The following is a 57,671-nucleotide window of genomic DNA, read 5'->3' as shown; positions in this document are numbered from 1 at the left end:
TCCGCGACCACCTCGCGGCGCTCGTGCGCGCCGCCCGGGACGAGCTCGGCACCGAGTACGCGCGGCATCTGGTCTGGGCCCTCGTGTCCGCGCACGCGAGCGGCCGCCGGACTCCCGTGGTCGGCACGCACACGGAAGTCTTCGCCTGGGTCCTCGAGCAAGGTGACATGCGAGCTCCGCCGAAGGAGCGCGCCGGCCGTGGCGCGTTGCACTGGCTCGCCGCTCGATCCCCGCTGTTCGAGCGCGCGGTCGTCAAGCGGATCGCGTACTGGAAGAACCACGTGGAGTGGTTCAGCGAGCCGAGCACGGCGTGCATCGCTCGACTCGCGCGTGCGGGCAAGATCCGCGTCGACGACCTCGAGAGTCAGTGAGAGGTCGAGGCCTTCTTCGCATCCTTCGCCTGCTTGCGGCGGAGGCGCTGCCACTCCGAACGGATCGCCGAACAAACGACGTGGGTCCGGGTGCAGTCGAACGCCTCGGCGAGCGTGTTGAGGAAGGTGTCGATCTCTTCCGGGAACCGGAAGTGGTGCGAGCGTGGCCGCAACTTCGGGGCTCCCGGCGGCGGAAGTTTGTAGGCGTCGGAGGCTCGATGCCCTCGACGTCGACTCGCCCCTTCGCTCGCCTGCTCCTGCGTCGCCGCTGATTTAGACGTCTCCGATCGGCTCGGCGGCTCGGTCGCCGCGGTAGTGTGCGCGCGACCGGAGTCGACGGTCCGCACCTCGGTCGCGGTGGTGTCGACGACGGACCCGAGAGCGTCTGGCTCGCCGGCGCTCGGCCCCGCGGGAGGACTCGTCGCCTCCCGGATGTTCCCGCATTCCTTCAGCGCCACGAGGGCCGCCGGATGGGCACCAGCTGGTTGCCTGGCGTGCGCGAAGCCCGTCATGCCGTAGCGGAGGTCGCTGGTCTTGGACGACTTCGATGCCATGTCACAGCCTCCCCTCGAACCCGCACATCTTCGGCACGTCGCCGCACATCGCTTGCATCGCACGGTCGCCCTGAGTGTCCTTGCCGTAGGGCACCTTCCACACCGGGCGGAAATACTCGGACGCCTTGGCGATCGCCGCCGACGAAGGGATCGGCTCGTCCCGCACCGTCGCCTGGGGGATCTGGTGCGCGGCCTCGCGGAGCCCCTCGAGCGCGCGCTTGCCGATCAGATCGCAACGATTCAGAACGATTAAGATCGTGCCCTCGGCCCTCCGCAGTGCGGAGTAGACATTCCCCATATTCTCCATCGCCAGGCGCCCGTCAATCGGCACGAGCCAGAGATCCGCGTCGACCTGATCGACGACCTCGACATGCGGCGGGCAGTCCGCGACCACGAGGTCGAAATTGGCGAGGTCCTGCGGCAGCTCCATCGGGCTGTACAGGACCTGGAGGCACTCGTTCACGCGGAAGAAGTGCCCGTTCATGAGGTGCTCGTCGCCGCCGGAGAGCCAGCGGCAGATGTCGCCCTGGCGATCGAGCCCGACCACGAGGGTCCTGATCCGCCGCTCCGAGGCGAAGAGCGCGAGGTGCACGGAGAAGGTGGTCTTCCCGATGCCACCCTTGTTGTTGTACACGACGATGGTCTTCATGCTGTCATCCTGATGAGGGATACGCCGGGCCGCCAGGGTCGTGTGCCCATCTCGAGATCGCGGACCATCACGATCGTGCCCAATCGTCCCACGCGCGCGGCATCACGACCGTGCCCAATCGTCCCACTGGCGATGATGCACCACGATGGAGCGCGCGCCGGTCGTTCGACCCGCGCGCTCTCGCGGTGATGGCTCCCCAGGTGCTCGGCGCTCGCTGTCGTGGATCACCACGAGAACTGGGGCGAGGGCTCTCCCGCAGAATGCCGCGCGCGTTCGCCATCGGCGCGGCGTGCCGGGTGGCGCCCGCCTGCCATGCGTCAGCCGCTCGAAGCGCGCCGCACAGGCAGGTGACTTCGACACCGGTCGCTACCAACGGGTGGGCGACGTCCGACACCAGGATCGTCGTCGGGGGTCGACAGTCAGTGCGCGTCGACGTGCAGCCAGGTGACGAGCCGACGCGCTGCATCTTGCAGGAAGACGCTCACCTGCCGGCCATCGATCGCACGCCGACTTGCAGGCAGGTGACACCGCTGTTGGTCGGCGTCATACTGCGAGATCAGGCCTGCCAGGCGGGTCAGATGGCAGTCAGATGCCGCCTGTAGGGCCCCGCTCGCGGGCTACGCCGATGGCCACCACGAGGGCCATGCCCCGGTGGCCGCAGGGGCCCCACACGTGGCGCCGGTCGTCGCCAGGCGGAGGGCGACGATGCTGTCCACGAGAGGCACCATCACGAGGACGACAGGCATGGCGACGAGCAGAGCTCCGCACGCAGGGGCCACTTCCGGCGAGCTCGCTGGGGCCCCTGACGTAAGCCCTGCAGAACCGCCAACATCATGCGGCCGGATCGAGCTGGCGGTCGACCGGCTGCGAACTTAGGTTCCGGCGTCCAGCACAGCGCCTGCGGCGCGGGCGGTGATCGCGGCTTCGTGACCTTCCGACCGATCGCCAATTTAGAGATGAATCGTCTCGGCACGTTTCGGCGGGTGCGAGGCGAGCACGCGCTCGACGCAGCGCCCGAGCTCGCCCTCCGCGGGCTCACCATCGATCTGCGTCTTCTCGCCAGGGACGATCGCTATCTCGAGCGACATCGGTCCGGGCGGTTTGCACTTCGCCAGAGCGCGCCGGAGGTTGAACACGCGCGCGGAGGCAGCCTCCTCACGGCGAGAGGCAACACGCGGCTCGTCGGCGTGCATCTCCACCAACACCTGCGCGTCGGGCTTCCACTCCGGCGGCGGAGTGGCCGGCGCCGTGGGTGAAGGCGCGGGCTCCGGTCGTGTCGCAGGCTCCGGGTCTACAGCCGTGGCGACAGGTAGCTCCGGACAGGCAGCCACCACCGGCGATGCCACGACCGCCATCGGGTCGGGATACGCGAACGAGATTGGCTCGGGTTGGACCGCGAGCCAGACCGGGACGACCAGCAGCGGCGCGAAGGTCTTGAGCCACCGCGTGCGTCTGCGTTGGTCGTGGAGGGCCGCGAGCATCTTGTGGATCGATCCATTCGATGGAGCCCGGAGATCCTCGAGCGCTTTGCGGATCGCGTCGGCCATCGACGCGGCGCTGTGGTGACGCCGCATGTGGATCTCGACCGCGCCGAGCAGCACGGCGCGCAGCTTCGGCGGCAGATCGAGCCGCTGCGCGACGGCAACAGGGTCCGAGTCGCGCGGATCGGGGAGCGCCTCGCCGGTGAGCATCGTGTACCAGAGTGCACCCACGGAGTAGATGTCGGCCCGGAAGTCTCCTGGGCTGCCGCGCAGACGTTCCGGGGCGATGAAGTACGGCGTCCCGAAGATCATCATCGGCACCGATTCGGGTGGCACGCCGAGCTTCAAACCCTCGGCCTCGGACATGCCCTCGACGACGTGCGCGTAGCCGAGGTCGGAGAGGCGGGCGCGTTCGTTACCGCCGATGGACTCGAGGATGCAGTTGTTGGGCGAGATGTCGCGGTGCGCGACGGCTCGCTCGTGGAGCGCCGCGAGCCCCGCGAGCACATCGCAGACGATCGAGGCGCTTCGCTCCCACGAGATGGGCCCGTCCTTGAGCACGTCCGCCAGCGACTTGCCTTCGACGAGCTCCATGGCGATAAAGTGGCGCCCGCCGCCACCCGGCGTCGTAGGCCGGGATCAGGTTCGGATGCCGGATCTGCGCGGCGAGCAGTCCCTCCTGCTTGAACCGCTGGACCTCGACCGCGTCGTCGTCGTGGTCGGGATGGAGCACCTTGAGCGCGAAGATCGCTCCTGTGTTCTTGCACGTCGCCGCGTAGATCGAGGCGGCGGCGCCGTAGCCGATCCGATAGTCGAGGTGGTATCGACCTCCGAGAGTCTCGCCGGTGAAGTCGTGGGCGATGCGCGGTCGGAAGCCCTGATCCGGTTCCGTGAACATGCTCAGAACTCCATCGTGAGGCGGAGGCCCGCCGGGCCAGGATGCACCGCGAAGCGGCGATCGGTGCGCCGTTGATGAGTATCGATCCCCAGCAGCGTCACGCCGGAGATGAACAGAGCGAGCGCCGGGACACCGAGGCCGAGCGCCAGGTCGTTGGCGCGTTCTCCCTGGCGTGTGAAGTCATGGAAGCGTTGCGCTTCCGCCTGAGGAATCATGGTGCCGGCGGGGTACGTGGCGTTCAAGCTGTCGACCTGCATGTCCATCGTGGCTCCCTTCACGAGCATGGCGATCGCCCCACCGCCGAGGGTCAGCCCGACGCCGAGCGTGGTCCATCCAGCGATACGGAGCGGGCGGTGCTCGCCGCTCGGGGTCAGACGGTCGGTCGTCGAGGTCGTCGCGGGACGCGCGGGCTGGACGACCACCGCTTGAGCGGGTGAGGCCGGAGGATCGGTCCTGGGCTTGCCGTCCGAACGACCGATAGCGACCAGGTCGTCCGCGGATCCCTCCGTGCACATGCCGGCGATCCGCGGCTCGATCTCTCGCAGGGCGTCAGCGACGCCCGCCCGATCTCCTGGGCGCTCGTTAGGCGGCAGGATGGCGAGCTGCGCCTCGAACGTTCGCAGTAGCGCGGCAGCGCTGCAGAGCGGTGCTACGTCGTTGCTGGCCTTGTGCGCCTTCTTGTAGAGGCGGACGGCGGAGAACGCGAGCAGAGAGCGCTGGTCGAACGATTGCGGGCCTTCTGGCACAGCTTCGAACGCTTGGCGGCAAGCGTCGCCTGCCTCGGCGTGCTCCCCCGCGGCCTTGCGTCGCTGGCATTCGGCCGCGTGTACCTGCCACGGCTCGGCGGAGGCCGGGGCCAGCAGCACCGCCAGGAACACGGGAAGAAGCATCATGACCGCGGATGGTACCGGATCTCCGCCAGGCAACACGCCACGTTTGCGTTTTCAGTGGGTAATTATCTCACATGCGGTTGCCCACCCCCGCCTGACACGGCGGGCGAACTTGCTCTACTGTGGCAGGCATGATCCGGACCGTGCGCCGCTCCCTGCTCGTGATCCATTCCGCCGCGTTGCTGACATCCGGGTGCTTCGACGGGGCGGATCTGGCGGCTTGCAGCATCTCCATGACCTACTGCGACGCGGACGCCGGGAGCACCGGAGATGGAGCAGACGGCACGTCCGGCAGCAGCTCGGGGCCCAGCATCATGACGTCCGACGCATTCACCGGGGGCGGCAGCGAGGACACGGACACCTCGGACGGCACCTGGACGTCGACGGGCGAGCCAAGCGATCCCCCGCCGTGGATCGAAGATCTCGCGTGCGATCCGCCGGAGGCGTTCGAGGTCGGGCCCACCGTCGTCACCTACAAGGCGAGCGCCGACGCGGTCGAGGCGGATCTTCTCGACGACGGCGTGGTGATCGCCACGGGCCCCGCGGGAGCGCCGTTCGTCTTCCCGGTTACGAGCGGCCCGACGAACAATCCGGGCAGCAACCTATCGGTCGTCGTGCGCGACGCGGCCGGTCAAACCGCGGAGGCGTCCATCTACCAGCCGAGCCTGATCAAGGAGCCGGGCAGCACGGTCTGGACCACCCTCGAGCCGAACGACGGCCAGTTCAGCAGCGGCGGGGCGGTCGCGCTGGACGGCAACAACGCCATCGGCGCCGGCGTCCGCTGGGAGAACAACCAGATCCTGGCCACCCTGCGCCGCTACGACAAGTCGGGCACGTGGATCGCCACGAGCGACGGATGGACCCAGCAGCACACCGACTGGACGCAGCGCGTGGAGCTGAAGACGGGGAACCTCGGCCTGAACGCGCTCGCGGTGGACGGCGAGGGCAACATCGTCGCGGTCGGCACGGCGCAGGTCGACGGCGAACCGCGGATGTACGTCGCGCGCTTCGGATCCGGCGGCGGTCTGATCTGGGAGGTGCTCGGGCCGATCGGGACCGAGGCGCGCGGCACTGGCATCACGAAGGACGGATCGATCTACGTCGCCGGGGCGGTGCGCGTGGCGAAGGGGCCCGACGTCTGGGACATGGCGACGTGGGTCTACGGCCCTGACAAGCAGGCGTTCGGCCCCGATATCTTCAAAGACGTGGAGGACGAGCTCGAGGAGCGCAGCGAGCGCGGACATGCGATCGCGGTGCTGGCGAGCGGCCGCGTCGCAGTAGCGGGCGGGCGTGAGGTGCGTGATCCTGTGACCAAGAAGCTCCATCTCCGGGGGGTTGTGCTGTCCTACGAGGGCAAAGGCAAGCGCGTCGGCGACTGGACATCGCCGGGCGACAAGATGGTGAACGACACGATCTTCGCGGCCGCGCCAGCCACGACTGGCGTCGTGCTCTGCGGATACGCGCAGAACGAGACCGACATCCCGACGAACAAGCCGCAGATCCTGATCCGCTGGCTGGGGGAGGATCTTTCGGAAGCGAAGGCCCCGCGCCTCGAAAGTACGCCCGGCGCGTCCACCTGCTATGGGATCGGCACGAACATGGAGGGCTCGACGATCGTCGGCGCGACCGTCCACGAGAACCTCGGCGGCGACAACGCTTGGATCTTCACGGTCGAAGATGCGGCCTCGCCCCGCGTGGACTACATGAAGCGCAACGGCATGTCGAATGGGCAGGACCGTGTACTCGGGCTGGCGTGCGAGTACATGTGCGCGTGGACCGGCTCGGAGGAGGTCGACGGCGCGGTGCAATGGATCATGGGGATGATCCGCGGCTGATGCTCACTGTGGCGGGATGAAGACCGAGCACTGCTCGAGGATCGTCCCCGCCATCTCCTGCATGAACGGGACGTAACTCGGCTCGCACATGCTGGCAAAGCGCCCATGCTTCCCCTCTTCGGCGAAGAGGCGCATCACGTTCGCGCCCGCCTCTGGGCCCTCGCACTTTGGGTCCGGCAGATCGCGATCGTGGGAAAACACGAGGGTGACGAGCGCGTCCTCGTTGCCCTGCTTGGCCTCGAGGACATCGGCGTACCACTCCGCCGGCGTCCCAGGCGTAAGGCCGTCCTCACCAGCCACGATCACGATCGCCAGGAGTGCATCAGGTCGCAGGAAGCCCTTGTTGCAGCCCCACTTGCTCAAGATCTCCGGCTCGAGCGCCTTGAGCATCGAGCGGGCGGCTTTGGGCTCCTTCGGCCCGGCGCCGAGTTTTGAAATGCAATCGAACGTGCCCTTGAGATCGGGATCGTCCCTGGTGATGAAGCGAGGCCCTTCTGCAGGCAGGCAGCGCGTGTTCGAGGCGTCGAAGTTCCCGACGATCGTCACTCCTGCGCCATAGACACCCGTGCACTCCTCGAAGATCTCGTTGCACGGGTAATCCGGTGGCCCATCCCACTGCGAGCAGCCCGGGCCTTCACACATCACCTGCGAGCAGGAGTAGCAGATGTCGCAGCTCGGGAGGAAGGGAAGCGAGGCATCGACGACCATCACATGGTAGTCGAAGTCGGCGAAGTCGGCCTCGAGGATCTTAACGAACTCCGGGAACGCCTCCTGGAGCTGGACCTGGTGGTATGACATCTCGTAGTTCGACGAGATCACGAACAGGAAGTCGATCTTGCCCTTGCAGCCGGGCGTGCTCGGGAAATCCGGGATCGACCCGACGTCGGAGACGCCGCTCATGCTCGTGCTGCTCGAGCCTGCCGTGCTGTCCTCACCGCCGGACCCAGAGCCCGTGCTCGTGCTCGTGCTCGTGCTGCTGGTGCCGCCGGAGCTGTCGGCGCCGCTCGTGCTGAGCGGGGGCATCGTCGTGCTCGGCGTGGTCGTGAAGCCGGTGGTCGCCGTCGAGTCGCCGCACGCGACCGCCAGGCTAGCGGCGGCGACTGGCGCGAGCAGACTTGGGCGCGGCATCGCGCGATCGTACCTTAGAGCGTGCGGCTGCGCCAGCCTGCGCGGCGAGCAGCTCTGCAATCTGCTCGAGCGACAGGCCCTCGGCCCGCTTGGCGGCGACGAAGCGCGCCTGTCCGAGCGCGCTCATTGGGAATCGATTAAACACCCCGCCGGGGCTGCCGAGCGAGATCTTGATCGGCCGTGGCAAGAGCCCAGCGTTGATCCACGCCGTGACGGTGCGGCGGGTGATGCCCGCGGCCTCCATGATGTCCGTGGTCGTGGCGAACGACGGGTCCAGCCGGCGGCGTTCGGTCATGGTTCGGCGAGGATACGCCGCCAGACGGTGTTCGCGCTACTTCCGGCCGGTGCTGCGCCCCTTGTCCTTCCGCGGCGGCGCCGCGGCCTTGCCGGCGATGCCCTGGCGCGCGTCGAGCTCGGCCAGCATCTCGAGGATCTCGTCCTGCGTGAAGCCGGCCGCCCGGCGCTGCGCGACGAAGCGGGCCCGCTCGACTGCCCACGCGGGGAAGCGGTTGAACACGCCGCCGACGGTGCCCTGCGATACCCGTATCGGCGTGGGCAGGAAGCCGCAAGCAACCCACGCCGCCACGGTCTTCCGCGTGATGCCGGCGGCGTTCATGATGTCTTCGGTCGTGGCGAACGACGGATCGAGGTTGCGTGGCGGCGGCGTCACGGTCCGCGGAGTGTACGCCAGGCGCGGCCCGGGGCATCAGGCCCAGGGCTGCAGCCGCGTCTCGAAGACCATGCAGTTGCCCTCCCCGAGCGGGATCGACCACACGACCACCGCCCCAGACTCGTAGCCGCGCTGAAGGCTCTCGGGGACGGCGCACGCCAGCACCCAGGCGAGGCTCGGGTTCAGGTGTTCGGCGATCCGCTCGACGATGTAGTCGTGCTTGGAGGGGTAGATGCCGCGGTAGCCGGCCTCGGCGGTCTCGAGGACCTTCGGCTCGGTCGTACGGAGCGCCAGCGCCAATCGCTCCCGGAAGTCCGCCGGTGCCCCGAGCGGAGGCGCCGGCACATCCTCCGTAGCGATGTCGACGTCGAGCTCGGCCGGCGAGTGCTGTGTCATGGCTGGGCCTCCCGCAGTGCGCGCGCGTCTCGGAGCCGCTCGGCCAGGTCCTCGGCAACGTACGTGTCGAGGACGATGAGGCCCGGCACAGCACGTGCGAGGACACCGAGCTCCTGGAGCTCCCGAGCCGCCTTCTTGCGGCGCTCCTGGTGCGCCGCGTACTCGGCGTTCTTGCGCACCAGGTTCTCCTCCTGGGCTTTGCGCGCGGCTGCCGCCTCCTCCACCCACGCCGCCACGTGGTCGCGCGCCCACTGCTTCGCGGTCTCGGTGTCGTCGAGGTCCGCGGCACGAACCTTCCCGGCGTACTTGACGGTGTAGCGCCCGTCGTCCTGCCGCACGACGTGGATCGTCCCGCCCATGTCCACTGTGCCGTCACGGTTGCGCATGGCGGGACCCGACGCCTTCCACCGGATCTTGGGCTGCGAGGCGAGAGCCTCTCCGGCAGCGACGGGTTTCATCGCCTCCCTCCCTTCTGCGCGACAGGCCTCGACACCGAGGTGGTGAACGTGGAGGAACGCGGCCGTGCGGCAGGCGCCGTCGCCGCCGGCCGGCCGGGGACCGGCATCGAGGAGGCGGAGGCAGGTTTGCCCGCACTGAACTCGAGGGACACGCCCGCAGCGCGCGCGAGCTGGCGGAGCTTCTGCATCGAGACCCCGAGCCGGGCCGCGCAGCTCTCCACGCTGGGCGCGGACTCGACGGCGTAGCGCACGAGTGCAGCGAGGTTGGCGGCGAGGTTTCGGTCCTCGCTGGAGAACAACAGACGGCCGGCAGGGGGGGCGGGTGACGGTAGGCGTGGAACCGATACGAGCCATGAGAACTCAATGTACTTTCAGTGGGAAATCAAACTATCCTCGAGCGACGCGCCCCGCAAGTGGCGCGCCGCCCCCGGGCCGGCTTACACTCCACGACCGTGACGCAGCCCCGCCGCCTGGACCCCGCGTTCGCCACGACCGAAGACATCGTGCGGGCGGCCGGCGTCACGCGCCGGACCGTGGCGGCGTGGGTGGCTCAGGGCCTCTTGCCAGCGCCGACGAAGGTCTCCCAGGGTTCGCCGGGCGGCGTGTTCAATCGCTTCCCCGCGTGGGCGGTCGAGCGCGCGCGCTATATCGCGCACCGCCGCGCGGCGGGGTTCACGACGGCCGAAGTGCTCGCCGCGTTGGCGGAGCGCGATGCAAATCAAGGGCGCGAGGGGAGCATCCCGATGCAGCAGCCCAGCGCTGCGAACGCGCCGCGTAGCTGAGGCCGTCCCCGGGAATGCGCCAAGTGCGCGCGATGTCCGGCCGGCCCCAAGTGCCGTACTCTCGCAGCCGCACGGAATGCCGACCAAGCGCGACCTCCTCGCCAAGCTCACCCGGGACGAGCTCCTCGCCCTCCTGGAGCACTTCCAGCTCACGGCCGACCGTCGCAGCCCTGCGGCCATGCTCGAGGCTATTGCCGCCTCCAAGAAGGCCAAGCTAGGCCCCATCCTCGAGAACTACTCGCGTGACCGTCTGCAGGAGCTCTGCCGCGACCTTGGCGTGGACAGCTCCGGCCGCGAGAGGGCGGTGCTCGCCGCGCGCCTCCTCGGCAAGGCGCCGGCCGAGGACGACCCGCCAGCCCCCGCGCGCCCGGCCCCGGCCCAGGGGCAACTTCCCCTGACCGCGCCGGCATCGCCTGCGCCGTCACCGCTGTCGCCGCGTCCCCAAGGCCCGCTCACGCTCCCGCAGCTCGAGCGCCACCTCTTCGCCGCCGCCGACATCCTGCGCGGCAAGATGGATGCCTCCGAGTTCAAGGAATACATCTTCGGGATGTTGTTCTTGAAGCGCTGCTCCGACGAGTTCGAGGCGCGCTACGAGCAGAACCTCGCCAAGGAGCTCGAGAAGGGCCGGACCCGGGCCGAGGCCGCCAAGCGCCTCGACAACGCCGCCTATTACACCGGCGCCGGCACCTTCTACGTCCCGCCGATCGCCCGCTGGACGTACATCCGCGACGAGCTGCACCACAACGTCGGTGACGGCCTCAACAAGGCCCTCGGCGCGCTCGAGCACGAGAACACCAGCCTCGAGGGCGTCGTCACTCACATCGACTTCAACCGCAAGGTCGGCCAGTCGAAGATCCCCGACGCCCGCCTGCGCGACCTCATCGACCATTTTTCCGAGCACCGCCTGCGCAACGAGGACTTCGAGTACCCCGATCTCCTCGGTGCCGCCTACGAGTATTTGATCCGCGACTTCGCCGACTCCGCCGGCAAGAAGGGCGGAGAGTTCTACACCCCGCGCTCCGTCGTCCGCCTGATGGTGCGGATCGCCCGGCCCGACGAGGGCATGAGCGTCTACGACCCCTGCTCGGGCTCGGGCGGCATGCTGGTGCTCGCGCGTGAGTACCTCGACGAGCACCGCCGCAACATCAAAAACCTCGCGCTCTACGGTCAGGAGTCGAACGGCGGCGTCTGGGCGATCTCCAAGATGAACATGCTTCTGCACGGCATCGCCGGCGCCGACGTGCAGAACGGCGACACCCTCGCCGAGCCCAAGCACACCGAGGGCGGCGAGCTGGTGCCCTTCGACCGCGTGCTCTCGAACCCTCCGTTCTCGCAGAACTACAGCGCGGCGAACATCCCGTTCCCCGAGCGCTTCCGCTTCGGCTGGTGCCCCGAGACCGGCAAGAAGGCGGACCTCATGTTCGTCCAGCACATGCTCGCGGTGCTCAAGCCCGGCGGCATGGCGGTGACGGTGATGCCCCACGGCGTGCTGTTCCGCGGCGGCAAGGAGCGGGAGATCCGCGCGGGGATCCTCGACGCCGACCAGCTCGACGCGGTGATCGGCCTCGGCCCCAACCTGTTCTACGGGACAGGCATTCCCGCCTGCATCCTGGTCCTCCGCGCCCCCGGCTCGAAGTCCCGCGAGCGCCGCGGCAAGGTGCTGTTCATCAACGCCGACCGCGAATACACCGAGGGCCGGGCCCAGAACTACCTCTACCCCGAGCACATCGAGAAGATCGTCCGCACCTGGGAGGAGTTCGCCGACGTGCCGGGCTTCGCCCGCGTGGTCGACCGCGCGGAGCTGCGCGACAACGCCGACAACCTCAACATCCGCCGCTACGCCGACAACGCGCCGCCGCCCGAGCCGCAGGACGTCCGCGCCCACCTGTTCGGCGGAGTGCCGCGCGCCGAGATCGCCGCGAAGCAGCCGCTGTTCGCCGCCCAGGGCCTCGACCCGCAGCGCTACTTCACGCCGTGCGACGCAGCCTACCTCGACTTCACCGCCAGCCTCGGTGAGCGGTCGGAACTGGCGCGGATGCTTCGCCAGGACGCCCGGGTGCTGGCCCGCCGCGAGCAACTGCTGAACGCGGTGTCGGGCTGGTGGACCGGCGCCTGCAAGACCCTGGGCGACTTGCCGAAGACCGGCGCGCCGATGGTCGCGCGCGAGAAGCTCCTGACCAGCTTCGAGGCCGCGCTGCGCCCGGTCGGCTCGCTCGACCGCTACCAGGTCGCCGGCGTGATCGCCTCGTGGTGGGAGGACGCGCAGAACGACATCCGCACGATCGCCAGCCGCGGCTTCTACGGCCTCGTCCTCGCCTGGGAGACCAGCATCCTCGCCGGACTCGAGGAGCCCCGCGGCAAAGACAGCCCGCTCGACCACCCACTCGTCACCCGCCTGCTCCCCGGCTACCTCAACGACCTCGCCGAGCTAGGCGCGAAGCGGGCCGAGCTCGAGGCGACGATCAAGGGCGCCACCGCCAGCGAGGGCGACGAGGACGCCGAGGAGAGCGAACCCGAGGAAGGCGAGGGCGAGGAGGCCCTGTCCGAGGAGCAGCTCAAGGCGCTCAAGAAACAGCTCGCCGACGCCAAGAAGGCGATCAAGACCGCCCAGGCGAACCTGACCTCGCGCCTGCGCGAAGCCTGCACCACCCTGTCTGGCGACAAGGCCCGCGACTTGGTGCTCGACATCCTCCGCGGCCATCTGGACGCGATCCTCGCTCGCTACGCCGACGCCGAGCTCCAGCGCGTCGTCGCAGCGTTCGAGACCTGGTGGGACAAGTACCGCGTGACGCTGACGAGCATCGAAGCCGACCGTGACGCAGCCAGCACGACCCTGCGCGGGTTCCTCGGGAGGCTCGGATATGTCTGATCGTCCGCTGGTTTCTCTCGACACGGTGGCTAGGCTGGTCACTGAAAAGACCGCTGGGTCAAAGGAGCTGACCCGCCCGTACGTTGGCCTGGAGCACATGAAAACGGACTCTCCAGATCTGCTCGGCTTCGGTAGTGCCGCCAATTCGATTAGCATCAATGGTATTTTCGAACAAGGCGACACTCTCTTCGGAAAACTCCGTCCAAACCTTCGCAAGACCGTCCTCGCACCATTCCCCGGCTACTGCTCCACCGACATCCTCATCCTGCGGCCCAACGCGGGCTACCTCCCCGGCTTCGTCGCGCGTTTGTTCCAGTCCGGGAACGTGTTCTCCCGCGCGATCCAGACGTCCATCGGAACGAAGATGCCGAGAACATCGTGGACGTCAATGCGTCGTCTGCCGGTGTACGCGCCCTCCTGTGACGAACAGGCACTCATTTCCGAGTTCGTCGATCAGCTCGACGAGCAAGTCCGAAAAACCGAGCACCTCGTTGCCAAGCTCAAGTTGGTGAAGCAGGGGCTGCTCCACGACCTGCTGACTCGCGGCATCGACGACAACGGCGAACTCCGAGGTCTCGACCGCCACCCTGAACAGTTCAAGGACTCCCCCCTCGGCTGCATCCCCAAGAGTTGGGAAACACCCCTGCTGGGCACCGTCGCCAAAATCCGCTCTGGAACCACTCCCTCGCGTGATATCGGTCAGTTTTGGTCTCGGGGATCGATCCCGTGGGTCAAGACGGCAGAGATCTGCTTCGCACCGATTTATACGACAGAAGAGAAGGTTACCGAGATCGCTCTGCACAGCACATCCCTTGACCTGTTCCCACCGACGACGGTCTTGATCGCTATGTACGGGCAAGGTGCCACACGGGGTCGATGCGGTATTCTGCAGATCTCCGCGACCATCAACCAGGCTTGTGCCGCGATCCAGGGCAATCCGCAAATTGTGGACCAGAACTTTCTTTTCCAGCTACTCTGTGCCAAGTACGAACATCTCCGAGGACTGGGGCACGGATCTCAGCAAACAAACTTGAGTTCATCTCTGCTCACGCAGGTGCGGTTGCCCTTCCCGCCACTGGCGGAGCAACGCGTTATAAACAGTGTCGTCAGTCAAGTGGACTCAAGGATCGAGACTGAAACCGGCAGCGCGGCCAAGCTTCGGCTGCTCAAGCAGGCCCTGATGGACGACTTGCTCACCGGCCGCGTCCGCGTCACCCCGCTCTTGGAAGGGAATTTTTGAAAGAACATGAGCCGAGGTCCCGAGTACGTCGAAGTTGAAGCGCCCTTCCTCGATCAGCTCGCCTGCCTCGGCTGGAAGGTGATCGTCGGCCACGATGAGGAGCCGACCGTCACCGGCCGCGAAAGCTTTCGCGACGTCTTTATTAAATCCGACCTGCGAAAGGCCCTACGGCAGATCAACCTCCGCGACGGCGCTCCGTGGCTCGACGACGCCCGACTCGCCCAGGCCGTCAGCGCCCTCGAGCGGATCGCCACCCCGCGGCTCATGGAGGGCAACCAGGACGCCACCCGGCTGCTCTTGGAGGGCCACCCGGTCGACGGCCTCCCGGACTGGGACTTCGGCCGCGCGCAGACGGTCCACTTCATCGACTGGAAGCACCCCGAGCGCAACACCTTCACGGCCGTCCAGCAGTTCCGCGTCGACTGTCCCGGAGGACAGGCCAAGCGCTGCATTATCCCGGACATCGCCCTCTTTATTAATGGGATCCCCGTCGTCATCGTCGAGTGCAAGAGCCCGGGCGTCAACTCGCCGCTCGAGCAGGCGATCGACCAGCTCCGCCGCTACCACAACGGCCGCAAGGCCGCAGGCGAGACCGACCTGAACGAGGGCAACGAGCGGCTCTTCTACACCAACCAATTCCTCATCGCTACCTGTCGTGACAGCGCGCGCGTCGGCACGATCGGAGCCGACGCCCCGGACTACCTCGAGTGGAAGGACACCGCCCCGGTTTCGCTCGACGACGTGCGGGCCGAGCTCGGCGGCAAGGCCAAGCTGAACAGCCAGGAGCGCTTGGTGGCTGGCATGCTGCGCCCGGCCCACCTCCTCGACATCATCCGCCACTTCACGATCTTCAAGCAGAGCGAAGGCCGCACGATCAAGCTCGTCGCCCGCTACCAGCAGTTCCGCGCCGTCCACCGCGCCCTCGAGCGCATCCAGCACGGCAAGACCCGCCGCCAGGACGGCGAGCACGATCGCCGCGGCGGCATCATCTGGCACACGCAGGGCTCGGGCAAGAGCCTCACCATGGTCTTCCTCGTCCGCAAGCTGCGCTCGCTGGAGGTCCTGCGGCGCTTCAAGGTCGTCGTCGTCACGGACCGCAAGGACCTCGAGCGCCAGCTCTCCGACACCGCCGGCCTCTCCGGCGAGACTGTGCAGGTCGGCAAGTCCGTCAAGCGCGTCAAGGAGCTGCTGCGCAAGCGAGGCCCTGGCCTCGTGTTTGCGATGATCCAGAAGTACACGGACCCCGACCTCGAGCAGCTCAAGCCCGGCGACGACGTCGGCGACCTCGGCCTGCTCAACGACGACGAGGCGATCCTTGTCCTCGTCGACGAGGCGCACCGCTCGCACACCAACACGCTGCACGCGCACCTGCTGCAGGCCCTCCCAAACGCCGCGCGGATCGGCTTCACCGGCACGCCGATCATCATGGGCGCGAAGAAGCGCACCACCGAGATCTTCGGCCCCGAGATCGATCGCTACACGATCCGCGAGTCCGAGTCCGACGGCGCCACCGTCCCGATCCTCTACGAGGGCCGCACCGCCGATGGCGCCGTCGCTGACGGCCGCGACCTCGACCAGGTCTTTGAAGATATGTTTGCCGAGCACAGCGAGGCCGAGCTCGAGCAGATCAAGCGCAAGTACGCCACCAGCGGCGCGATCCTCGAGGCGCCGAAGCTGATCGAGGCCAAGGCGCGCGACATCCTCCGTCACTACGTGCAGCACGTCCTACCCGCGGGCCTCAAGGCCCAGGTCGTGGCCTACTCGCGCCGCGCCGCCGTCACCTACCAGGCCGCTCTCGTCGCCGCCCGTGACGAGCTCCTGCGCGACGCCCGGGCGCTCGATCCCGCGACGCGCGCCCTCGACGACGTCGATCTCGCCAGCAAGCCCGCCAAGATCCGCGCCGCCGCCTACGCCGCGCGGGTGGAGGCGTTGCTGGCCGAGCTCCAGTTTGCGGCCGTCATCTCCCCGAGCAACAACGACCTCCCGGAATACAAGGAGTGGACCGACTCCGCCAAGGTCATCGAGCGGATCGCCCGCTTCAAGCGACCCTTCACGCACAAGGACCCGGCCAAGCGCGACCCGCTCGCCTTCCTGGCCGTGAAGTCGATGCTGCTGACCGGCTTCGACGCCCCGGTCGAGGGCGTCATGTACCTCGACCGCTCGTTGCGCGAGGCCGATCTGCTGCAGGCGCTGGCCCGCGTCAATCGCACGTACAAGGCCAAGAAGGCCGGCCTGATCGTCGATTACTACGGAGTCGCCCGCCACCTCAAGGAAGCGCTCAGCGCCTATGACGTCGCCGACATCGACGGCGCCCTGCAGAGCGTGGCCGACGAAGTCCCGAAGCTCGCCACCCAGCATGCCCGGGTGATGGCGATCTTCACCAGCCGCGGTCTCGACCCGCGCACTCAGACAGACGATTGCGTGCACCTGCTGCGCGACGAACGGCTGCGCGCCGAGTTCGCCGTCAAGCTGCGTCAATTCCTCGCCACCTACGACTTCGTCCTCCCACGCCCCGCGGCGCTGCCCTACGTCCGCGACGTCGAGCTGCTCGCCGAGCTCTACACCCGCGCGCAGCGTCTGTACCGCGATGACGCCCTCGAGCTCAGCGAGGCGATCGGCCGCAAGGTCCAGCGCCTCATCGACGAGCACATCGTCTCTCTCGGCATCGACCCCAAGATCCCGCCGATCTCGATCACCGACGCCAAGTTCGCCGAGCATGTCGCCCGGCAGGTCTCGCCGCGTGCCAAGGCGTCCGAGATGGAGCACGCGATCCGGCACCACATCCGCAAGAACCTCGACCAGGATCCGGTCCACTTCCAGCGCCTCTCCGAGCGCCTCGAGGAGATCCTGGAGAAGTTCGGCGAGAACTGGGAACAGCTCGCCCTGGCGCTCAGCGAATTCGTCGAGCAGGTCCGCCGCGGGCGTGACGCCCAGCCCGGCGTCGAGGGGATCGACCCGCGGCTGCACGCCCCCTTCCTCGACCTGCTGCGACAAGCGCGCGAGCAGGAGACGCCGGTCTCCACCGGCGATCTGCGCTGGCTCGCGGGCCTGTGTGTCCAGCTCGTCGAGCACATCCGCGAGCGCGTGCGCATGGTCGGCTTCTGGAAGAACGCCTCGTATCAGGAAGAGCTGCGCGGCCAGATCTTCATGTTCCTCGACGAACACTCGATCGTCGACATCGACGCGGCCGAGCGTCTCGCCGACCGCCTGATGGAGCTGGCCAAGGCCAACCACGACCGGCTCGCCGCGACATGAGCACGCTGACCGTCGACGACCTCGAGTTCGAGTTGCGTCTCAGCCCGCGCCGGCGCAGCGTCCAGATCACCGTCGATCGCGGTGGCGAGCTCGTCCTCATCGCCCCCGAGCAGTGCTCGCGCGACATCATCGAGTCGTTCGTCCGCTCGCGCCGAATGTGGATCTTCACCAAGCTGGCCGAGAAGGAGGCGCTCCGCCACCCCGCGCCGGCCAAGCAGTTCGTCGACGGGGAGGGCCTCCGCTACCTCGGCCGCAGCTACCGCCTGCTCTTCGTCGAGAAGCAGGACGTCCCTGTCAAGCTCACCGGCGGCCGGTTCTGCCTGCGCCGCCGCGACGCCGCCCACGCCCGCGAGGACATGGTCGCTTGGTACACCGCTCACGGCCAGGCGTGGCTGTCCGCGCGCCTCACCCGCTTCTGCGCGCGCGTCGGCGTGATCGTCGAGGAGCTTCGCGTCCAGGACCTCGGCTACCGCTGGGGCTCCTGCGGCCGCCGCGGCGCTGTCAACTTCCACTGGAAGACCATCCTCCTGCCGCCGCGGATCATCGACTACATCCTCGTCCACGAGCTCGTCCACATCCACGAGCCCCATCATACTCCGGCATTCTGGGCGCGCCTGGAGCGCGTCCTGCCCGACTACCCGGCGCGCAAGCAGTGGCTCGCCGACCACGGGCAGATCGAGACGAGCTGGTGAGCCTCGCCTTGGGCGCTTCGGAGTAGTCCTCGAGCACTGCCGCGTCAGTACGGGTTAGCCCGAATCAGGCGGCCAAGTTGCACGGACGGTTGTCCCAGGCGCGCAGGGGGTTGCCCAGGACGTTGGGCAGGGGCGAGACGGGCGCCGGCGTCGACGCTGTGGGTCTTGAGCTGGAGACCGCCGGGCGCGAAGGTGTTCGTCTCGGCGACGTTGTTCCTGGCGTCCCTGACCTCGAGAGTGTTGCCCTCGATGTCGAGCGTGGTGCGGGTCTCGAACTTTTGCGGGAGGTCGTTGTGCCACACGCGGGCGCCGTCCTGCCGGACGTAGACGAGGTCGGTGGTGCCGCTGCCGTCGATGTCGCCGAGGCGGATTCGGTCGGCGCGGAAGCGATCGGGGCGGTCGAAAATGGGAGCGACGAGTTGGCGGTCGTAGCGGCAATAGCCGCGGTGGAACTGCCGCAACACGGGAGCGGATGCCGGTGGAAGCCCCGCGTGCGGCCGCCAACTGGCGCGACTGAGGAAGCGGTCGCCGTTAAGGTCGACGAGCCGAGTGGCCCTCAGAAGGCGGTGGATGGCGCTCTCGGCCGTTTGTGATTTTCTGCACGATGGAGACGGCGTCTTGGTCGAGGTTTCCGTGCTTTGCTTCCAGTATGTTTCCGCCAGATGGCCCGAAACGCGCACTTGACAAAATACTGCTGCTCGTGCTTACGCTCGGTCTCGCCTGCGTTTGCCAGGACCACAATCCTGTCGGCACGACGCGCGGCAGAGTGGAGACAAACTCCAGGTACCTGGAGTATTACTGGTCTCGGGGCCGAGTCCCTCCTTCCGGAGCATGCCCGCATCCCAATTCCGAATCTAAGTGGGTTCTGACAGCGGATATCGGGATTTTCCACGAGGTGGATGCATGGGGCAGGCCCATCCATTACCGTATGGGGCCCGACGAAGACTTCCAAGTGCGCTCGGATGGACCCGACGGCGTCGCCGATACACCCGACGACATCGTCGCCTCCCTTGCTAAGAGCTTTCACTGCTGGAACGGGGAGGGCTTCATCCTCCCCTCATCGAGATGATTTGGACGATTGGCTCTTGATTTCCGATTCGATCCGGTGGAGGTACTCCCTATGTGCGGGGTAGTCCTCCATATTGCGTGACAGACCGTCAAGAATTTTACGATCGATGAAGTCTTTCATCTCTGGAGTGAGATCCTTTGCCGAGTACACCTGGCTGCCGCCGTGGAATTCGTACGGTGCCGCTGCGACCGTTTTCTGCATCCACGCCCCCGCCTTCTTGACGTAATCACGCGCCACCTCAATTCGCCCGACACGAAGCGCGTCGAGGGCGAGGCGAAGTTCATTGACAGCCTTGAGCACGTTTGAGACTCTGCCTCCTGCGTAGGAAGCCACGGCCTCCTGAAAAAGCCGGTATGGGTCCGTCCCCTTGGATCCATCCTTCAACGTGACCCCCGTGTAGTGTTTTATCCCTGTCTCAATGAACTGCGCGAACTCCGGGTCGCCTGCTTCGAGATCAAGTAGCGCGTGGGTAGACTCGTGATAGAGCGTCTCAATGTCGGCGGCCGGGACTACGCCGTTGGGGCCTTTAAGAACGGCGTCCGTCCTCTGGCCAGAGTCCAATACGTCCTCGGTGAGGAACATCGCGTTGATCTCCGTACTGGTCTTGTTACCTTCGCCGAAGGCCCTGAAGGCCGTGTAATTCTGTTGCACCTTCTCCAGCATTCGTACAGGTAGGCCTAGGCGTTTCATCGCGTCGATGGAGCGCTTGAGCCGGCGGTTCTCGGTCAGGTCAATGTCGACTCGTATCGCCGACCCGAGCTCACTCCCGAGCGCAGCGGGCGCGGCGGCGATCACGTCGGGGGCTGCGCCGATCATTTTCGTCGCGCGGTTCAGTTCGGAGAACTGATGCTCCGGTTCGCCCGCCGGACGGCCCAACGCCGAGTCGACCATTGCGCGCGCCGTTACGGAGGCGCGCGTCAGTAAGTCTGGTTCGGCGCTCATTCCGCCACGGTCCATCAGTTTCACCGGATTTGCACGGGCATACGTGAATCTCGCAGGTCCGTCGCTAAGCCCGGCGGGATCCGCTGTTGCCCACCTGGCGAGCCAAGGCGTGTAGTAGCGTGCGCCGTGGTACGCGAGGCCGGTCTCTTCGTCGCGTTCCTGGCCGGTGTAGCGGTAGCGTTTGGCGCTGACCTCGATGGCGCTGTTGGCGGCGCGGTAGCTGCTGGTGCCGTAGGGGTGGAACTCCTCGTAGCTGATGACCTCGGCGGCGTCGTCGAGCTCGAGGTTGGCGGTGCCGAGGTGGTTGCTGTACTGGTAGCGGGCGACGTTGGCCGGGGTGACGACGGGCGCCCCACTGTCGACGGTCTTGGTCTCGATGAGGCAGACGCGGCCGTGGTCGTCGTGGACGTGGAGGGTCTCGCGCTCAAGGTCGAGGTCGTTCGTCGTGTTGATGTTCTTGTGTTCGCGGTAGGTCTCCCAGCTGCCGAAGTAGAGGCGCTGGCGGGTGGTCGAGTTCGACTGGTTGACGGTGACCTTGCGGACGCGCTGGCCGGCGCCGTCGTAGACGTAGTAGGTGATGCCGCCGCCGATGGCGTCGCTGCTGTGCAGGCGATCGTCGTCGTCCCAGGTGAGGCCCCCGGGGATGGTGGGCATGGCAGTCATGTTGCCGTGGTCGTCGTGCTCGTACTCGACGGAGTAGTTCTCGGGATCGTCGAAGTCGTCGGCGGGGAGGCTGGTGCGCAGGAGGCGGTTGCCGGCTGAAGCGTAGAGGTATCCGCGGCGCCAGGCAATCTGCTCGACGTCGTCGACGAGGACGCGGTGAGCCATCTGGGTGATGTTGCCGACTGGGTCGTAGGTGTAGACCTGCCTGTAGTTGCGCTGGGCCTGGGTGTCCTGCGGATGCGCAATGGGCGCGAAGCCGTCGGCGGTGGGCATGGGGAGCGCGTCGTGCTCGCGACCGGTGGCCTCGACGAGGCGGTAGGTCGGGTCGTAGCGGAACGTCTGGGTCGGGTCGACATAGGCGTTGTCGAAGAAGACGCCCTGCTGAGCCTGGTCGCGGATCTGGGCGATGTTGCCCGAGGGGTCGTAGTGGTAGCGCAGGTCCTGGACGGTGCGCAGGTCGGGGTCGGTGTGCGGGCGCTCGGTGTGAATGCGAGTGACGCGGAAATTCTTGGGGTCGTATTCGTAGTCAGTGGCCGAGCCGTTGCCGTACTCGATGAGGAGGCGCTGGCCGCGGGCGTTGTAGTCGATGTTGGTGACGATGTTCGTGGCCGTGACGGCGCCGCGGACGTTGACGGCGACGGACTGCAGCATGCCGCCGAGACCGAAGGTCTGGGTGGTGACGCTGGCGTCGGGCGTGGTCTGAGTGCGGACGCGGCTGAGGGCGTCGTAGGTCCAGGATGTCGTGAAGGTCTCGGCCTCGAGCAGGGGCGCGGCGGCGGCGTGGATGAGGGCCGGGTCGGTCAGGGTGGCGAGGTCGATCCAGTCGGGCGTGGTCTTGTACTCCTCGGCGAGGCGGCGCTCGGTGGCGAGGAGGTTGCCTTTAAAATCGTAGGCGAGGCTGGTGAGGACGCCGGCGCTGTCGTAGACGCGGTAGACCTGGCCGCGGTGGTTGGTGGCGTCGGCGCTGATGCCGAGGCCCTCGCCATAGACGATGCGCTGCTGCAGCACCTCGGGGTCGGCCGCGTGCTTGAGATAGGCGTGCGTCGGGCGATTGAGGGCGTCGTAGGTCCAGCGGCGGTCGTTCTGCCGGCTGTCCCAGGCGCGCAGGGGGTTGCCCAGAGCGTTGGGCAGGGCGAGACGGGTGCCAGCGTCGACGCTATGGGTCTTGAGCTGGAGACCGCCGGGCGCGAAGGTGTTGGTCTCGGCGGTGTTGCCCCGGGCATCCTTGACCTCAAGGGTGTTGCCCTCGATGTCGAGCTTGATGCGGGTCGCGAACTTCTGCGGGTCGTCGTTCTCGTCGAGGCCGTTGTCGGCGATGACGAGGAAGGGACGGCCGAGGTTGTCGAGCAGTGTTGTGGTGGGGGTGCCGTCGTGTGGCTCGGCGTGGAGGGCGGCGTACTTCTCGCCGTCGTTGTGCGGCGTGCCGCCGACGAGGGCGGCGCGCTCGGCGTACCAGTCGCTGGCGAGGACGTTGTCGTTGGCGTCGTGCGCGACCTGCTGCCACGGCGTGAAGGACACTTTAATAAGAGTCCCATCGGGCAGGTCGGTGCGGACCATGCGGCCGAGCGGGTCGTAGTGGATGAAGGGGGTGACGCCCCATTCGACGAGCTCCTGTTCGTCGGTGTACGCAGGGCTCGAGTCGAAGAAGGGTTCGTACTGCTTGACGGGGTTGCCCTTGTTGTCGACGATGACGCGGCCGTTGCCGACCCAGCGCGGGTTCGGGGTGGTGTCCTCGAACACGAGGTCGCCGCCGTCGAACACGAGGTCGCCGTTGCCGTCGCGCTTGGGCGCGAGGCCGGGCTCGGCCTGGGCCTTTTGTAAGACGACCTGGCCGAGGCCGCCGGAGTAGGCGTAGCTGTGCTGGAAGGCGAGGTTGCCGGCGCCGTGGTTCTCGCGGACGATCGTGTGGACGACCGACGGGATGACCGCGAGGTCGTACTCGATCTCCACGGTCGGGTCGGTCAGCGTGTCGCCGTCGCTGTCGCCGGCCTTGCCCATCACGGCCGTCTTGATGACCATGCCGAGGGCGTCGAAGGCGACGGCTTGGCGGTTACCGTTGGGGTCGGTGACGAGGTCGGGGGCGAGGAGGCGGTAGTCGTTGTGAGCGCTGAGCGTGTTGCCGAGAGCGTCCTCGGCGGCCTCGATCAGGAGGCTGTGGGCGTCGTGCGTGAAGGTGGTCGCGTTGCCGAAGATGTCGCGCGACTCGGTGACGCGGTAGAAGTTGGCGGCGTCGAAGAGGACGCGGCCGCTCGGGCGCCACCACAGGCCGTCGTCCTCGCGGTAGCCGCCCTCGGTGTCGAGGGCGAGGCCCGTGAGCTCGCCGTTCAGGAAAACCGCGTCGAGGTGGTCCTGGGTGAAGGCGAGGGTCAAGGTCTCGTAGGGCAGGGCGCGGAGGCCACATTGCCCGAGAGACAGGCGGGAGGCGAGGTCGTCGGAATAATAATAGATCTGGGCGCGCGAGAGCAGGCGCTTCTGGGTGCCCACGGGGACCGGGCCTTGATAGGGGACCTCGGTGGCGGCGTCGGCGTGGGCGAGCAGTTCGGCGTGGGTGAAGGGATCGGCGGGGTCGCCCGCGAGGCCGTGGAGCTCGTAGGTGCGGAGCTCGACCGGGACGCCGAGGCGATAGGTGTCGGGCTGGTCGTGGACGTTGAGGAGGTCGGACTCGGTGAGGACGATGCTGGTGACGAGCTGCTCGGCTTCAGCGCCGAGGAGGACGGGCTTCTTGTAGGCGACGCTGACCGAGCGGACGGGGTTGCCGAAGTCGTCGACCTCGAGCACGGCCGACTGCGAGACCCGCGGATCGACAGGGTTGCGCTCATAATGATAGGAGAGCGACTCGCGGTCGTGGACGAGGAAGGCGGCGTGCTCCTGGTCGCCGCGAGGTTGCAGGAGGCGGACGGCGAAGTTGGCCTCGGAGACGGTGTAGGGGTGGATTTGCTCCTCGGTGCCGTCGCGGCCGTAGACCTCGACGCGGAGGGCACGGCCGCGGAGGGCTCGCACGGCCTCGCGAGCCTCGACCGGGGTGAGGCCGTCGGGGATCAGGGTCTCGGGCAGGTCGACGGCGACGCCGGCGGGGTTCTCGAGCGTCTTGTCGCTGTAGTACTCGCTGGCGTAGCAGTGCGCGAGGCTGGTGCCGCCGAGGTAGGCGCCGGTGTGGTACCAGGTTTTGGTCAAGACCGGCGGGCTGTGCAATTCCTCGTCGACGATCTGGTGACCGGTCGGGAACAGCCTGGGAGAATTGTAGTCAGCCCAGGACTCGGTGTCCTCGGTCTCGACCATGCCGAAGCCGCGGAACTCGCGCTCGGGGCCGTCGAAGTAGCCGTGGTGGTAGCGGTACCTTTGGACAAAGGTGTGGCCGGTGACGTGATCGCGGACCTCGACGCGCTCGATGACGTGGGTGGGGAACGGGAGGCGGGTCTTCCACGGCCGACCGGCGGCGCGGTCCTCGAGATAGAACCTGGTCGATGGGGCATATTCGACCCGGGTCTCGGCGCCCATATTGTTCTTGGACGAGAGCATCAAATAGGGCTTGCCCGCCGACATGAGGTCGACGAAGGCGATATGCGTGCCCTGGCGATGCGGCAGGTCGGTCGACCAGACGAGCGCGGCGGTGCCCTTTCCCAGGATGTCGGCGAGCTGGACGGACGAGAGGCTGTCGACCGGCGGGATGTCGACCTGGACGGCGCTTGAAAAGCTGTTGCCGGCCTGGTTGTGCCACACGCGGGCGCCGTCCTGGCGGACGTAGACGAGGTCGGTGGTGCCGCTGCCGTCGATGTCGCCGATCCGCAGGCGATCGGCGCGGAAGCGGTCGGGGCGGTCGAACACGGGGGCGCCGCGCATGCCGATCTGGCGGCCGAAGCGGCCGTAGCCGAGGTTGGGCCAGTAGACGACGGAGCCGTTGCGGACGCGGACGATGTCGGCGAGACCGTCGCCGGTCATGTCGGTGAAATAGATGGCCTGCTGCGGGTCGGTCCAGATCAGCTGGGGGCCGACTCGCTCGTCGCGCGGACGCGAGAGGACGCGCGGCTCGCCGTAACCATTGTGGCCCTCGGAGGGGTACCAGATGAATCGATTGTCCTCGCAGACGAGGATGTCCGCGAGGCCATCTCCGTTGATATCGAGGAGCTGGACGTTGGGGGCGCCGAGGTCGATGTTGGGGATCGCGCGGAAGCTGCGAAACGATTGCCAGTCCTCGGCCGCGACGCCGCACATCGGGAGCGGGCGCTCGTAGAAGCCGGGCGCGGGGCCGGAGAAGCTGGTGAGGCTGAGGGCGCCGTCGCCGTTGAGGTCGAGGAGGCGCTGGCTGCCGAGGCGAGCGTTGCTCGGCAGGCTCGGCAGGCTGCGCAGCGGGCCGAAGGTGCCGTTTCCCTCGTTGCGCTTGTAATACCAGTGGCCGGCCTGCTCGGTGAGGAGGCCGGGCAAACCCTCGCCGTCGAGGTCGACGAGCTCGAAGCGGCCGCCCAGAGCGCCCGGGACGTCTTTTAAAGTGTCGGCGTCGACGAGGCGGAGGGTCGGATCGATCTGCGCGGCGCTGTAGGTGAACTCGACCGGCGGGTAGGCCTTGTGGGAATAGGCGCCGCTGGAATAGACATAGCCACGGTGCCTGGCGGCGGTCAGGAGCGTGGCGGTCGGGTTCTCGGAATAGGTGAGCTCGGTGGCGGCGACGAGGTACGGATCGACGGGCAGCTCCTCGAAATGGTGGAGCATGAGGATCCGCCGGCACAGCCGCCGGGTGCGGATGTCGAAGCAGCCGCGGAAATTTGAGAAGGTGTCGGGGCGGGCGGGCCAGGTGCCGGTCTCGACGCCGTAAGCGTCGTGCTCGCCGTAGTCGAGGAGGACCTCGAAGTGCCAGCCGCCTTCGAAGTACGGCGTGGCGTTGCCGTAATAGATGCGCTTGAGGTAGCGCTGGGCCTGGACCTGGGTGACGGCGAGGCGCTCGTGCTCCTCGAGGCTCTCGAGGTCGACGTCGGCGAGGTCCTCCTGCTTGTAGACGAAGCGGACGAGGTTGCCGCGGTCGTCGGCCGTCTGGTCGATGAGCCAGGTGAAGATCCGCGCGGGATTGGCCGGGTCGGCGATCCGGGTTTCCGGGGTGGTGCCGTAGGTGCTGCGCACGTTGTCGCGCGACCAGGTGCGCCAGTGGACGTCGCCGGTGCCGAGGTGGACCCAGCGCTCGATGCGGGCGAAGCCGGCCTCGACGCGGGGACGATAGCCGTGGACGCGGTGGCCGTCTTGTGTGAAGACCTTGCGCGTCCACTCGCCGCCGTCTTGCTCGAGCAGCGGGACGAGGTCCTCGGCGTCGGAGATGAGGAAGGTGTCGGCCTCGGTCGCGTCGTCGTAGGTCGGCAAGCCCTTGTCGGTCTTGCGCGAGATCGATGCGACCGAGAGCTGCCAGCCCATGCCGAACGGGCCGTTGCCGGCGCCGGTGCTGTAGCCGAGGGCGAGGGTCGGAGAGAGGCCCCGACCCGGCGAGACGGCGATCGGAATGCTCATACCGCCGCTGCCGCTGAAGGCGTTGGCCTCGAACTTGTCGCCGATGTTTTTTAAGGCGCCGCCCCCCTTGGGTAGGGAGATCGAGGGAGCGAGCTGGGACGGGTTCGGCGCCGCGGGGGCGGGGGATTGCGAACTCTGCACACCCACGCCGGCGGAGGCGGCCGCGCCGGGGCCTTCGCGGGTGTCTTGCGATCTGTTGGTGATTGCGGGAGAGGCCCCAGGGCCGGCGCGGTGGCCGCTGGGACGGGCCGCGCTGTCCGTGGGCTGATCGCCGCTCTTCCGCGTTGGCGAGGAATCGGCCATGCGGCCGCCGGAGACATCATTGTCGCGCTTCATTGCCATGACTCCACCCTCCCCTGCTCGTCACTGATTGGACCGGGTCCATCTTGTGACTGACGACGAAGAAGACACCTCCTCGGGGCCCTGACCGGCGGCCCAGCCCTCGTCGACGTTCACGAGATCGTGTACTGGACGAGCACGAGCACGTCCTCGGGATCCTTCCCTGCAGGCCAGCCGCCCGGGACGTGCAGGGCCCACTCGCCCGGCGCCTTGCCGAGGTCGGTCGCGGTCTGGGCGAGCCAGACGTAGTTGTACCGGGCCCCCGTGCCGGGGTCGTCGAGCTTGTAGGGGCCGAACTCGAGGCCGAGCGTCGCGCCCCCTCCGTGCGGCTGCAGCTCGGCGCCGACGAACACGTCGCCCCCCGGATCCGGCGCGACCTCGTCGTCCGCCGGCCAGCGCACGAAGAGCGCCACGAACTCGATCGTGCGCCCGCCCGGCGGCAGTTGCGGGTGTGGGAAGCGCTGCTCGGAGAGGTCGAGCTCGAGGGTCGCCGCGCCGCCGCCCGAGCCGGCGGCGATGAAGCCGCGGAAGGCCTCCGGGAACTCGGCGCGCGCGCTGTACATGTGCACCTGACCGGCGCCGCGCTCGGGCTCCAGGGCCGCGTCGGCGCGCGTGAACCCGGCGAGCGCGTCAGCGGCGAGCGCGTCCTGCACGGAGTCGCCCCAGACGCTCCCGCCCTCGCGGGCGGTGTAGCGGATCGTCAGGATGACGTCGGAGATCGTCTCGTAGTCGAACTGCCGCACCTTGGCGGGCAGCTCGAGGCGCCAGCTGCTGTCGACCAGGCCGCGGCCCTCGAACGGCAGGTAGCGCTCGTCGCGGAGGTTCGGCTCGAACAAGCCGGCGTCGTCCTGCGAGGTGCTGATCGCCCACGCCTGCGCCGGGCCCGACGCGACCGGCGACGGGCCGCCCGGCGCCGGGCGCAACGCGCCCGACTCGTAGATCAGCGTCGCGCCGAGCGTGGTGTACGGCCCGGTGACCGCCGGGAGCGTCACGCCGACCATCTTGATCCGGCGGTGGAAGTGGCTCGGGTGGTCGAGGTCGAACAGCATCTCCGGTAGGAAGAAGTGGCACGCGCCCGTCTTCCGTAGCTGCACCAGCGCGACCGGATCGATGCTGGCGAGCGAGACCCGCTTGGTCAGCTCGTACTCGCGGCGGTTCTTCTCATAGTAAGCGGCCTCCATGCGCCGCAGGTCGTGCCCCAGCCGCTCGCCCGCGAGCAGGCCCTGGCGGCGGTTGTCCCAGTGGCCGAACTGAATGAAGTCGGTGCTGTCGTCGGCGATCTCGTGGCGGTAGCAGCGTTCGCTCCGCCGTGCGAGGTCGACAGCGAGCTTGTAGGCGTGGTGGTGGAGCTTGCTCAGCTCGCCGGACATCCACGCGTACAGCTCCTCGTTGGTGTACTTCGACTGCATCACCTCGAGCGCCTCGGCCGAGCGCGCCGCCTGCAAGTCGTGGTTGGTGAGCTCCGCGAGCGCGATCTGCTCGCGGATGCGGGCGGCGGTGATCTGACCGTCGATCTGGTCGATCTCGGCGCGGGCCTGCTGGGCCTGGAACACCCACTCCTCGACGCGGCGCTTGTACGACGCCTTGGTGCCGGAGATGACGGCGTTGGTGCGGTGGGTGCCGGCGACGACGCCGACCGCCGCGGCGGTCCCGCCAGCGATCGCGGCCGCGGTCCGGCCGCCGACCGTGGCGGTGGCGACCGGGCTGCCGGAGAACCCGGAGATGCCGATCGTCACGTCGGGGAACGCGGACGCGACGGTCGCCGCGACGTTGAACCCGCCGGCGAGCTTGTCGAGCTTCTTCGCTTCGGTCATGTGCTCGCGCTCGGCGAGCTCGAGCGTGTTGATCGGTTCGCGGGTGAGATAGTAGGTCTCGCGCTTCTCCGCGGTCGTGCGGCTGAGCTCGAGCGCGTCGATGTTCTTGCGCGCCTCGTCGACGGCGCGCTGGCGGACCGTCCGGGCCGCGCGCAGTAGATCGAGCTCGTGGCTCGCGCGGAGCACCGCGAGGGTCTCGCCGTCGCGCTTCTCGAGCGCCTGCAGCAGCGCGCCGCCGAGGGCCGCCACCTGCCCCGCGAACTCCTTGGCGATGCCGAGGTGGACGAGGAAGCGGTAGTTCGGCAGCGGCGCGTTGAGGTTGCTGATCGCCGTGGCGATGTCGACGCCCTGCGCGGCGGCCTTGGCCAGCAGCCCGGGGTCGATCGGCGGATCGAGCAGCGCGAGGTCGCGGCGGATGCCCTCGAGGTTGAGGCAGTTGCGCAGCTTGAACAGGCGATCGGCAACGGTGTCCCAATAGGCGAGCAGTTGCGTGTTCGGCGGGATGCAGAAGTAGAGCCTACCCTCGACCGGGTCCTGCTCGCCGGCGGACAGCGGCAGCGGGTTGAACGGCGACTTCGGGACGTGCGGGCGGGGCCGCGGCTTGGGGACGCCGAGCAGCGGCCCGCCCTTCGGCTTGGGCGGCACGTAGCCGTACTTGACGTCGTTCGGGTAGTTCGCCTGGTAGTCGAGCTGCGCCTTGAAGTCGACCGGGAGACCCTTCCACTTGCCGGTGATGTCGATCATGTCGTTCTCGAGCGAGACCAGGAAGTTCGAGAAGTCGTCGATGATGCCGGCCGCCTCGTCGTAGGTCTTGTCGGGCCGCTCGTCGGCGTCGACCTCGCGCGGCCGCTTGCCGAGCAGCTGCAGCGCGAGGATGTAGAGCTGGACCGCCTCCTGGGTGCTCTCCCGCGTGTCCTGGCGGAACAGGTCGTCGCCCCAGGCGATCAGGTTGTCGAGGTACTTCATCACCACCGCGCGCATGTACGCGGTCGGGCGCATGCGGGCGATGTGGTGCGGCGCGAACGGGTCGGTGCGCCACGCGGCGATCTGGGCGATGAGCGCGGTCTTCTGGGTGTTCTTGACGTCGTCGTCGCCGAAGTGGTGCAGCAGCTCGAGCAGGTCGTCGATCGACATCTTCGCGGCCGCCTCGCGGAACGGCCGGATCCGCCAGTAATGGTCGCACTCGCTGTCGGCGATCGACTCGGGCTTGCGGATCGGGTTGAAGACGTAGCCCAGCCACTTCTGCGCCTCGGCGAAGCGCCGCTCCGCCATCAGGCGGTCAGCGATGTACATCGGGATGTGGAAGAACAGTTCCCAGTTGTACACGCTGTACGCGCCGCTGTAGTCGAAATCGATGTCCTCGACCGGCGCCGGCTTGGCGACCGCGTCGATCTCGTTGAAGTACGGGTGCGGCAGCGCCTCGCTCAGCTCCTGGTACACCAGGTCCGGCTCCTCGACCTGCTCCGCGACCTCGGGGTCGAGGATGCCCTCGACGCCGTGCCGGCGTACCTGCTGCAAGAACAGGGTCGCGAACGGGTGGTAGAGCAGCGAGGCGCGGTGGGTCGGCGCGGCGACGACGGTGGTGTCCAGTGAGGGCAACATGTTGCGCTGGACCATCGGGTTCTCCCCGCCGGCGAGCTGCAAGACCACCCCGTGGTTCGCCGGCGCCGGCTGCTGCGGGGCGTGCTCCGTCGTGTGCGACATGTACGGGACGATGCTGAGCTCGTCGAGCGTCTTGAGGTCCTGCTTGTTGACGTCGGCGTCGATCGCCGCTCCGCGGTCGATGGGACGGATGTAGAAGGCGGCATCGCGATCGCCGTACGCGAACGGGTGGCGGGCGTCGAGCGCGTGGTCCTGCCGCGGGAACTGCAGCTCGTAGCCGCGGATCGGCGTGATCAGATTCGACGACCACATGTATGGTTGGTTCGGCTTCGTCGAGAGCGGCACCCGAACTTTGCCGACGACCGGGTACCCGTCGGGAGGCCCGAAGGCCTGGTTCCGCGGGATCGTGTTGATCGGCATCGGGAAGCCACTGGTGAGGCCGGCGTCGTTGTACACGTCGAACTCGGGAACCGAGTCGTATTCCACCTCGAAGCGACCAGTGGTGGCGTCGTACTGGAAGTACCCTTTGAGGTCGATGAGTACGTGCTTGACCTCGGTCGTCGTGCCGAGCGCGCGGGCGACGGCGGGGCGGACATGAAGGTCCGGGCCGTCACGCTCGGCGGTGAGCGACACGTCCCAGTAGCGGTGTCGGTCCTCCGGACTCGAAGCGTTGGCGTACTGGGGGACCCTGAGCGTCGTCTCGGTCGTCCGAACGTCGCCCCACTCGCCTTCGCGATACTCCGACCACATCAAGCGCACTTTGCGGTACTTGCTCGGATTCTTCGGCGAATCCTCGGTCGCCTTCAGTTCGCTGTCGGAGGGCTCCTTCGCCCGCACCTCGATCTTCGGCCAGATCAGCATGAGCCGCCGATAGGCGACGACCGGCAGGACGTCCGGCGCCTCGACCGGGAACGGCAGCTCCTGCCACGGGGTCCAGTAGGCGTCGTCGACCCGCTGGCGGTAGAACACCTTCGACGGGTCGCCGCGGGTGCGGCCGAACATGTGCATGCGGTCGACCAGCACTTCGTCGCTCGACGGGTCCTCCTCGAGCTCGTGGTACATCCCGCAGATGTCGAGGCGCGCGACCTCGTGCAGGCCCTCGAGGTAGCGGACGTAGGCTTTCTCGACCGCGGTCGCGGTGACCTCCGACTTCGAGATGTCGTCCTCGAGCTGGCGGAACAGCGGGGTCTTGTCGTCGCGGAGCTCGGGCGTGACCCAGTTCTCGGGGTAGAGGAAAATCTTGCGGTTCGCCTCCCACACGCGGAAGCGCTTCATCCACGCCCATTCCTCGGACTCGGCGCTCGTCAGCGCCATGCCGGGGCCCTCGAGGCCCATCAGCGCGCGCTGGACGAACAGCTGGACCGCGGCGGTGGTGAACAACAGCCGGGTGGTGCGCCCACAGCAGGAGATGTCGACGTCGGTCAGCAGCCTGGCGAACAGGTCCTCGCGGTCCTCCACGCCGTCGAGCTCGTGCACGAGGAGGTCGACGAGCGCGTCGCGCTGGCGCTCGCGCAGCTTGTCGCGGATCGGCTGGGCCGCGGAGATCCACGCGGGGGCGCTGTACTTGCTCTGCACGGTGCCCTTGATCGCCGCCGCCTGGGCGACGGTGACGGTCGGGGTGACCGCCCAGGTCCACAGGGTCGCCGGCTGCGCGCCGATCCGCGCTGACGCGCGGAACACCCCGTGCAGGGCCTCGACGCCGCGGAGGCTGGCCAGGTCCGCCTGCGTGAGCGGGTGGGCGGCCTCGAAGGCGTCGAGGGTCGCCTCGTCCCAGCCGGTCGCGGCGGCCAGCGCCGCGAGCGCGGTGTCCTCGACGTAGGGGCTGGCGAACAGCGCGTCGAGCAGCACCGGCAACGCGGCGGGTTCGACGAGCGCCTGGTCGCGGAGGACGATCGCCCGGCGCAGCCAGTCCCACCCGGCGAAGGCGGCGTAGATCGGCGCGTGCGGGGCCTGGTCCGCGGGCAGGTTTGCGAGGTCGAGCACCGGCGTCAGCGCGTTGTCGGCGTGCGTCAGCAACCAGCGCAGCAGGCCAGGCGAGAAGCGGAAGGTCGAGGCGATCAGCGCGATCTTCCGCAGCTGGCGGTAGAGCTCGGCCCGGACGTCGACCACGGGGCGCGTCACGAACTGTTTCGGGAACGACTCCTCCTTGAGCAGCGCGGCGTCCGCCTCGCTGTCGAACGCCGTCGTGGCGAAGAACGCGTCGGCGGTGAACTGCGCCAGCGCCGACCCGTTCGAGTCCTCGTAGCTCTCGAGCAGGTCGGCGACGTCCGCCGGCTCGAGCTTCAGGGCGACGGCGAGCTGCTGGATCACCACATGCTCGCGCCGCTGCTGCCAGAGCCACGCGGCGAGGGCCGCGAGCGCCAGGTCGACGCGGTCCTCCGCCGTGGTCGGGCTGGCGAAGGTGAGGCCGAACTCGCTGTGGGCCGGGCTGTCTTCGACGAGGAAGGGCAGCAGCTCGTCGCGGAGCGCCGCGGCCTCAACCTCGGTCCCGGGCGGCGGGTTGCTCTCCTTGCGCACGAACAGCAGCGCCGCCTGGGCGATCGCAGGCGGGTGCACGGCGAGCAGCAGCTTCTCGAGGCGCTCGGCGGGCGGGAGCTCGGCGGGCGGGAGGCTCTGCGCGTGTTCGACGGCGGTCTGCTGCAGCGCGGTGATCAGGCCGATCAGGGTGCGCATGACGTCGAGGTCGCTCGTGCCGAACGCCTCTCCCCGCTGGTTGCGGAGGATCCAGTCGAGCGCCGCGACGGTGAAGCCGCTGTGCTTGACCGCGGTTGCCAGCTCGAGCAGCTCGCGCACCGGCGCGTCCGGATCGCCGGCGAAGGGCCCCGGGGTGCCCTCGTTCAGCGATTGCGTGTAACGCGTCAGGGTGACCAGGTCCACCACCGACAGGCCGACCGCGCGCGCCATTGACGCCACGCGGTAGAGCGTCGACAGGTTCGGGAGGGTGAGGCTGTCGACGTCGTCGAGCCCGGTCGCCGAATAGATCGCCTGCAGGCCGGCCTCGTCGATCTGCAGGATGCCGAGCAGGCTGCCGCGCACCTCGCCGAGCGTGCCGGTCAAATCTCTGAACGCAGCCTCGCGGGTGCGCGGGCGGACGACCTCGTCGTAGTACGAGCGCAGGTCCTCGGCGGGTTTGCGGTCGTCGAGCGGGCCCCACCACGACAGCACCTCGCCGAGCGGGAGCTGGGGGAAGCGGCGGCGGACGCGGACGAGGCGGGCGAGCGCGGCGAGGTCGGCAGCGGGGGTGGTGAGGTCGACGCCCAGGGCCGCGAGGGCCGCGTCGAGCTCGGCGAAGCTCCACCCGAGCGCGCGACGCACCCGCAGGAACACGTGGAGAGCAGCGAGTTTGGGGGCCTCGAGGCCGTCCTCGGTGGGCTCGTCGGTGGGGATGAGACGCGCGCCGGCGAGGGTGCAGGGCTCGTCGTAGGCGATCTCGACGCCGTCGAGGAAGCGGGTCCGCAGCAGCGCCTGCAGCTCGGGGAAGGTGAGGCCGGCGCGGACGAGGAAGCGCTCGACCTCGTTGATCGGCCCGACCCAGTCGGCGCCGGAGGCGAAGCCCCAGTGCTCCTCGAGGGTCTTCGTCCCGGCCTCGGCGCGGACGATCCGCCCGTGCCCGCGCGACAGGCCAAGGCGCTCGTCGACCCGGAACGGCTGGTCCTCGGCGAACGCGCTCCAGAACTCGAACACGTCCTGCAGCTCGACCCGGCCGACGCCGAGGCTCTGCAAGTACGCGCGCGCCTCGGCGAGCGGCAGGTCGAAGGGCAGCGTCATCGGGAAGTACGCGCGCGTGACGTCGCGGAGACGGACGTACACCTGGTCGTCGACATGCTCGGGGTGCGCGGCCAGGTCGCCGGCGCTCCAGGTCGTCTGCAGCCAGTTGTTTGGGTTCTCGAAGTCGATCGCCGCCAGGCCGAGCGGCACCCGGGCCTCGCGCTCGAGGATCTCGTTGACGAGGTCGATCGTCGGCAGCGGCGTGTCGGAGTTCTCGCAGTTGAGCTTGACGTGCACCAGCTCCGGGCGCCGGTCGGTCAACGCCGCGAACAGCGAGCCCACGCCCTGCCCGCGGTCGCGGACGAACTGCATGACGTCGACGAAGTACGCCGCGACGCCGTACACCGATTCGCAATGCTTGCAAGAGCAGTAGTCGAGGCTGCCGAATAGCGTCTCGAGGTCGGGGTCGCCGCAGCCGGGGGTCGTCAGCACCTTGAAATTGCCGACGTACATCTCCGGCCGCATGTGCAGGACGGTGTGATTCACCGCGGTCGCGACCTGGTCGGCCTTGTCGTAGATCGTCGCCGCGGCCGCGTCATCGAGATTGAAGCGGCGTTTGAACACCGGCAGGCCCATGCGCTGGATCTCCCGCGCCGACACGGCCCCGCCGGTCAGCAGCGCGACCACGTGGGCAGTCCGGCCGCGGCGCGGCGTGATGTGGACGAGCCGCTGCACCCGCGCGAGGTCGCGGCGCAGCGTCTCCTGCGCCTCGGTGCCGGTCGGCCGCCCCTGGGCGGTCGGGAAGAAGCCGGCGAGTTCGGTGCGCAGGAAGCTGAAGTCCGGGTTCGCGACCACGAACGCGGCGAGGTTCGAGGTGATCGCCGTCGCGGGCACGCGGTAGGCCAAATGCGCGGAGGGGAACAGGTCCTCGACCATCGCCGCGATCGCCACGCTGTAGGCGTCGCGGGTGCGAGAGGAATCGTTGCCGGGGACGCCGTCGGGGGCGCCGACCACGACACTGTCGACCGTCTCGTCGAGCCACTTGCGCCAGTCCGCCGCGTCGAACTGCGCGAGCTCGGCCGCACGGGTGAACTCGGCGGCGTCGCGCTTCTCGTGCAGCAGCTTGACCAGGCGCGGGTGGCTCGCCGTGAGTGCCCCGACCTGCAGCGTGAACTGGATGCGGTCGACGGCCGTGTCGCCGAAGCGCGTGCGCAGGAACGACCAGAAGTCTTCGGCGGTGCCGACGAAGGCGGCGTAGGCCTCCGCGAATTGCCGCGGCAGGCCCGGGGTGAGCGAGGCGGCGACGAGCAGGGCGCCGAGGGGCTGGGACTCGGGCGTGGTCGAGGGCACCATCCGGTCGATGCGGGCGGCCTTGAGCGCAGCTACCGTCGCGGAGTCGTCAGCGAGGGTCGCGGCGGGCACCACGTTGTCGGCGACGGCCTGGGCGATAGCGGCGGAGATGTCCCGGTCGTTGAGGCCGCCGAGGACGTGCAGGTTGAGCGGATGGCCGGCGTACGCGAGCGCGTAGGCGGCCGCCGCCGAGACGCCGCCGCCGAGGCTGTGCGCGCGGACGAGCCGGGCGATCGCCGCGGGCTCGTAATCGCTGCGGCACTGCAGGTACTCGACCTCCTCGGCGGTGATGCTGCCGAAGGAGTAGGCGCCGACGAGCGGGCTCAGGGCGGCGAGGTCGAGGTCGAATTCCGACGGTCCGCGGTATGGGACGTTGCCCTCGACGAGTCGCACGACCAGGTCGGGCGGCGGGTTGCAGATCGGTCCGACCGACGCGGTGATGCCGACCGCGGCGAGTCGCACCGTGAAGTCCGCGCGGTCGGTGAACCCGCTGCTGACGGTGTAGCGGATCACGAACCGCCCGGTCGCGTCGGTGGTGCCGGAGCCGAGCGAGGTCTCGGTCCGCAGGTCCTTGCGGTACAGCGTCACCGTCGCCCTGACCGGCGTGCCGTCCGCCTGGACGACGTATCCGCTGACCGCGAAGCCCGCCGTGCCCGTGATGGGCTCGGTGGAGAGCGTGAGAGTTTCGCTGCCGCGCAGCGTCGCCGTCGATACGACGATGTTCTGGCTGCCGAGGAACAGCGGGCCGGAGCCCGAATACATCCGGAACGTCAGCTCGCGGTGTCGCCGCTGTCCAAGCAGGTGCGCGACCGCCTCCTCGTCGAGTTCGATGCGGAAACGCCCGGTCGGATCGGAGACGGCGGACCACTCCCTGGCGTCCTCCCCCGCCACGCCGGCGCGAACGGTGACGCCGGCGAACGGCGTCGAGGACGAGGAATTCATGACGATTCCACGGATAGCTGACAACATCGCTAAAATAGCCCCGAGTGCCTCGGCGGACCGAGACGACGCCCATAGCCCGGATCGATGGATCGACAGGCCCCCGCTACGAATGAGCGGAGAAGAGACCATCGTCGGCAGATGTTGTCAATGGTGAAGATCGCCCGCGATCGCGGGTCGTGATCTCCCGGAATGACCATTCATGGTATTCGGTGGGATTTTTGCAATTCTGAGCGATTGCGCGCTACACAAGTGGCGCGAACGAGAAGGATGCGCGGATCGGTCCATCGTGATCGCGTGATCGCGCTGATCGGCATCGTGATCACCCAGATCGGCATCGTCCGTTCAGCCGGCTGACCGGATGGACGAACGCGGCCCCGAGGGTGAACGCTCTCAGCGGCGCCAGGCGCAGGTGCCGCCAACGCAGGCCATCCCTGGCGGGCACATCGCGGCGTCCTCGCAGCCGAGCGAGCACATCTGGGCGATGCAGCGGACCTCGTACTCCGACGAATCCGGGGTCGGTTCCTCACAATCGAAGGTGCTCGAGCACGAGGTGAATTCGTTGATGCAATAGCCGTGATCTCCGCCGACGGGGATGCATTGATCATAATCCTCCGAGCACGCCCCGCCGGGTGTGCACGGGCCGTAGGCGGTGTAGATGCAGGCCTCCCCGTGGCACGACAGGCCCTCGGCGCCGCAGTCGTGGTGCTCCGCCCAGCCCAGCCCCTCGGCGTCGCAGGCCTCGAGCACCGGGCCGTCTTCGTAGTTACAGCGCCGCATCTCGGGCTCGCATGCGTGCTGGGGCACGCACACTCGCTCGGCGCACATTTCGCCCTCGGCGCAATCTTCGCTCTCGATGCATTCGGCACATTCACGGGACCCGAGGTCGCAGACGCCGCCGTCGCAGTCGGCGTCGGCGAGGCAGGCGACGCAGCTCGAGGTCTTGCCGTCGCAGCGAGCGCCGCCGGCCGCGTCGGTGCAGTCGGCGTCGCTGGCACACTCGCCGCACTCGCCGACGTCGGGGAACACCTTCGCCGCGTTCTCCCGGCCGGCGGCGCAGGCCTGCGCGCAAAGCTCGATCGCCGAGACCTCCTCGGTCTGCCAGCAGGTGCCCTCGGGGCCGTAGCCCTCGAGTAGCGCGCCCACGCTCTCGGGCGTGGTCGCGGCGGCGCACTCGAGGTAGCGGTCGCATTCCTCGCGGCCCGCGGCGATCGCCTCCTCGACCGCGCTCCCTCCGCTCTCCCCGCCGTCCCCACCCTCTCTCTTGCACGCGGCGAGGATGAACAGGAGAGCCGCCCCGAGTTCGCTGTGGTGAAGTCTCCGCATATGCAGGAGCTATAGCACAGAAGCGCGAGGATGCGCGCTTCGTCGACGCACCGATGGCGCGACTACGGTCGACGGGACCGTCGTCCTCGCCACGCATGCGCGCGCGTGGGGCCGCGACGAGCGCGTCGAGGATCCCGCTCACACCGCGGCGCTCATCGTCGACAAGCGCGCGACACAGCTCTTCGAGCTCGGTTTCATCCGCGAGGCCGTCAACGTCGTCTTCCTTGGCCCCAACGACGTCGGCAAGTCGGAACCTCGCCCACCACGCTGTCCTGCAGGGCTACACCGCTCGCTTCATGATCGCCGACGACCGGCCGGGACATCCAGGTCCGTGTCGAGCGCACGACAGCTCGAGGCGCTCGCCGGTCAGCCGCAGGACGCACGCAGCGACCAGTTCTCGTTCGCCGCTGCGCTGTGGAAGGCGCTGTCCGGCGCACTGCCCTACGACCCCAAGTCCGACGATCCCGAGCAGCGCCGGCCGCTGCATGCGCCGAAGGTGCCGCTCCCGGCATCCGTGCTGGAGGCGCTATTCCGGCGGGCCCTCGACCCCGTGCCCGCTCGTCGGTTCCCGGACATGCCGGCGCTGCTCTCCATCATCTCGAGCTCCTCGCTCGCCGGAGCCTCCACTTCCGTCGCTTGCGGGGCGTCCCAGAACCCCATCGCCGTCAGCACGCCGCCGACCGACTACGCGCCGACCGCCGGGAACGCGAGCCCTGCGGCGCGGCCGGCGACGACGGACGCCGAGTGTCCCGACGTCGACGCCGTCACCGGGCCAGGCGCGTCCTCGCCCCTTGCGCCGCCCCCACGCGGTCAGTAGAAGCGCCATGCTCCTCCTCACGCGCCCATGAAGACCGACACCGCCAAAATCCACCAGCTCTTCTCGATGGAGCGCCGGTTCGTCATCCCGCTTTTCCAGCGTCCGTACGTCTGGGGGCCGGATCAGTGGGAGGCGCTGTGGGAGGACATCCGCGAGATGACCGAGGGGATCCGCGAGCCCAACAGCAGTTCCCGGCCTGCGCACTTCCTGGGCGCGATCGTGTTGCAGGGCGTACCTCTGTCGGGGCATCACGTCGCCGAGTTCCAGGTGATCGATGGTCAGCAGCGCTTGACCACCCTCCAGCTCTTCTTGAGCGCCCTGCGAGCGGCGGCTCTGGCGCTCAAGGCCCTGAAGGTCCCCGAGATGGCCCTCTCTCTGTTCCAGAACCGCGACATGCTCGTGAACGAGGACGTCGAGCGCTGGAAGGTCTGGCCCACGCGCAAGGACCAGGACCAGTACCTCAAGGCGATGAACGCGGTCGATCGCGCGGCGCTCGCCGCGGAGTTCCCGGAGCGCGACCCGAAGGACCGGCGGCGGAAGCTTCCCCGACCGCCCATGGTCGCCGCCTGGATCTACTTCCACGACGCGATCGTCGCCTGGGCCAACTCCGCCTCGGAGTCGGACCAAACGGTCGCCGACCGCGTGCTCGACGTCCTCCTGGCGCTGAGGACCCGCCTGGAGATGGTGCAGATCGACCTCACCGAGAACGAGAGCCCGCAGGTGATCTTCGAGACCCTCAACGCGCGCGGCGTGCCGCTGCTCGCGGCGGACCTCCTCCGCAACTACATCTTCCAGCGCGCCGGCTCGCCGGCGAAGGCGGAGCAACTTCACCAGAGCTACTGGCGGCGCTTCGAGGTAGACCTGGACCCGCAGAACCCGGCCCTCGGCCGCTGGTGGGACCAGGAGGAGCGACAGGGCCGCATGACCCGCGCGCGGTTGGACCTCTTTCTCCAGCACTACGTGACGGCGCAGACAAGCCGCGTCGTGCGGATCCCCGACCTCTTCGACGACTACAAGGCGTGGGTCAAGCGCGGGTCATTCGAGTCGGTCGAGGAGGAGCTCAAGACGCTCACCCGGTACGCGGGGCACTTCGAGACTCTCCTCCGCGCGGACGAGTCGAAGCCCGTCGGTCGCTTCGCGGAGCGCGTGCGAGCGATGGACCAGTCGACGGTATTTCCCCTCGTGCTTTGGGTGCTCGACACGCCCACGCTGACGGATCACGATCGCCTCGCCATCCTGCGGGACCTCGAGTCCCTCTTGCTGCGTCGGATGGTCTGTGGTCGGCCGACCAACGGGTACAACAAGCTGTTCCTGCAGCTTCTGACCGGCTTCCGCGCGCAGCCGGCCGGCAACGCTGCAGCATTTCACACGCTGCTCGCCACGGGAAAGACCGATGTGTCCGAGTGGCCCGACGACGCCGCCTTCGAGAAGGCGTGGATGGATCTCGACGCCTACACCGAGCTCGGCCCGGGACGGGTCGTCATGATCCTGCGGGCGCTGGAAGATGCGCTTCACGGACCGAAGACGGAGCAGGTCGTGGTGCAGGGCCCGCTGAGCATCGAACACGTCATGCCGCAGGCGTGGGACCCACACTGGCCGCTGCCCGGCGCCGCCGACACAGTGACCGAGGCCGTGGCACGCACAGCGCTGCTGCATGACTTCGGCAACCTCACGCTGATCACTCCGAAGTTCAACAGCTCGCTCTCGAACCGTCCGGCCAACGAGAAGCTCCCCGACATCGATCGGCACTCCGGTCTCCTGCTCAACAAGGACTTCGGCGGCGGCCGTACCACCTGGACCGAGAAGGACATCCGCGAGCGCACGCAGCGGCTGTTCCAGCTCGCCAAGAGGGTGTGGCCGGGTCCTTGATGTTGTGAAGATGGCGAGCTCGCGGAGGCTCGCCGTTCGCATCTGTCCCGAAGCGCATCCTCGCGCCGACCTGGAGCGTCTCCACTATCTCTCCACGACACGGGTCGACGCCCGCGATCCCTGGGGACTCGCGGGCGTTCAATGAGAGAACGAATTCATGAGCGTCTACGCTGGTTTCGGCGAATTTGCGAGCGCGATCAAGGAGTTGAGAAATCTGCGTAGTTACTGCTTCGAGCAGTAGGACCCCGGCTTTCGACAACCCCTTGATCGCGCTCGCAAGCCGCTCCAGGGCCACGCCCTGGCGCAGAAACCATGCCGACAATTGAGCGCCCGCGAGTCCTCGGAGCTCGCGGGCTCTTCGACCTGTGTGTCTCGAGAGCTGGTGGAGGCGCTCCAGGTCCACGCGACAGCGACCCGGTGTCGATGGTCCCCGGCTCTTCGCGCGCCATGTGGACGCCGCCGAGTCCGAGCGACAAGTGAGGAGATCCTCGTCATCGGCGAGCACAGCCGTCGTCCGCTTGTCTGTCGCGCCACGGATGCTCCGGGCGCCCGCCTCGGCCGCGACCGTGCTTCACTCGCGAATTCCTAGCGAGTCGACCCCCCACGCCGCTCGCTCGCCCTTTTTACACCCTCCACGCGACCCGACTCACGTCCCGGGCGGTCCCGCTCGCACCGCGGGCGGTTTACCCTGCGCGCCGCTCGTCATGGCGCGCACACCCCGGCTCACCCGTTCGCCTGCTCGAGAGCTGCGGCTCGGCGTCAAGTTGCGGGTCATCTACGCCGACACTGACCAGATGGGAGTCGTGTACCACGGCACCTACGCGCGCTACCTCGAGGCGGCGCGGGTCGAGTTCATGCGGGACGCCGGCCAGACCTACGCCGACGTCGAGGCTGCGGGTTACGCCTTGCCGCTGACGGACCTGCAGATCAGCTACCTCTCGCCCGCGCGCTACGACGACATCTTGTCGGTCATGGTCGGCGTGGTCGAGATCGGCTACGCGCGGTTGATCCTCGGCTACCACGTCCTCGTGGCGCCCGGCGATCGCAAGGGCCTCGAGCAGCCCTTGACCATCGGCTTCGCCGAGACTTGCCACTGTTGTATCGCCCGCGCCGATGGGCGGCCGGCGCGTTTTCCTGGCCCGTTGCGGGCCGCCCTCGCCAATCTGGCTCCCGAAGGAGACGACTGACATGGACCGCACCCTCGTCCTCGAGTACACCCGCGTCACCGAGGCGGCCGCCATCGCCGCCTCGACCATGATCGGCCGCGGCGACCGCAACGGCGCCGACGCGGCCGCCGTCAAGGCCATGCGCGACGCCTTCGAGCGCGTCGCGGCGCGCGGCACCATCGTCATCGGCGAGGGCGAGCGCGACGAGGCGCCGATGCTCTACATCGGCGAAAAGGTCGGCCCGTCCGACCCGTCGCTGCCCGAGGTCGACATCGCCGTCGACCCGCTCGAGGGCACCAACCTGTGCGCCAACGGCTTGCCCGGTGCGATCACCGTCCTCGCAGTGACCGACCGCGGCCTCCTGCTCAACGCCCCCGACTGTTACATGATGAAGATCGCCTGCGGCCCCGAGGGTCGCGGCAAGATCTCGCTGTCGAAGTCGCCGCGTGACAACCTCTACACCCTCGCGGCCGCCAAGGGTCGCCGGCCCGACGAGCTCACCGTCGTCGTCCTCGACCGTCCGCGCCACGAGAACCTGGTCGCCGAGCTGCGCGAGGCCGGCGCGCGGATCCACCTGATCACCGACGGCGACGTCGCGCCGGTGGTCGCCACCTGCATCCCCAAGAGCGGCATCGACATGGTGTACGGCATCGGCGGCGCGCCCGAGGGCGTGCTCGGGGCCGCGGCGATCCACTGCATGGGCGGCGAGTTCGTCGGCAAGTTGGTGTTCCGCTCCGACGACGACGCAAGCGGGCGATCGCCATGGGGCACAAAGACCCCGACCGCGTGTTCGGGGTCGAGGATCTGGTCCGGGGCGACGTCATCTTCGTGGCCACGGGAGTCACCGGGGGTCCCCTGCTGAAAGGTGTGCGACGGATCGGCGATCGCATGCACCTGCAAAGCCTGGCCATTCGCAGCAAGACTGGCACAATACGCTGGGTCGACACCTCGGTCGACGCGCACCGCTTCCTCCACGAGCACTGAGCCACATGTCCTTCAAGACCTGTCTCATCGTCACCGCCCTGGCCCTGCCGGGGCTCCTCCTCGGCTGCGGCGACCCGGCCACCCAGGGCAACAGCACCGAGACCGACGACACGACCGACACCAGCTCGTCCGGCGAGCCGTCGACCGGCAGCACCACCAATCCGACCACCACCGAGTCGGTGATGACCTCGGACACGCTGACCACCGGCGAGGTCCCCGAGGGCTGCGCTGACGGCGAGAAGAACGGCGACGAGACCGACGTGGACTGCGGCGGCGGCACCTGCGGCGCGTGCGACAACGACGCGGCCTGCATGAACGGCACCGACTGCAAGTCCGGCGACTGCGACGGCGGAGCCTGCGCAGGCCTGCAGGCCAGCTGCCTCGCCCTGCACGAGGCCAAGCCCGATTTGCCGAGCGGCACCTACCCGCTCGACCCCGACGGCGACGGTCAGACCGACGACTTCTACTGCGACATGGAGGCCGACAGCCCCGGCTGGACGCAGGTGGTCACGCCTGGCGGCGCCGGCACCTTCGAACCGGCGGTCGAGGGCGCCTGCGGCGACCTCGGCGACATGATGGGCCCGTTCGGCACCGGCGACGTGCTCACGCTGACCGCCACCGCCGCCCAGGTCCCGCACACCGAGCTGCGCGTGGTCGCCGAGGCCGTCGTCATGGACTCGTGGGACGCCTTCAACGGCGAGCAGATGATCATCAAGCTGGGCGACGTCGACATCTTCACGCACCTGTGCGACTCGGCCGCGCCGTTCAGCTGCAACCAGGAGTCGAACGCCTGCGGCAACGGCGACGTCGGCGACGGCCTGCTGGCGATCGCCACCGAGGCGGCCGCGCACGACGGCGACGCCATCGCCCTGAGCTTCACCAGCAACCTCGACGAGCCCATCGACGACGAGTCGTGGGGCATCCGCGAGGTCTCCGTGTTCGTCAAGTAGCGCGCGCGTGACCCACTTCCTCTTCTGCGTGTGCCAGCTCGGCGCCGAGCCGGCGGTCAAGTTCGAGCTCGCGGCGCTCCGCCCCGAGCTCCGCTTCGCCTACAGCCGGCCGGGCCTCGTCACCTTCAAGTCGCCGACGCCGGTCGCCGCCGACGTCGCGCTGCCGGCCGTGTTCGTCCGCGCCTTCGGGGCCTCGCTCGGCCCGGCCGACGACGCGGCGCGGGTGTTCACAATGCTCTCCGGGACATGTCCCCAGGGCCATCCCGTGCGCCTGCACGTGTGGGAGCGCGACATCTCGCGCCCCGGCGAGGAGCCGCCCGGCTTCCGCTACGGCCCGCGCGCCGCCGAGGCCCGCGCGGCCCTCGTCGCCGCCTGGCCCGCAGGACAGCACCCGCTGCTCGCCGGCGAGGTCGCCGAGCCCGGCGACTGGGTGCTCGACGTCATCGTCGCCGAGGGCGAGCCGTGGTGGGTCGGCTACCACGTCCACGGCCCCGGCCACTCGCCGTTCCCGGGCGGGCGGATCGCCGTCGACATGCCGCCCGAGGCCCCCTCGCGGGCCTATCGCAAGCTCGAGGAGGCGCTGATCTGGTCCGGCGCCCCTGTGCGCCCCGGCGACGTGGCGGTCGAGATCGGCAGCGCCCCCGGCGGCGCCTCCTACGCGATGCTGCGCCGCGGCGTCACCGTCTACGGCATCGACCCGGCGCTGATGGACCCGGTCGTCCTCGACTACCGCGGCGAGGCCCCGGCCGACAATCGCTTCATTCACCTCCACCGCCCGATGAGCATGGTCCAGCGCGCCGACCTGCCGGCCGCGCTGCACTGGGTGCTGATGGACGTGAACCTCGCCCCGCAGGTCGCCCTCATCACCGCCCGGCGCCTCGCCGCCCGCCCGCGCCACGCGCTTCACGGTGTTCTCCTCACCCTCAAGCTCGACGACTGGCGCGCAGTCCGGCACATCCCGCGGCTGCTCGCCTCGATCTCCGCCATGGGCATGGAAGAGGTCAAGGCCACGCAGCTGCCCAGCAATCGTATGGAGCTGTTCGTCTGCGGCCTGACCCGCGCCGGCCGCCAGCGCCTCACCGGCGATTGACTTCGTCGCTTCGTCGGCGCCGGTGTGGTGTATTTTCCGCGCATGCGCAGACCTGTCCGCCACCTCGTCGCCGTCCTCGCGCTCGCGGGCGTCGCCGGTTGCAAGGCCTCGGCCTCGCTGAACGTGTCCACCCCGCCGGTCGACGGCGCCGCCGACAAGCCGATCGTGCGTGGCGCCACGGTGACGATCGTGCGCCACGGCGACAAGCTCGACTACGAGAACGGCGAGATCGAGTTCGAGACCGGCTCGGCCGCCCTGCTCGGCGGCGGCACCGACGAGATCCTCGACCGCTATGCCGCCGTCCTCAAGCAGTTTCCGGAGCTGAAGATCCGGGTCGAGGGCCACACCGACAGCCGCGGCAGCACCAAATCCAACCAGGAGCTGTCCGACCAGCGCGCCAAGTCGATCCGCAACGCGCTGATCCGCCGCGGCGTCGCCAGCGAGCGCCTCGACGCCCGCGGCTACGGCGAGAGCCAGCCCGAGCGCGTCGAGCCGACCGCCTGTCGCAACCGCTCGGAGGACACCGTGGCCGAGGCCAAGCTCGCCGAGTGCCAGGAGATCTGGACCGCCAACCGCCGCGCCGGCTTCATCGTCACCGAGGGCGCGGGCAGCCTGCCAGCCGAGGGCGCCGTCGCCTCCGCGCCCGAGCCAGAACCTGTCCCTGCGGCCAGGCCCGCCAAGCGCCCGCCCGACTGGGCCCTGCGCCTGTTCGGCGGCTACACGATGATGTACCCGAACAACGACTTCCACGGCGGTCACTTCGGCATCGGCGTCCACGCCTCGCAGCGCTTCGGCGCGCGCGAGCGCGGCTACATCGGCGGCGGCCCGCGCCTGCACTACCGCGGCGTGCGCGGCCGCCAGGACGGCCTCGTCGCCTACGACATGGCCACCCACTTCATCGGCCCCGAGGGCAACTTCCTGATCGGCGGCGGCAACAAGCGCATCGTCGGCCTGTTCTCGCTGCGCCTCGGCCTCGGCGCCGCCATCACCCACGGCACCATCCGCGGCGTCGACTTCGCCGGCTGGCTGCTCGGCGGGCCGATGATCCTCGGCAAGATCAACGAGCGCTGGAGCCTCGGCGGCCACGCCGAGTTCGGCATCGGCGGCGGCGTCGGCTCGGTCGCGTTCGCCACCGAGATCGGCATCAACGCCGCCTGGCACTTCGGCCGCGGCCGCCGCAAAGGCATCTGAGCCCCCAGGCTCGTCGCCGCCGGGGTCGACCCGCACCACTTCGATTCCTCGCCGTCGTCGGCGTCGCAATGGAACATCGTATTGTTCCACGCGCGCGCCGAGCGACCCGGGCGATTCCAATCGCATGATTCGGTCCGCATCTGCGGAACCGAATCGACCCATCGAATTTGGCGGTACTCTGGGCGGCCGTGAGTCGCCTGTTCGAGACCGAGCTGTTCGTCCGCGTGGTCGAGGAAGGCAGCTTCACCGCCGCCAGCCGTCGCCTCGATGTCACCACCTCGTATGCGAGCAAGCTGGTGACGCGCCTCGAGGAGCGCCTCGGCGTGCCTTTGCTGATCCGGACGACCCGCAAGCTGACGCTCACGGAGGCCGGCCGGGTCTACTTCGAGCGGTGCGCCGAGGCCATCCAGGCCATCGAGGCCGCCGCGGCGATGGCCTCCGAGCTGCAATCCGCCCCGTGCGGCAAGCTGCGGGTCACCCTCCCGACCGGCTTCGGCATCCAGTTCATGCTGGACATCATCGCCGACTTCAAGGGCCTTCACCCCGAGCTCACCCTCGAGCTGGTATTCCTCGATCGCCACGTCGATCTGATCGCCGAGGGTTATGACGTGGCGATCCGCGCCGGCGAGCTCGGAGACGGGCGGCTGATCGCCCGCAAGCTCACCGCCACCGAGCGCGTGGTCTGTGCCAGCCCCGGTTATCTCGAGCAGTTCGGCAACCCGGAGTCACCGGGCGAGCTCGCCCGCCACGCGTGCCTCCAATACGCCTACCACGCCACCCCGGGCCGCTGGAAGATGCGCTCGGGCGAGGCCGAGGTCGAGACCGAGGTCTCCGGGCCCATGGTCGCCAACAACTCGCACATGCTGCTGGAGGGCGCCATCCGGGGCTACGGCCTCATCTTCGTCCCGACCTTCCACGTCGCCGCGGCGCTGCGTTCCGGCCAATTGCGGCGGGTGCTCCCGGCGTGGAGCTGGCCGATGGGCGTGTATACCGTATATCCACCGACCAACCGCCTGCCGATCAAGGTCCGCCTCTTCGTCGACTTCATGATCGACCGCATGCGCGACCCGCCGTGGTCGCGGGCGTGACGGCGTCCTCGCTCAGTCCGCCCATCGCAACTGCAGCTCCGCGTTCACCGGGCGGTTGCCGCCGCAATAACCGCCGCCGGTGAGCTCCACCACCTGATCGCCGGCGCTGTACGTCACAGTGCCGGCCGGTCGGAGCCCGCGGGACCGCGGCAGTGGGCGGCGGGCCGATGGGTCGAGGTCGCCGACTGCTACGAATCGTCGTCCGCGTCCGTCAGCGGCCGCGCGAGATAAAGCCCCGTCTCGCCATCGTCATAATATTCGTCGATCGCCCGCACCAGCACCATCCCCGCGCGACGATTGAGCTCCTGCGCCGCGGTGTTCGACTGCCGCACGTGGGTCGTCTGCGTGCGATAGCCCAATCGATACGCGATCCCGGCCATCCGCGCGCGCAGCCACGACGCGTGCCCGCGGCCCTGCTCGTCGGCCCGCGTGCACGTCTCGACCACGTAGACCCGCCGCTGCCCGCGATGCAGCTCGACCAGCGTGTAGCTGACGATCGCGTCCTCGCGCCGCAGCCCGATCGCCAGCGCGTGCGCGCGCTCGCGATAAAACCGCAGCTTCGCCGGCGACAGCGCCTCCTCGCCGAACGCAGTCGCGCTCATCGCCGCCATCTCCGGGATGTCCTCCGCCGCCATCACGAACGCCCGCAGCCCCGCGCCCACGCGGCGCTGCTGCAGCTCCGCGGCCAGGCGGCGCACGATCGCCGGAGTCAGCCGCGGCGGCGCTTTCTTCACCGCGCTCATACCCGCTTCCCGACGATCCCCGCAGTCCCGGCCACCCAGCCGCGGCCCGGCGCGAAATGAGGCAACCCGGCCGCGCACTCCGGCGGCGTCGCTCCGACGAGCAGCACCGGCTTGTACGCGTTCTCGTTCACGACCTTGCGCTTGGCGACCCCGATCGACGGCGGATCGTCGAGCCCGGTGCGGCAGGTCGGGTCGAGCCGCCGCACCGCCGGGAACGCCTCCACCAGCCGCGCGATCGCCTTCAAGTCGATCACAACTCCGAGGCCGTCGTGGTGCAGGTCGAGGTTGCGGCTGGTCGACTGCGAGGTGATGACCTCGCCGCGCACCAGGTAGCCGTTGAAGTACGCCGGCGCGTCGCCGGCATACACGCGCATGAACAGCGCCTGCCCCGGCCGCACCTCGGCGACCGCGACCGGCCACAGGTGCTGCGCCAGCGCGTACCCGGCGTCCTCCCCCCATTGTCGCACGAGCTGTTCGCCGATCCAGTTCAGCTCGGCCTCGCTCGGCGGCTCCGGCGTCAGCTCGAAGCGGAACCCCGACGACTCGTCGAATCGCGCCAACAGCTCGCGCGCCGCGCGACGCCGGTCGGCCGTCAGCGAGCCGAGGTACTCTGTAAACGTGCCGGCGAAGCGGGCGCGCGGGCTCGCCAGCCACGCGAACGTCTCGCCCTCCGCGCTCGTCGGCTCGCCGAGGCCCTCCGCCTCGAAGGTATCGGTCATGACCAGCGAATCACCAAAGTCGTCCGCCAGGGTCGCCGCGATCGCCTCCGCCGCCGCGACGATCTCCGGCGCCGCCAACGGCACCACCGGATGCGACAGCGCCCCGACCAGCGCCCACGCCCACGCACCGCCGCCCGCCAGCGGGTCGCGATAAAACCCCAGCCCCCCCGGCACCGCCACCACCGGCGCCTCGAGCGGGCCGCCGAGCCAGCGCGCATGCAGTTGCAAGTAGCGCGCACACACTCGCGGATCGTGCTCCGGCGCCGCCGCCGACTCGGCGAACCGCCCGAGCCGCGTCATCCAGCCGACGTACTCCTGCACCGACATCAACACGGTGGGGCACGTCCCGGCAGGTGCGAGCGGCGAGGCGGCGAGGCGATCACGCGCTCACGCTTCTACCACCACCAGACCACCGCCGACCGCCGAGGATCGCACGCGCGCAATCGCGCATCGCGCTCCAGACCCCGCAGATCGACCCTGCGCAGGCCTCCACGCCCTCCACCTCTCGCGCCAGCAGCGCCGGCCGACCCACTGCCGCGACATCGCGCGGGGACGACGGCGTGTCGACCCCGCGCGAACCTCCTCTGTTGCGTCAGAGCTCGGTCAGATCCCGTCGTCGTCGACGAAGCCGTACACGGCGCATTCGTCGTCGCACTGCACCGTGCAGGTCTGGTCGGTGCCGCCCAGCACGGTGAGGACGTCGGTGATCTCGGTGGTCGTCACGTCGCAGCGAGTAGCGCAGACGTCGCGCGGCTGGTTCTCGTTGGCGCAGTTGAGCACGCAGTAGCAATCCGGATCGTTCTGGCACGACGAGTAAGCGCCGCAGCAGCCGGTCTTGATGCACACGTCGCAGTCGGTGTCATCAGCGTCCACCGCGCAGACCTCCACGGCGCCGTCGTCGTCGTCCGAGGCAGCGCAGCCGAGCACCACCGCCGCGATCAACAGGCCCGTGTAGAGTCGCTTGGATCGTTCAAAAATAAACATCGCTCGCACTCCTTGTCGTCCGCTGCGAGAGACCCGCCGCCCGCGCGGCGTTCGCGGCTCCCTCGTGGAATGTCGTGAGTCTGACGGCGACTCGAATCGAGCGCCGCCTCCCCACGAATCTTGCGATTCGGCTCAGGTCGCCGCGATTTCGCCGTACACGGACTCCCGCGGCGGCGCGGCCCCGAATGTGCCCACCATCACACTATCGACATTCGCCAAAGGTCACCCGGCCGAGCCCGTCGCGCGCCGGCACGATCGCGTCCCCCGCCCCGCCAGAACGCCTCCCGGAGCCCGCACGGGCCGCTGCCGCCTCGACCTGGCCGCGTCGTCCCGTCGACACCCACGATTCCCCGCGATTGACCACATCATCGCTCCGCTGCGAGCGAGCGACTGCACTCCTCGCATTGCGCCCCACGAGCGGCCGGCTGAATCGAGCGAGCGAGCGTCTCGAGACCGTTCACGGCGAGCTGCTCACAGCGGCGCCTTGCGCATCGGCACGAACGTGATCGTAACCCCGCCGGCCAGCGGGATCTCCTGCGGCTGCGCGGCCTGGTAACCGAGCGCCGCGTACAGGCGCACCCCGGGCAGCGTCGCCATCAGCTCCGCGGCGACGAAGCCGGCCGCGCGGGCCTCCGCCTCGCAGCGCCCCAGGATCGCTCGACCGAGCCCTTGCCGGGCCCACCCCGGATCGACGAAGAACGCGCGGATCCTCGCCGCCTCGCGGGCCGGGTCGAGGCGCTCGGCCTGGCGCCCCGGCTGATCGTCGCCGCCGAACAGCGTGCGCCGGAAGCTCCAGCCGCCGCACGCCACCGGCCTGCCCGCGGCCTCGGCCACGAAGTACGTCGCGTCCGCGATCAGCTGCGTATCGACCCCGAAGGCCGAGCGCAGCGCCGCTTCGATCTGCGCCGGCGAGTAATCGTCTTGCTGCAGCCCGCGCGCGGACGCGGCGATCAGCTCGCGCAGCGCGGGCGCGTCGTCGAGGGTGGCGAGGCGGAGCGTCGGGCTCATGCGCCGATCTTGCGCCAACGCGCGGCCGGGCGCACCTGCGATTCAGGCGCCGTGCAGCTTGAGCTCACCGAACCGGCCGACGCGCAGCAGCACCCCGTGCTGCGCCAGCATGTCGACGAACTTGAGCCCGTCGACCAGCTTGAGGTTCGGCTCCCCGTGCGCCGCGCCGATCGCCTGCGGTGAGAACTCCGAAGTCGTCACCAGCAGCGCCTCCGCGAATTGCTGACGGCGGTAGGCCCCGAGCAGCTCGTCGACGTAGCGGCGCCCGACCGGCTGCGCGTAGCGCTTGGCCTGCACTGCGATCCGCGCGCGGTGGCCCCACGCGTCGATGCGCGCTGCCACCACGTCGACCCCGCCGTCGAGCGGCCCGCCGCGCTGCTCGACGTCGACGTAGCCCATCGCCTTGAGCAGCTCCGCCACGATCGCCTCGAACTTGCGCGGGTCGACGCTCATCAACCACAAGATCGTCTGCTGCTTCACCAGCGCGTTGTGTCGCGCCACCAAAGCCTCGATCTGCGGCGCCGGATCTCCGAGCTCCAGCCCTCCGGGCGCCGCGTCCGGCCCCTGCAGGTAGCGGCGCCACTTGATCAGCGTGTGCGCCCGCCGCTCTGCGGTCGTCCGCGACAGCCCCGTCAGCACCTCGAGCCGGCGCGTCAGCGTCGCCAGGTCGAGCGGCTCGCCGGCGAAGAACGACGCGAACGGCCGCAGCGCTCGTGCCAGCCCGACCGCCTCCGTGAACACCTGCCGCTCCTCGCGCGAGCCCTCGCTCGTGGCCAGGAGCCGCTGTCCGAGCGATGTCACCAGCACTCCGCCACGCGCATTGAACTCGATGACGCCGAGGATCACCGCTGCCTGGCGGTAGTAGAGGAAGTGCCGCCGATCGACGTTCAGAAGCTCGAGCAGCATGCCCGCGTGTTCGATGCCGTCGCGCACCGCCGCCACCAGCTGGCGGATGTTGCTCATCCGATCGGCCTGCGGCACGTCGAGGGTGCGGTGCAGGCGATCGACGCGGGTCGCCTCCTGCTTGTCGATCTTCACCACGCGCCGACCATCCCACGCCGCCAGCCCCTTGGGTACTGCTTTTTCGGCCAGATCGCGCGCAGCATGGGGCATTCCGGGCACTCGCCGGTACCTGCGGGGAATCACGACAATCACGAGTCGTCGCAATGAGCGGAACCGCCCCGGAGCCTCGCACGGCCTCGCAGCCGCCGCCGGGCTCGTCCGAAGCTCGTTGTCGATACAACCGGTCGGCGCCCGAGCCCCGCAGGCGCCGCCAGAACGCTCGCCTGCGAGCTTCGTCGCCCGCGACGTCTCGCGGGCTCGCGCTCTCGCGCCTCAGGCCACCGCGCCCTGCTTGCGCCGGCGGAAGCCCACCAGCACCAGCAGCATCGGCCACGCCGCGGTCGCGTTCGGATCGCTCGAGCAGGCGCAACCACTCGCGTCGGTCTCGCTCTCGCCCGCCGTCGCAGCGTCGGCCCCGGTCGAGCCGCCGTCGGTCCCCGCGCTCGCGGTCGCCGAGCTCGTCGGCCCGTCGCCGCCCGACACCCCGCCCGACTCGCTGCCCGGGTTCCCGCCGGTGCTCCCGTTGGTATCGATGCCCGTGTCGTCGCCGCTGTCGCTGCTCGGCCCGCTCGTCGGCCCGCTCGTCGGCCCCACCGTCGTGCCGTCGCTCGACGTGCCGTCGGTCGGATCGTCGGTGGTCGAAGTCGACGTATCGCTGGTCGACCCGGTGTCGGTGAACTCGTACGCGCCGACATCGGGCGCCCCGTCGTCGCGCGGCACACCGTCGTGGTCGTCGACGATCTCGTACTCGGGCACCGGGAAGCCGACGTTGCGCAGCGGCGAGTTCTCCGTCAGATGGAAGTCGCGCGCCGCCGCGTCGACGAACCCGAAGCCGTCCGGATCGTCGGCCGTCTGGTTGCCCTCGTCGATGAACTCGGGCACCTCGCCGCCGATCCCGATCTCCGCCATCCCTGCCCCGGCCACCGCGTTGTTGCGCAGAAAGCCCGGCCCGAGCGCCGCCCCGAACACCGCGATCCCCCAGTCGCCCGACGAGATCACTGTGTTGTGGGCCACCTCGATCTTCGAGCCCATGTTGAGGTTCTGGTCGTTGATGTAGACGCCGCTGTCGGCGAAGTTGGCGACCACGTTGTTGTAGAGCTGGGTGTGGCCGGCGCCGAAGATGAAGAAGCCATTGGTAGGTCCGTCGAGCAGGGTGTTCCCCCAGATCTTGCAACTCGACGCGCCGCCGACCTGCAGCCCCTGCTGCTGATACAGCTCGCCCTCGGTGCCGACGTTCTTGATCGTGTTGCGATAGAAGTGACAGTCCTTCGGCGTCACCCCGATCTGCGCCCCGTCCCACCCGGTGTTCTCGATGATGTTGTCGTGGATCCACGCCCCGTGGTGCTCGTGCGGATAGAGCGTCACTTCCTGGCCGTCGCACGTGAACTTGCGCCCGCCGTAGCCGGTGCTGCCGAAGTAGATGCCCTCGCCCTTCACGTCATGGATGTACATGTGGTGAAGCCGCGAGTTGTACATCACGAAGTTGCCGAGGTTGGCCGAGCCGTCGCAGCGCGACTCGGTCTTCATCACCACCCCGGCGAACCCCGCCTCGTACACCTCCATGTGATCGATCTCGACATCGCTGCTGAGACCGCCCACCGCCACCCCGAACGCCGAGTAGTCGGGTCCCGTCCGCGACGCCCGCACCTTGAAGCCGTACGCGATGTCCGGGTCGCCCGCGCCGGTCACCCGCAGGTAGCGCGACTCGTCGACGGTGAGGCCGTAGCCCTTGTCGTCGTTGTCGATGTTGACCTGGCCCTCGCAGTTGCGGACCTCGATCGGCGCGTTCTCCTCGCCGACGAACTTTTGCAGGCGCAAGAACGGCCGGTCGCCGCCGCGCACGCACACGCTGTCGCCCGCCTTCACGCCCATGTCGGCGCCGCTCACGACCTCCCCGGACAGCTCGATCACGTGGTCGCAGTCGCACGGCGCCTCGGCTCGGGCCGTCTCCGGCGTGGTCATGATCAACGCGACGAATGGTGCGAGGACGACAAAGCGATGCTGCATCCCGCGAACGTCGACCACGGCCCGCCGGCCGTCAACCAGGACCTCACCGAGCCGGCGCCGCCGCTATCCCTGCACATCACCGTCCACGTACACCCATCGCCCGTCCTCGCGAACGAATCGACTGCGCTCGCGCTGCACGAACCGGCGCCCCTCCGACTTGAGCGTCGCCTCGAACTCGACCACGCCGGTGTCGTCCGCGGCCCCGCCTGCCACCGTATCGACGATGCGCAGCGACATCCCCCGCAGGCCGCGGCAATACGCGGTGAGCTGCTGGCGATCGATCGACCCGCGCGTCGCCGCGCTTGTGGTCTCGAGGAGATAGTCCACCGCCCCCTCCACATACGCTGTGTAGCGGCTGCGCATCAGATCTTCCGCGGTCTCGGCCCGCTGCGCGCCGGCGAGGAGCGGACCGCAGCAGCTCTCGAAGGTGCGACGACCGCACGGGCAACGCCTGGACATGCCCCGCATGGTGCCACACCTCGCGCCGCCGCGACGACGCGTCGCACGCCGGGCCTCGCTCGCTGCACCGGCCTTGTCTTCCCGCTCGGGGCGGGTAGAACTCAGGCGCCGGTCTCACCTGCCCTTCCGGACAGCCAGGCCTCGGCGACCCCCTGCGAGGACGACCCGATGAACGACTGGAAGCTCCCCTGGACCGGCGGCTGTCGCTGCGATCGCGTGCGGTTCCGCGTCACCACGCCGCCGCTCGTCACCATGGCCTGCCACTGCCTCGGCTGCCAGCGCATGTCCGCCAGCGCCTTCTCGCTGAGCCTGCTGATGCTCTCCGAGGGCTTCGAGCTCACCGCCGGCGAGCCGGTGATCGGCGGCCTCCACGGCCCGAACCGCCACTTCCACTGCCCCCACTGCAAGACGTGGATGTTCGGCCGCCCCGACGGCCTGGACCACCTCGTCGTCGTCAGGCCCACCATGCTCGACGACCACGCGTGGTTCGTCCCCTTCATCGAGACCGCCACCGCCGAGAAGCTGCCGTGGGCCAGCACGCCGGCGAAGCACTCGTTCCCGGGCCTGCCGCCGCCCGAGCAGTACGGCCCCCTCATCGAGGAATTCGCCGCTCGCGGCCCGCGCCCTGCCTGATCGCAGGCCGCGCACTCCGGCCGCGCTCGCGGCGGAACAATGATAGGTGGGCCACCCACCTCGAGCCTCTCCGGACGCGCGGCGCGCGACTCGCCGGCGTGTCGGCTGAAGGCCCCACGCACGCGCTCCGCCGCGGTTGTATCGTGGCCCGCGGAGGAGCACCGACGACATGCGATATGCCAGGCCCAACACTCCCGGCGCGAAGGTCAGCTACGAGTCGCGCTACGACAACTTCATCGGCGGCGAGTTCGTCGCCCCCGTCAAGGGGCGCTACTTCGAGAACCCGAGCCCGGTGACCGGGCAGACCTTCTGCGAGGTCGCGCGCTCCGACGCCGCCGACGTCGAGCTGGCGCTGAACGCAGCACATGGCGCGAAGGACAGGTGGGGCAAGACCCCGGCCGCCGAGCGGGCCCGCCTGCTCAACAAGGTCGCCGACGTCATGGAGGCCCACCTCGAGGAGCTCGCGGTCTCGGAGACGTGGGACAACGGCAAGCCGATCCGCGAGACCCTGGCCGCCGACCTGCCGCTGGCGATCGACCACTTCCGCTACTTCGCCGGCTGCATCCGCGCCGACGAGGGCACCCTCGCCGAGCTCGACGAGCACACCGTCTCGTATCACCTCAAGGAGCCGCTCGGCGTGGTCGGCCAGATCATCCCGTGGAACTTCCCGCTGCTGATGGCCGCGTGGAAGCTCGCGCCCGCGCTGGCCGCCGGCAACTGCGTCGTCCTCAAGCCGGCCGAGCAGACCCCCGCGACGATCCTCCTGTGGGCCAAGCTGATCGGCTCGATCCTCCCGCCCGGCGTCGTCAACATCGTCAACGGCTTCGGCATCGAGGCCGGCAAGCCGCTGGCCCAGAGCCCGCGCGTGGCCAAGGTCGCGTTCACCGGCGAGACCACCACCGGCCGCCTCATCATGCAGTACGCGTCCGAGAACATCATCCCGGTGACGCTCGAGCTCGGCGGCAAGTCGCCCAACCTGTTCTTCGCCGACATCCTCGACCACGACGACGACTTCCGCCAGAAGGCGCTCGAGGGCTTCGCCATGTTCGCGCTCAACCAGGGCGAGGTCTGCACCTGCCCGTCGCGCGCCCTCGTCGACAAGAAGATCTACGGCACCTTCCTCGAGCTGGCGACCGAGCGCACCAAGCGGATCGTCCAGGGCGACCCGCTCGACACCGGCACGATGATCGGCGCCCAGGCCAGCAACGACCAGCTGGAGAAGATCCTCTCGTACATCGACATCGGCAAGAAGGAGGGCGCCCGCGTGCGCACCGGCGGCGAGCGCGTACGCCTCGGCGACGGCCTGGAGGAGGGCTTCTACGTCGCGCCGACGATCTTCGAGGGCCACAACAAGATGCGCATCTTCCAGGAGGAGATCTTCGGCCCGGTGGTCTCGGTGGGCAGCTTCGACGGCTTCGACGACGCGATCGCCCAGGCCAACGACACGCTCTACGGCCTCGGCGCCGGGGTGTGGACCCGCAACGTCCACACGGCCTTCAAGGCCGGCCGCAACATCGCCGCGGGCCGGGTGTGGACCAACTGCTACCATTTGTACCCGGCGCACGCGGCGTTCGGCGGCTACAAGCAGTCGGGCATCGGCCGCGAGACCCACCGCATGATGCTGAACCACTATCAGCAGACCAAGAACCTGCTCGTCAGCTACGACCCCAAGCCGATGGGGTTCTTCTGATGACCGAGACGCCGCCCGCGGTCAGCGCCACCCCGGCCGCTCTGGCGCTGATCGCCGCGCTGCGCGAGCAGCACGGCCCGCTGATGTTCCACCAGTCGGGCGGCTGCTGCGACGGCAGCGCGCCGATGTGCTACCCCGCCGGCGAATTCAAGATAGGGGCCCGCGACGTCCTGCTCGGCCACGTCGGCGACGCCCCGTTCTACATCGGCGGCGACCAGTACGAGCGCTGGCGTCACACCCGCCTCACCCTCGACGTCGTCCGCGGCCGCGGCTCCGGCTTCTCTCTCGAGGCGCCCGAGGGCGTTCGCTTCCTGATCCGCTCCGACGTCTGCGCGGTCCCCTGAGCCGCGGCGACAATGCCCTCGAGGACATGTCTCTCACGGCATGTCCCCGGGGACATCCTCAGCACAGCTTCTCGAGCAGCCCGCGCAGCTGGGCCTGCTCGCCCGCGCTCAGGCGCCCCAGCCGCTCGGCGAAGGCGTCGGCGAGCAGCGTCAGGCCGCGCTGCATCACCTTGCGCCCGGCGGGCGTGATCAGCAGTCGATGCTTGCGCAGGTCGGCCGCGTCGATCTCCCGCCGGAGGAAGCCCGCCGCCTCCAGCCGCTTCACGTACACGGTCATGGTCGGCTTCGGCATCAGCAGCGCGGCGGCCAGCTCGGCGGGGTACGGGTGCTCGTCGAGCTCGGACAGCACGAACAGCTCCTTGACCTCGAGGCCCAGCGCCCCCACATCGGCCGCCACCGTGGCGATCACGGACATCAGCAAACGGTGATTGAGCGACCACAGCCTGGCGGCGTCGATTTTCGTCATGACCCCTCTTGCGCTCCGGTTAGTTCAAGACTAAACCAGTTCAAGGTTGAACAAGTTCGAGACTGAACCAACTCGAACATACCAGGAGTCACGATGTCTCTCGACCATTATGTGACGCTCGGCCGCTCCGGCCTGCGCGTGAGCCCCTTCTGCCTCGGTGCGATGACCTTCGGCGAGGACCTCGGTTGGGGTTCGAGCGTCTCGGAGTCGCAGAAGATCATCGACCGCTTCATCGAGCTCGGCGGCAACTTCATCGACACCGCGAACTTCTACACGAAGAGCCACTCGGAGAAGATCCTCGGCGACCACATCGGCCGCCACCCGGCGCGCCGCGACCGCCTGGTGCTCGCCACCAAGTTCAGCGGCAACCTCTATCCCGGCGACCCCAACGGCGGCGGCTCGGGCCGCAAGTCGATCCTCGCGGCGTGCGACCACTCGCTGCGCCGCCTGCAGACCGACTACATCGACCTCTACTGGCTGCACAACTGGGACGTCCACACGCCCATCGAGGAGACGATGGCGGCCCTCGAAGACCTCGTGCGCGCCGGCAAGGTCCGCTACATCGGCGTGTCCGACACGCCGGCGTGGAAGGTCGCGCAGGCCAACATGCTCGCGCAGTTCCGCGGCTGGTCGGCCTTCATCGGCCTGCAGATCGAGTACTCGCTGCTCGAGCGCTCGGTCGAGCAGGAGCTGGTGCCGCTCGCGCTCGAGTTCGGGATCGGCATCACCCCGTGGTCGCCGCTGAAGAGCGGCGCGCTCAGCGGCAAGTACACCCGCACCAGCACCGAGAAGCCGGGCCGCGGCGCGTTCGTCGAGCCGTTCCTCAACGAGAAGACCTTCACCCTGGTCGACGTGCTGCAGGAGATCGCCAAGGCCCACGAGACCACGGTCGCCCGCGTCGCGCTGGCGTGGGTCCAGGGCCGCCCGGGCGTGACCTCGACGATCATCGGCGCCCGCCTCGTGTCCCAGCTCGAGGACAACGTCAAGGCGC

39 protein-coding genes and 1 pseudogene (2 of these 40 only partly in view) are annotated in these 57,671 nt (G+C 68.9%); 19 read left to right on the top strand and 21 right to left on the bottom strand.

Translation table 11 applies throughout. The annotated features are described in order from the left end of the window. A protein-coding gene (locus OV090_RS25175) for a hypothetical protein (RefSeq protein WP_267707026.1) crosses the window boundary here: on the top strand, positions 1 to 371 show its 3' portion. The gene continues 934 nt to the left of window position 1, outside the view; 371 of the gene's 1,305 nt are visible here — the last part of the coding sequence; its start codon lies off the left edge, out of view; it ends in the stop codon at positions 369 to 371. Here OV090_RS25175 and OV090_RS25170 read toward each other — a convergent pair. The 4 genes from OV090_RS25170 to OV090_RS25155 all read right to left on the bottom strand — a co-directional run bounded on the left by OV090_RS25170 (position 365) and on the right by OV090_RS25155 (position 4,831). Continuing rightward, complete coding sequence (locus OV090_RS25170) at positions 365 to 925, bottom strand: hypothetical protein (protein ID WP_267707024.1); 561 nt, start codon at positions 923 to 925, stop codon at positions 365 to 367. The two genes, OV090_RS25175 and OV090_RS25170, sit on opposite strands and share 7 nt — an antisense overlap. Position 926: 1 nt before the next feature. Continuing rightward, complete coding sequence (locus OV090_RS25165; protein ID WP_267707023.1) at positions 927 to 1,574, bottom strand: ParA family protein; 648 nt, start codon at positions 1,572 to 1,574, stop codon at positions 927 to 929. Positions 1,575 to 2,524: 950 nt separating this feature from the next. Beyond that, a complete protein-coding gene (locus OV090_RS25160) occupies positions 2,525 to 3,655 on the bottom strand; it encodes a protein kinase (RefSeq protein ID WP_267707154.1) in 1,131 nt (376 codons plus the stop codon). A 300-nt stretch (positions 3,656 to 3,955) separates the two neighbouring features. Next, positions 3,956 to 4,831 (bottom strand): hypothetical protein, encoded by an 876-nt coding sequence (locus tag OV090_RS25155; RefSeq protein ID WP_267707022.1) that lies wholly within the window; start codon positions 4,829 to 4,831, stop codon positions 3,956 to 3,958. Positions 4,832 to 4,974: 143 nt separating this feature from the next. On the opposite strand from OV090_RS25155, the gene OV090_RS25150 reads away from it, so the two are divergent. Then, positions 4,975 to 6,678, top strand: coding sequence for a hypothetical protein (locus tag OV090_RS25150; protein WP_267707020.1), 1,704 nt, complete (start codon positions 4,975 to 4,977; stop codon positions 6,676 to 6,678). Between the two features lie 3 nt (positions 6,679 to 6,681). Here OV090_RS25150 and OV090_RS25145 read toward each other — a convergent pair whose 3' ends face one another. The 5 genes from OV090_RS25145 to OV090_RS25125 are packed head-to-tail and all read right to left on the bottom strand — an operon-like array spanning position 6,682 to position 9,330. Continuing rightward, positions 6,682 to 7,806 carry a hypothetical protein gene (locus OV090_RS25145; RefSeq protein ID WP_267707018.1) on the bottom strand — a complete coding sequence of 375 codons (1,125 nt, stop codon included), beginning with the start codon at positions 7,804 to 7,806 and terminating at the stop codon, positions 6,682 to 6,684. After that, entirely contained in the window at positions 7,766 to 8,101 is a 336-nt protein-coding gene (locus OV090_RS25140) for a MerR family transcriptional regulator (RefSeq protein ID WP_267687087.1), read from the bottom strand. The genes OV090_RS25145 and OV090_RS25140 overlap by 41 nt, the downstream gene beginning before the upstream one ends. A gap of 36 nt (positions 8,102 to 8,137) precedes the next feature. Beyond that, positions 8,138 to 8,476 carry a hypothetical protein gene (locus OV090_RS25135; protein WP_267707016.1) on the bottom strand — a complete coding sequence of 113 codons (339 nt, stop codon included), beginning with the start codon at positions 8,474 to 8,476 and terminating at the stop codon, positions 8,138 to 8,140. Between the two features lie 36 nt (positions 8,477 to 8,512). Next, complete coding sequence (locus tag OV090_RS25130; RefSeq protein ID WP_267707014.1) at positions 8,513 to 8,872, bottom strand: hypothetical protein; 360 nt, start codon at positions 8,870 to 8,872, stop codon at positions 8,513 to 8,515. Then, on the bottom strand, positions 8,869 to 9,330 hold the full coding sequence (locus OV090_RS25125) for a hypothetical protein (RefSeq protein WP_267707012.1): 462 nt from the start codon (positions 9,328 to 9,330) through the stop codon (positions 8,869 to 8,871). The genes OV090_RS25130 and OV090_RS25125 overlap by 4 nt, the downstream gene beginning before the upstream one ends. A gap of 452 nt (positions 9,331 to 9,782) precedes the next feature. Between OV090_RS25125 and OV090_RS25120 the strand changes: the two genes are divergently transcribed. From OV090_RS25120 to OV090_RS25100, 5 genes are all read left to right on the top strand, one after another. Further along, positions 9,783 to 10,112, top strand: a complete 330-nt coding sequence (locus tag OV090_RS25120) for a MerR family transcriptional regulator (protein WP_267707010.1) — start codon at positions 9,783 to 9,785, stop codon at positions 10,110 to 10,112. 76 nt (positions 10,113 to 10,188) lie between these two features. Beyond that, positions 10,189 to 12,981 carry a class I SAM-dependent DNA methyltransferase gene (locus tag OV090_RS25115; RefSeq protein WP_267707008.1) on the top strand — a complete coding sequence of 931 codons (2,793 nt, stop codon included), beginning with the start codon at positions 10,189 to 10,191 and terminating at the stop codon, positions 12,979 to 12,981. Continuing rightward, positions 12,974 to 14,221 (top strand): restriction endonuclease subunit S, encoded by a 1,248-nt coding sequence (locus OV090_RS25110; RefSeq protein ID WP_267707006.1) that lies wholly within the window; start codon positions 12,974 to 12,976, stop codon positions 14,219 to 14,221. Before OV090_RS25115 ends, OV090_RS25110 begins: the two co-directional genes overlap by 8 nt. 6 nt (positions 14,222 to 14,227) lie before the next feature. Next, positions 14,228 to 17,476 (top strand): type I restriction endonuclease subunit R, encoded by a 3,249-nt coding sequence (locus OV090_RS25105; protein WP_267707004.1) that lies wholly within the window; start codon positions 14,228 to 14,230, stop codon positions 17,474 to 17,476. Beyond that, the gene (locus OV090_RS25100; protein ID WP_267707002.1) at positions 17,473 to 18,168 is read left to right on the top strand and encodes a SprT family zinc-dependent metalloprotease; all 696 of its coding nucleotides are present in this window, start codon (positions 17,473 to 17,475) and stop codon (positions 18,166 to 18,168) included. Before OV090_RS25105 ends, OV090_RS25100 begins: the two co-directional genes overlap by 4 nt. 44 nt (positions 18,169 to 18,212) lie before the next feature. On the opposite strand, the gene OV090_RS25095 is transcribed toward OV090_RS25100, so the two are convergent. From OV090_RS25095 to OV090_RS25080, 4 genes are all read right to left on the bottom strand, one after another. Further along, positions 18,213 to 18,632, bottom strand: coding sequence for a hypothetical protein (locus tag OV090_RS25095; protein ID WP_267707000.1), 420 nt, complete (start codon positions 18,630 to 18,632; stop codon positions 18,213 to 18,215). A gap of 593 nt (positions 18,633 to 19,225) precedes the next feature. Next, positions 19,226 to 26,479, bottom strand: a complete 7,254-nt coding sequence (locus OV090_RS25090) for a SpvB/TcaC N-terminal domain-containing protein (protein ID WP_267706998.1) — start codon at positions 26,477 to 26,479, stop codon at positions 19,226 to 19,228. A 305-nt stretch (positions 26,480 to 26,784) separates the two neighbouring features. Then, on the bottom strand, positions 26,785 to 36,087 hold the full coding sequence (locus tag OV090_RS25085) for a neuraminidase-like domain-containing protein (RefSeq protein WP_267706995.1): 9,303 nt from the start codon (positions 36,085 to 36,087) through the stop codon (positions 26,785 to 26,787). A 390-nt stretch (positions 36,088 to 36,477) separates the two neighbouring features. Continuing rightward, a complete protein-coding gene (locus tag OV090_RS25080; RefSeq protein ID WP_267706993.1) occupies positions 36,478 to 37,410 on the bottom strand; it encodes a hypothetical protein in 933 nt (310 codons plus the stop codon). 331 nt (positions 37,411 to 37,741) lie between these two features. Here OV090_RS25080 and OV090_RS25075 point away from each other — a divergent pair, with 331 nt between their 5' ends. From OV090_RS25075 to OV090_RS25040, 8 genes and pseudogenes are all read left to right on the top strand, one after another. Continuing rightward, the gene (locus OV090_RS25075; protein WP_267706991.1) at positions 37,742 to 38,227 is read left to right on the top strand and encodes a hypothetical protein; all 486 of its coding nucleotides are present in this window, start codon (positions 37,742 to 37,744) and stop codon (positions 38,225 to 38,227) included. Positions 38,228 to 38,254: 27 nt separating this feature from the next. Beyond that, entirely contained in the window at positions 38,255 to 40,096 is a 1,842-nt protein-coding gene (locus OV090_RS25070; RefSeq protein WP_267706989.1) for a DUF262 domain-containing HNH endonuclease family protein, read from the top strand. A gap of 704 nt (positions 40,097 to 40,800) precedes the next feature. Then, positions 40,801 to 41,283, top strand: coding sequence for a thioesterase family protein (locus tag OV090_RS25065; protein ID WP_267706988.1), 483 nt, complete (start codon positions 40,801 to 40,803; stop codon positions 41,281 to 41,283). Between the two features lies 1 nt (position 41,284). Beyond that, positions 41,285 to 42,246 (top strand): annotated as a pseudogene (glpX, locus tag OV090_RS25060) (class II fructose-bisphosphatase). Positions 42,247 to 42,251: 5 nt separating this feature from the next. Then, positions 42,252 to 43,196, top strand: a complete 945-nt coding sequence (locus OV090_RS25055) for a fibrinogen-like YCDxxxxGGGW domain-containing protein (RefSeq protein WP_267706986.1) — start codon at positions 42,252 to 42,254, stop codon at positions 43,194 to 43,196. A 7-nt stretch (positions 43,197 to 43,203) separates the two neighbouring features. Continuing rightward, positions 43,204 to 44,286 (top strand): hypothetical protein, encoded by a 1,083-nt coding sequence (locus tag OV090_RS25050; RefSeq protein WP_267706984.1) that lies wholly within the window; start codon positions 43,204 to 43,206, stop codon positions 44,284 to 44,286. Positions 44,287 to 44,328: 42 nt separating this feature from the next. After that, positions 44,329 to 45,477 (top strand): OmpA family protein, encoded by a 1,149-nt coding sequence (locus tag OV090_RS25045; protein ID WP_267706982.1) that lies wholly within the window; start codon positions 44,329 to 44,331, stop codon positions 45,475 to 45,477. Positions 45,478 to 45,665: 188 nt separating this feature from the next. After that, positions 45,666 to 46,565 (top strand): LysR family transcriptional regulator, encoded by a 900-nt coding sequence (locus OV090_RS25040; RefSeq protein ID WP_267706980.1) that lies wholly within the window; start codon positions 45,666 to 45,668, stop codon positions 46,563 to 46,565. 188 nt (positions 46,566 to 46,753) lie between these two features. Here OV090_RS25040 and OV090_RS25035 read toward each other — a convergent pair whose 3' ends face one another. The 7 genes from OV090_RS25035 to OV090_RS25005 form a co-directional block, all read right to left on the bottom strand. Further along, positions 46,754 to 47,299, bottom strand: a complete 546-nt coding sequence (locus tag OV090_RS25035) for a GNAT family N-acetyltransferase (protein WP_267706978.1) — start codon at positions 47,297 to 47,299, stop codon at positions 46,754 to 46,756. A gap of 5 nt (positions 47,300 to 47,304) precedes the next feature. Beyond that, positions 47,305 to 48,360, bottom strand: a complete 1,056-nt coding sequence (locus tag OV090_RS25030; RefSeq protein WP_346660376.1) for a hypothetical protein — start codon at positions 48,358 to 48,360, stop codon at positions 47,305 to 47,307. A 270-nt stretch (positions 48,361 to 48,630) separates the two neighbouring features. Next, on the bottom strand, positions 48,631 to 49,011 hold the full coding sequence (locus tag OV090_RS25025; protein WP_267706976.1) for a hypothetical protein: 381 nt from the start codon (positions 49,009 to 49,011) through the stop codon (positions 48,631 to 48,633). Between the two features lie 471 nt (positions 49,012 to 49,482). Next, entirely contained in the window at positions 49,483 to 50,019 is a 537-nt protein-coding gene (locus tag OV090_RS25020; RefSeq protein ID WP_267706975.1) for a GNAT family N-acetyltransferase, read from the bottom strand. A gap of 42 nt (positions 50,020 to 50,061) precedes the next feature. Then, on the bottom strand, positions 50,062 to 51,132 hold the full coding sequence (locus tag OV090_RS25015; protein ID WP_267706973.1) for a restriction endonuclease: 1,071 nt from the start codon (positions 51,130 to 51,132) through the stop codon (positions 50,062 to 50,064). 222 nt (positions 51,133 to 51,354) lie between these two features. Beyond that, complete coding sequence (locus OV090_RS25010; RefSeq protein ID WP_267706970.1) at positions 51,355 to 53,088, bottom strand: right-handed parallel beta-helix repeat-containing protein; 1,734 nt, start codon at positions 53,086 to 53,088, stop codon at positions 51,355 to 51,357. Between the two features lie 63 nt (positions 53,089 to 53,151). Further along, positions 53,152 to 53,547, bottom strand: a complete 396-nt coding sequence (locus OV090_RS25005; protein WP_267707152.1) for a YchJ family metal-binding protein — start codon at positions 53,545 to 53,547, stop codon at positions 53,152 to 53,154. A gap of 168 nt (positions 53,548 to 53,715) precedes the next feature. Here OV090_RS25005 and OV090_RS25000 point away from each other — a divergent pair, with 168 nt between their 5' ends. The 3 genes from OV090_RS25000 (at position 53,716) to OV090_RS24990 (ending at position 56,214) form a co-directional block, all read left to right on the top strand. Continuing rightward, on the top strand, positions 53,716 to 54,180 hold the full coding sequence (locus tag OV090_RS25000) for a GFA family protein (protein ID WP_267706967.1): 465 nt from the start codon (positions 53,716 to 53,718) through the stop codon (positions 54,178 to 54,180). Between the two features lie 169 nt (positions 54,181 to 54,349). Further along, positions 54,350 to 55,870 carry an aldehyde dehydrogenase family protein gene (locus OV090_RS24995; RefSeq protein WP_267706965.1) on the top strand — a complete coding sequence of 507 codons (1,521 nt, stop codon included), beginning with the start codon at positions 54,350 to 54,352 and terminating at the stop codon, positions 55,868 to 55,870. After that, complete coding sequence (locus tag OV090_RS24990) at positions 55,870 to 56,214, top strand: DUF779 domain-containing protein (protein WP_267706963.1); 345 nt, start codon at positions 55,870 to 55,872, stop codon at positions 56,212 to 56,214. The genes OV090_RS24995 and OV090_RS24990 overlap by 1 nt, the downstream gene beginning before the upstream one ends. Positions 56,215 to 56,272: 58 nt before the next feature. Here the strand turns inward: OV090_RS24990 and OV090_RS24985 are convergent, their stop codons facing one another. Next, positions 56,273 to 56,680 (bottom strand): MarR family transcriptional regulator, encoded by a 408-nt coding sequence (locus tag OV090_RS24985; RefSeq protein ID WP_267706960.1) that lies wholly within the window; start codon positions 56,678 to 56,680, stop codon positions 56,273 to 56,275. Positions 56,681 to 56,773: 93 nt separating this feature from the next. On the opposite strand from OV090_RS24985, the gene OV090_RS24980 reads away from it, so the two are divergent. Then, positions 56,774 to 57,671, top strand: partial view of an aldo/keto reductase gene (locus OV090_RS24980; RefSeq protein ID WP_267706957.1) — the 5' portion only. 182 nt of this gene lie beyond the right edge of the window; only the first 898 of its 1,080 coding nucleotides appear in the window; its start codon is at positions 56,774 to 56,776; its stop codon lies off the right edge, out of view.

Origin of the sequence: Nannocystis sp. RBIL2 (assembly GCF_026626745.1) — a bacterium.
In the GTDB taxonomy this organism is placed as follows: Bacteria; Myxococcota_A; Polyangia; order Nannocystales; family Nannocystaceae; genus Nannocystis.
Note: the sequence above shows the minus strand (reverse complement) of the source record. Positions and strands in the feature narration are given on the sequence as shown.

Bases quoted from the DNA above. Each gene is read 5' to 3' on its own strand.
- OV090_RS25025 (WP_267706976.1), bottom strand. From the start codon at position 49,011: ATGTTTATTTTTGAACGATCCAAGCGACTCTACACGGGCCTGTTGATC.
- OV090_RS25115 (WP_267707008.1), top strand. From the start codon at position 10,189: ATGCCGACCAAGCGCGACCTCCTCGCCAAGCTCACCCGGGACGAGCTC.
- OV090_RS25080 (WP_267706993.1), bottom strand. From the start codon at position 37,410: ATGCGGAGACTTCACCACAGCGAACTCGGGGCGGCTCTCCTGTTCATC.
- OV090_RS25005 (WP_267707152.1), bottom strand. From the start codon at position 53,547: ATGTCCAGGCGTTGCCCGTGCGGTCGTCGCACCTTCGAGAGCTGCTGC.
- OV090_RS25170 (WP_267707024.1), bottom strand. From the start codon at position 925: ATGGCATCGAAGTCGTCCAAGACCAGCGACCTCCGCTACGGCATGACG.
- OV090_RS25145 (WP_267707018.1), bottom strand. From the start codon at position 7,806: ATGCCGCGCCCAAGTCTGCTCGCGCCAGTCGCCGCCGCTAGCCTGGCG.
- OV090_RS25105 (WP_267707004.1), top strand. From the start codon at position 14,228: ATGAGCCGAGGTCCCGAGTACGTCGAAGTTGAAGCGCCCTTCCTCGAT.
- OV090_RS25020 (WP_267706975.1), bottom strand. From the start codon at position 50,019: ATGAGCCCGACGCTCCGCCTCGCCACCCTCGACGACGCGCCCGCGCTG.
- OV090_RS25015 (WP_267706973.1), bottom strand. From the start codon at position 51,132: ATGCCCCATGCTGCGCGCGATCTGGCCGAAAAAGCAGTACCCAAGGGG.
- OV090_RS24995 (WP_267706965.1), top strand. From the start codon at position 54,350: ATGCGATATGCCAGGCCCAACACTCCCGGCGCGAAGGTCAGCTACGAG.
- OV090_RS25110 (WP_267707006.1), top strand. From the start codon at position 12,974: ATGTCTGATCGTCCGCTGGTTTCTCTCGACACGGTGGCTAGGCTGGTC.
- OV090_RS25000 (WP_267706967.1), top strand. From the start codon at position 53,716: ATGAACGACTGGAAGCTCCCCTGGACCGGCGGCTGTCGCTGCGATCGC.
- OV090_RS25125 (WP_267707012.1), bottom strand. From the start codon at position 9,330: ATGAAACCCGTCGCTGCCGGAGAGGCTCTCGCCTCGCAGCCCAAGATC.
- OV090_RS25010 (WP_267706970.1), bottom strand. From the start codon at position 53,088: ATGCAGCATCGCTTTGTCGTCCTCGCACCATTCGTCGCGTTGATCATG.
- OV090_RS24985 (WP_267706960.1), bottom strand. From the start codon at position 56,680: ATGACGAAAATCGACGCCGCCAGGCTGTGGTCGCTCAATCACCGTTTG.
- OV090_RS25085 (WP_267706995.1), bottom strand. From the start codon at position 36,087: ATGAATTCCTCGTCCTCGACGCCGTTCGCCGGCGTCACCGTTCGCGCC.
- OV090_RS25130 (WP_267707014.1), bottom strand. From the start codon at position 8,872: ATGACACAGCACTCGCCGGCCGAGCTCGACGTCGACATCGCTACGGAG.
- OV090_RS25150 (WP_267707020.1), top strand. From the start codon at position 4,975: ATGATCCGGACCGTGCGCCGCTCCCTGCTCGTGATCCATTCCGCCGCG.
- OV090_RS25065 (WP_267706988.1), top strand. From the start codon at position 40,801: ATGGCGCGCACACCCCGGCTCACCCGTTCGCCTGCTCGAGAGCTGCGG.
- OV090_RS25140 (WP_267687087.1), bottom strand. From the start codon at position 8,101: ATGACCGAACGCCGCCGGCTGGACCCGTCGTTCGCCACGACCACGGAC.
- OV090_RS25100 (WP_267707002.1), top strand. From the start codon at position 17,473: ATGAGCACGCTGACCGTCGACGACCTCGAGTTCGAGTTGCGTCTCAGC.
- OV090_RS25055 (WP_267706986.1), top strand. From the start codon at position 42,252: ATGTCCTTCAAGACCTGTCTCATCGTCACCGCCCTGGCCCTGCCGGGG.
- OV090_RS25165 (WP_267707023.1), bottom strand. From the start codon at position 1,574: ATGAAGACCATCGTCGTGTACAACAACAAGGGTGGCATCGGGAAGACC.
- OV090_RS25045 (WP_267706982.1), top strand. From the start codon at position 44,329: ATGCGCAGACCTGTCCGCCACCTCGTCGCCGTCCTCGCGCTCGCGGGC.
- OV090_RS24990 (WP_267706963.1), top strand. From the start codon at position 55,870: ATGACCGAGACGCCGCCCGCGGTCAGCGCCACCCCGGCCGCTCTGGCG.
- OV090_RS25070 (WP_267706989.1), top strand. From the start codon at position 38,255: ATGAAGACCGACACCGCCAAAATCCACCAGCTCTTCTCGATGGAGCGC.